Origin of the sequence: Psychromicrobium xiongbiense, assembly GCF_030271165.1 — a bacterium.
Lineage (GTDB): Bacteria > Actinomycetota > Actinomycetes > Actinomycetales > Micrococcaceae > Renibacterium > Renibacterium xiongbiense.
In genome coordinates this window covers 1-48257 of sequence record NZ_JASSZH010000043.1, presented here as the reverse complement: position 1 = coordinate 48257, position 48257 = coordinate 1, and the positions used below count along the sequence as shown (strand labels likewise).

Here is a 48257-nt window from a genome sequence, read left to right as displayed (position 1 = left end):
GCACCAGACCGGCGTCAATCGTCGGATCATCCGGCGTCGTCGCGGAGTTCATGCCCGATGCCGGAGTGGTCACCGATGCCTGGCCGTTGGCCCCCGGATTGGAGTCGTTCGTCCGGTCGGTTCCCGCACGCGGCGTGGTGAAGACCTGCCCAGCAGGAGCCACAAACTGCACCGGATACGTGGTCGACGGTGTCAGGTTCGTGAAGGAGTAGAAGCCACTCGCATTCGTTGTGGTCGTGCTCGGATTACCTGAGGCGTCCTTCACCGGAGTCCCGGAAGCATCCAGCAGATTCACCTTCACCCCAGCCACACCCGGCTCACCCGCATCCTGGACACCGGTCCGGTTGGTGTCCTGCCAGACAAAGTCACCAATCGAGACGACCGGCACCAGACCGGCGTCAATCGTCGGATCATCCGGCGTCGGCGCGGCGTTCATGCCCGATGCCGGAGTGGTCACCGAAGCCTGGCCGTTGGCCCCCGGATTGGAGTCGTTCGTCCGGTCGGTTCCCGCACGCGGCGTGGTGAAGACCTGCCCAGCAGGAGCCACAAACTGCACCGGATACGTGGTCGACGGTGTCAGGTTCGTGAAGGAGTAGAAGCCACTCGCATTCGTTGTGGTCGTGCTCGGATTACCTGAGGCGTCCTTCACCGGAGTCCCGGAAGCATCCAGCAGATTCACCTTCACCCCAGCCACACCCGGCTCACCCGCATCCTGGACACCGGTCCGGTTGGTGTCCTGCCAGACAAAGTCACCAATCGAGACGACCGGCACCAGACCGGCGTCAATCGTCGGATTATCCGGCGTCGTCGCGGAGTTCATGCCCGATGCCGGCGTGGTCACCGATGCCTGGCCGTTGGCCCCGGATTGGAGTCTTTCGTCCGGTCGGTTCCCGCAAGCGGCGTGGTGAAGACCTGCCCAGCAGGAGCCACAAACTGCACCGTATACGTGGTCGACGGTGTCAGGTTCGTGAAGGAGTAGAAGCCACTCGCATTCGTTGTGGTCGTGATCGGATTACCTGAGGCGTCCTTCACCGGATTCCCGGAAGCATCCAGCAGATTCACCTTCACCCCAGCCACACCCGGCTCACCCGCATCCTGAACACCGTTCCGGTTGGTGTCCTGCCAGACAAAGTCACCAATCGACACCAGAGGGGTCACCACAACATCGGCCTGGGCGTCATTGTTGGTCGGCGTCGTGTCCGTATTGGTGGTCGTCGTCGGAGGCGTCCCCAGAGGGTTCGTCTCCGGAACGTCCCCCGCGGCAGGCACGATGTACGCCACATTGTGTTGTGTGGCTGTGACGCCCGCATTGATCTTCGCTGTGACAGTGATCGCTGGCCCGGTGGCACCCGCTGCCAAACCGGCCGCTGCTACGCAGCTCATCGCGGAGCAGCTGTACCCCGCGCCGGACATCGACGTCATCGTCAGTCCAGACGGCAATACTTCCACGACGCTCCAGCCAGGAAGCGCGTTCCCCGTGCCAAGATTCTTCGGCGTCAGGGTAAAGGTCACCGTTGACCCAGGCGTAAATGGGCCGGAACCCACGATCTTCTTCGACAAGGCGAGGTCGATGGGAGGAATCAACCCCGCATCAATCGTGGGATCCGCAGGTGACGTTGCGCTATTGGGGCCTGCATTCGGCGTCGTCACCGAAGCCTTCCCATCCGGACCAGGATTCGAGTCCACGGTGCGGTTGGTTCCCTGCGTCTGTGGCGAGAAGGTGTACTTCAGCGCCGGATCGGGTGCAAACTGCACGATGTACGGCGTGCCCGTCGGAAGGTTGGTGAAGGCGTAGTGGCCGTTGGCATCCGTCGTCGTGGTGATCGGGTTGCCAGCTCCATCCCTGGCCGGAGTGCCGTCAGGGTTGAGCAGGTTGACTTTGACCCCGGCAACCCCAGGTTCTCCGGCATCCTGGATGCCATTGCGGTTGGTGTCCAACCAGACGAAGTCCCCAATGGAAGTAGGAACCTGAACCGGGATGTCTACGCTGGCGTCATTGTTGGTTGGCGTCGTGTTCGCGTCGGTGTTCGGCGGCGGGGGCGTACCGAGTGGATTGGTTTCGGTGATTCCTGGTGGGGGCGAGATATAGGCCACATTGCGCATAGTCGGCAGGGAATATCCTGGGTCGAGCTGGACTGTCACGTGCAGCGGTGGCGCATTCGCACCGTTGTTCATCAGGGCTTGCAGCCCGGTAGCAGTAGCACCGTTGATGGTGTACCAGGCGGGATCACCCGTCATCGACACCAGCGTTGTCCCCGGCGGGAGCACCTCGGTGACGCTCCAACCGGAGGGGACCGCATTCTGCAGGTTGGTGGGCACCAGGTCATAGGTGGCCGTGGATCCGGGCGAATAAGGACCCGCAGAGGTTGTGGTCTTGGACAAACTCATGTCGTAGGTGCAGTTTGTCGGGGCCGGAACGGGAATGGTGGAGGCGAGGTTCAGGGCAAAACTTCCCCAGGGAAATGAGCTGGGAACAACGCCCACATAGATGTCCTGGCCGGGCCAAGGGCTCTGCCAGGTGCCCGATACAGTTGCCAGGACCATGCTGATCGGCCAGGGTGTGGTGCTTTTGCCCATCATGTACTGGGCAGACGCAAGTTCCTGGGGCGTGCGTCCCGCGTAGGCAACCAGCGTGTAGCCCAGAGACACACCCACCGTTGACATATTGAACGTCACCAGACCATTGCAGTCCTGACTCGCGGTACCAACGTCCACGGAGGCCTGAGCTGCGGGCGGCTGAACGATCAGCCCCACGCCCAACGAGACCACCAACACCGCAGCGATGCGAGCAAGCCATTGATACCACCGAGCTTGAGCCGTACGCCGGGTACGGTCCGTCGCCCCCCATTGATATTTCCCCACAGCCGATCATTCCCCAATGCAGCTCGTTCACGCTGACTCCCCCGAGAGGAGTCCCCCCAATAGCGCTGAAACGAACCGCTGGCCACAGGATTTCCTGGTCATCGCTTCAGACCTCTTGAGTGTAAAAAAGGTGAATTCACAGCCTGGGCAGATGCGTTAAAGGTTTGTTCTCAGGAACGAAAAGGCCGTCGTATCCCGGTCTGAAGCGCTCGGGGATACGACGGCTTTCGCCACGGAATCAGACGCCGCTGTACGAGTGCAAACCCTGGAATACCGTGTTGACCAGGGTGAAATTGACGATCACGCACAGGTAGCCCGTGATGGAGAGAACCGCCGCACGGGTTCCGGTCCAGCCTCGGGTGGCTCGGGCATGCAGGTACCCGGCGTAGACCACCCAGATCACGAAGGTCCACACCTCTTTGGTGTCCCAGCCCCAGTAGCGTCCCCACGCCTTCTCCGCCCACATGGCGCCGAAGATCAGGGTCAGAGTCCAGCCGACGAAGGCAAGCGCGTTGAGGCGGTAAGAGAGGTTCTCCAGGCTGAGCGCGGAGGGCACCAGACGCATGAAGGGCAGCTTGTCCGGCTTGCCCTGGGCCAGCGACCTGGAGCGCCAGGTCTGCACCAATTGCAGCACACCCATAGCGAAGGTCAGCGTGAAAATCGCGGAGGAAAGCACCGCGATTGAGACGTGAATGACCAGCCAGTAGCTCTGCAGAGCGGGCACCAGGTGGGCAGCCGGGACGTAGAACGCGCTCGATGCCGCAAAGAGCATGACGAGCACGAGCCCGATGACGAAGGTGCCGAGGAAGCGCAAGTCCCGACGAGTGAGCACTATCAGGAACACGGCCGCCACCAGGAAGCTGCCGGTGGTGCAGAATTCGAACATATTGCCCCAGGGCACGCGCCCGGCCGCGAGCCCGCGCAGGACCACGGCTGCCCCGTGCAACAGAACAGCCAGCAAAGTGATGGAGACGCCAATGCGGGCAGCCGGACGGCGTGCGCCCACGTACTTCATGGACTCGTCGGCTTCCAGCACGGTGCCGGAACCGGAGTTGCTCAGCGGGCGTTCAGCCAGCCCGGAGGTCACCCCGTTGACCCTGGAATCGCCTGCTCCAGCGTCGTTGCCGCGGGCGTCATCTGCCGATGAGCCAGCAGTCACTGCTGCGCTGACCAGCTGCCGCTCCCTGGCGGCCTGGCCCTGGAACTGCTGGTCCTGGCCCGCCTGATCGCGGGCTGCCTGGTCCTGCGCGGATTGCGCGGCGAGGGAACGGGTCAGCCGACTGGAGCTCACCAGATCCCAGGTGAAGGCACAGAAGGCCACCGAGTAGGTGATTCCCGCGAGCAGCAGGAACAGTTCTCCGTACTGACCCAGCGCGACATTGATGACTGGCATTAGTTCTCCTTGGCCTTTGATGGTTCACTCTGCCGCGCCACGGCCTTTTCGGCAAGATTCCCGGCATCTCGCGTACCGTCGTCGGCCTTTTTGTCCGGCAGGCCTCCCGATGATGTGCCCGCTGCCGTCTGGCCGAAGGCTTTCTCCAGATCAGCCCGCAAGCCCCGTGCCTCGGTGACCAGACGGTAATCCTCGCCGCGGGCCAGCAAACCGTACTCCACGAGAACCCGCCCGTCCGGGTGGACTCCCGCCCTGACCCAGGCACGACGTCGGGCCAGGAACAGCGAGCCGACCAGACCCAACAGGGCGGTGGCAGCGAAGATCAGAACCCAGGCCTGTGCCGGGTTATGCCGCACCTCGAGGCCCACGTACCGGGTCAGGCCGTCAAAGGAGATGCTGCCCTTGCCGTCCGGGAGGGTATAGCTGGGGTTCTGGGTGGTCAGCGTGATGCCGCCGGCCGGAAGCTTCCGGTCATTGAGCGGCGTCATCTTTGAGGTGTTCAGCACAAAAACGTTCTGTGGCACGCCACCGTTGAGACCCAGATCACCGTAGTAGGAGTTCAGCAGCACCATCGGGCTTCCGGGATCGGGATCGGCATTGACGTCCACCCCCTGGCTGTTCTTGATCGCCGTAGGCAGGAACAGCCCGGAGAATCCCAGCTGGCTCGGCGCGGCGTCCGGGACCTTGATCACCAGCGCAGACGAGTAGTCCGCCGAGGCCAGTTTGCCCACCACCCAGTCGGAAAAGGCCACCTTGCCTTGGCTGTCCTTGACCGTGAAATGCAGGGCGTAGCCATTGCCCAGCAGGTAGACATCGCTGCCGCCGATGGTGATCGGGTCATTGACCTTGAGGTCCTGCTGCTTCGGCGTCGCGTTAGGCCCGTCTTTGGTGGTGACATGCGCCGTGAAGTCCAGCGGCTGGACCTTACCGGTCTGCGCGTTCCGGTCAAACTGAATATCGAATTTGTCCAGCTTGATCGAATAGGGGGAGAGCCAGTCCGGGGTGAAATTGGTGCCCGGGTTGAAGGTGTCATAGCCCACCAGCGTGTTGACAAAGGTGTCCCCTGTGACCAGCACGCGCTGCCCGGAGTAACCAAAGAGCCCGCCGACGGCCACGGCCACCAGGACGCCGATCAGCGAGACATGGAAGATCAGGTTCCCGACTTCTTTGAGGAAACCCCGTTCCGCACCGACGCTGGGTCGGCCCCCGGCACGCACCTCCACCCGGTAACCCCGCTTCTTGAGCACTGCGGCCGCCAGCTCAATCACCTGCTGGGCATCCCGGCTTGGGGTTTTACCAGCCTGCAGCGTGCCGTACTCGGGGAGCTTGGAAAGCCTTCGTGGGGTCCGCGGCGGCTGGGAGCGAATGGCCTTCCAGTGGTGCCGCGCGCGGGGAATCACACAGCCCACCAAGGACACAAACAGCAGCAGGTAGATGGCAGAGAACCACGGGGAGGAGAAGATATCGAAGAGCTTGAACCAGTCCATCACGGGCCCGATGCCGGGATTGTCCTGGATGAACTGCGTCACCTTGGCCGGGTCCTGAATACGCTGCGGGAAGTAGGAACCAGGAACGGCCGCCACGGCGAGCAGCAACAGCAGGAACAAGGCAGTGCGCATCGAGGTCAGCTGAGTCCAGGCCCAGCGCAGCATGCCCCACGCACCGAGTTTGGGCAGCGCGATCGCGGAATCTGCCTGAGCGGCATCTCCCTGCGGGGCAGCGTCCTGTTCCGACGTGTCCTTCTGTGGCGCCGTCATGCGCGCCCCTCCCCTGACTCAGTCATCAGATAGCTCGTTAGATCGGCAAGGTGATCGAGGTAACCCAGCCCTGGAGGCTGGCGACCAAAAAATTCCAGACGCCGGAGACCATGAGCGCGCCCACCACGATGAGCATGCTGCCTCCCAGCCGCTGCAAGGCCAGCTTGTGCTGACGGAAGAACCGCAGGGCACCCATCCCGCGCCGGAACGCCAGTGCGATCAGCAGGAAGGGAACGCCCAGGCCCAGGCAGTACACAAAGGTCAGCAGCGCACCCTTGCCCGCGCTGGCACCACCAGAGAAAGAGAGCGCCTGCACCGCAGCCAGCGTCGGGCCGATGCACGGAACCCAGCCCAGCCCAAAGGTCACTCCGAGCAATGGCGCCCCCCACAGACCCGCCGGGGGTCTGGCCGAGATCCTGGCCTGCCCCTGGAACATCCGGAACCCGCCCAGGAAAATCACGCCGAGCAGAATCACCACCACACCCAGCACCCGGGTCAGCCAGACCGAATTGATCGCCAGCCAGGCTCCGACCAGGCCGAAGGCCGCACCCAGCACCACAAAGACCGCACTGAAACCGAGAACGAACAGTGTGATGCCCAGCACCATCCGGCCGCGGCGTTGCTTCGCGAGATCGATGCCGGTCAGCCCCGTCACGTAGCCCAGGTACCCCGGGACGAGCGGCAGCACGCAGGGGGACAGGAAGGAGACCAGCCCGGCCAGCAATGCCACCGGAATGGCAAGCAACAGCGAGCCGTTCTGGACGGCTTCGGCGAAAGGGTTGTTCACGGAGCCGCCGGAGAACTGGGAACAGGGGTGCTGGACGTTGGAGCGCCCGGTGCCGGTGCACCCGATGCCGGGGCCGAGGGCGAACCGGTCGAGCCGAGCCCAGAGGCCTTGCCGGTGACGGCAGAGCTGATCAATGCCTTGAGCGTGCTCTTGTCTGCCAGGCCCAGGATCCTGGCCGAGACCCGACCCTGCGGGTCCAGCACCAGCGTAGTAGGCACCGCTGCGGGCGGCACAAAGGTGGAGAGCGCCAGCAGAACGGAGCCATCCTTGTCCAGGAAGCTCGGGTACGTGGTGGAGAAGGTGCGCATGAACGATTCTGCGGTCGGCGCCTCGTCGCGCAGGTTCACGCCGTAGAACTGCACGCCCTGCGCCGTGAATTCCCGGTGCAGCGCTTCCAGATCCGGGGCCTCTTTGCGACAGGGGGCGCAGGCGGCATACCAGAAATTGAGCACGACGACGCCCCCACGCTTGGTGGCGATGTCCAGTGTGCTGCCATCCATCAGGCGGCCGGTAAAGGCGACCGGTTCGCCGCGCTTGTCCAGCGCATACTCGGTCACCGATCCGTCACCGGCGATGTAATTCTTGTTGTCGCCCGCATTGGCCTGTTGTGCCAGGGGGTCCTGCGCTGCGCAGGCCGCCAGGGCGAGAGGTGCAGTCAGGGCTGCTGCGATCGCCACGGAGAAGAAGCTCCGGCGGCCCACGTTCCCTGCCTCAGCGCGTTCCTGTCCCACCCGTTCCATCCCGTCGTCAATCCTTGATACCTGGCGGCTCGCACGGACCCGTGCCCACCTTCGGCCGTGCTGAAGCATTCGTTCTACACGACGTCGAAATTCAATTGTCGCGCATCCGGGAAGCGCGCTCAAGCGCCGGGCGTCGTCGCCGCCCCCAGAGCCAGGCTCGCGGCTGGTTCTGCATAGTCGACTCTGAGCACCCGGTCGTCATCGAACTCCACACTGGTGACCGAGGCCAGGGAGCAGGCGCGCTTGCGCGGATCATGCGCCAGAGCGCGCCCTTCCAGGGCCAGGCGGCTCACCCAGATGGGTAGTTGGTGACTGACCAGCACGGCCTGGGCGCCGGACCCGCCACGGCTCACCGCCTCTGCCCGCGCGTGGTCGATGGCGGCGCGCATTCTCAGCACCTGCTCAGCGTAGGGCTCACCCCAGGACGGTCGGAGTGGGTTGTAGAGCCACCGGGCATTGCGGGGCTTGAGGAGTTCCCTGACACTCATCCGCAGGCCCTCAAAACGGTTCCCGGCTTCGATCAGACGCGAATCGGTCTCCAACCCGAGGCCTAGTGCCATGGCCGTGGCGGCAGCGGTCTCCTGAGCCCGGACCAGCGGCGAGGCCGCCAGATAGACGAAGGGCCGCTTGACGCCGAGCTTCCCCTCTGCACCGTCCTGACCGTCCCGGCGGCGCTGGAAGAACTCCGCGGCGAGGGCCGCCATCGCCGTCCCCCGGTCAGAGAGGTGGTATTCCGGCAATCTGCCGTAGAGCACACCTTCAGGGTTGTAGACCTCTCCGTGGCGGAGCAGGTGGACGGTTGCAAGAGCCATGGTCCCAGTATCTCAGGCGCGGCTGTACGCCCGGGAACGGTCTGGGAAGCCTGGAAAATCTTCACAGGAATAAAAGATGTGTTTGCATGCTTCTTACTCAACGAACGGAAGGAACGCTTCCGGATGGACACCATTTTCAAGGAGATCTCATGAGCATCGACACCATTCCCGCAGGTCTGACCACTGGCACCTGGAACCTGGATCCCGCACACAGTGTGGTGAGCTTCACCGTCCGTCACGCAGGCATCTCCAAGGCCCGCGGAACCTTCGCCGATGTGGCCGCCACCGCCGTCGTGGGCGAGAGCCTCTCTGGCTCCTCGGTTCAGGCCACTATCCAGGCTGCCAGCGTTGAGACCGGCAACCCTGACCGCAATGCCCACGTGCGCAGCGCGGACTTCTTCGACGTCGAGCAGTTCCCGGAGCTGACCTTCGTCTCCACCGGCCTCGTCGGCCAGGGCGAAACCTATGACCTCGCGGGTGACCTGACCATCCATGGCATCACTCACCCCGTCACCTTCGAGGTGGAGTTCGAAGGCGTGGCCGTGGATCCCTTCGGCAACACCAAGGCCGGTTTCAGTGCCGAGGCGACCATCAGCCGTAAGGACTTCGGCCTGACCTGGAATGCGGCCCTCGAGGCCGGTGGCGTTCTGGTCAGCGATAAGGTCGTCATCTCGATCGACGCGCAGTTCACCCCCGCACAGTAATTCCTTCCTCACTGATTCCCCGCTGACCCAACTGAGTCGCAGAGCTCTGCGACTCAGTTGGGTCAAAGTGGGGGGTCCGCGCAGGAGCAAACCTCTTTCCAAGTCCATCGCTTGGGCCTAAAGTTTGTGCTATGACTACCACGCCTGAAAACCCGACCCCGGGGCAACCCGATCCCCAGCAGTCTGGGGGCGTGCCGCCGTATCAGGCGTCCGCACCTCAGGGTGCGCCACAGTACCAGCAGGCCCCGCCTCCTCCGCAGGCCGGAGCCGGCTTCGAAATGCCGACCGACATACCCAAGAACTTCAACGACGTGATGCCCAAGGGTGGTTTCTCCGGCATCTTCAGCTCCAAGCCACTGCCTCAACTCCTGACGATTTCCTACTGGATTTACCTGGCATCAGCGTTGCTGTGGCTGCTGACCACTATCCCAGGGCTCATTTTTTCCTTCATCACCCTGGGACTGGGCCGCTACTGGATCGCCGACGGCATTCGCGGCATCGTGGTCTCCGTGATTTCTCTGGCGATCATCGTAGCCATCGTGATCACCGTACTGAAGCTCAAAGAAGGCCTCCAATGGCCTCGTCTGGCGCTGACTATCCTCTCCGGCGTCACGTTCATTCTCGGGTTCTTCGGCGCGTTCACCGGATGGCTCACGGTAATCGCCGCCGTCTTCCTCTGGCTGCCGGAATCCACCAACTGGTTCAACGCCCAGAAGGCTGGAGTGCCCTATGTTCCGGCCAACCAGACACCAGCACCCGGGTACGCCCCCGGGTATCAGCCCGGCGCTCAGCAGCCCGGCTACCAGGCTCCGGGCTATACCCCGCCGCAGCAGGGTTACCAGCCACCGACGGCACCTGGCGCAGAAGGCCAGCCCGGCCAGTACCCCGGTCCCGGAGCGGGTCAGTAACCCGGCCCTGGGTCGGCAGTAGAGACAGCCTGAATCCATCGCCCGTGCATCGGCGGTCATCCCACCCGGATGGCCGCCGATGCCGTTTCCCGGCCCGGGCGCCTCTCACCAGCCAGAAGCGGGCAGCCCCACCCAGAGCGGACCAGCCAGAACAAGACCGGCCAGAACCGACCGGTAGGCTGGAAGAAACCCCACTGACGTGCCCCGAGAAACCCCACCAAGGGACCTCCCGTGCGCGCAGAGCCACCGTCAAGGAGCAGTATGAGCAACCCCGCCCCGGAGCCAGGACCAGGACCAGGAACCCCGGACCCGCAGAGCCCCTCCCCTGCTGCCCCTCGCGTTCCGGGGCACTACGAAGAGATCGCTCCGGGCCTTCCCCGCTACGGGCAGTACGCTCCTCCCGGCTACCAGCCGCCCACCCAGCCAGCCGCAACGGGGCAGCACTCCCTGGGCACGCCGTCGTCGTCCGGGATGCTGAGCCAGGCGGCCCCCGGCAGCGCCCGGCCCGCCCTGGTCAACCGCGCCTTTGTCCTGATCCTGGCGGCAGGGGTACTTCAGCTGATTTCGCTCATCGCCGCGCTGCCCATCCTCAACGATCCGCAGTACCGGCAGGCGCTCCAGCAGATGGTGGCGGGCTTCGGCCCGATCAGTGACACCGAGCTGACGGCGGCCATCTATCTCGGGATGGGTCTCAACGTCGTACTGGCCGGCCTTTACGCGCTGGTGGCCTTCAAGGTGCGCAGCGGACGCGGCTGGGCTCGCATGCTGGGCACCATTTTCGCGGTGGTTTCCCTGCTTCTGATCGTGGTGCCGAACGTTCTGGCGATCCTGCAGGTCGGGCTGGGCGCCATCGGCATCGTGTGCTGCTGGCTTCCGGCTGCACGGGGTTACTTCCGCCGTTAGGCGCTGCTCGCACCGGCCTCGGGTGGGCGCTGCGAGTGATACGCCAGAATCTGCAGCTCCGTGGCCATATCCACCTTGCGGACATGCACCTCATCCGGCACCTGCAGGTGAATCGGCGCAAAGTTCAGAATGCTCCGCACTCCCGCGCTCACCACCCGGTCACAGACATCCTGGGCTGCGCTGGCAGGCAGAGCCAGCACCGCCATATTCACCCGGGCCCGGCGCAGAACGGCCTCCAGATTGCGGGAATCGGCCACCCTGAGCCAACCGACCTCCTGCCCTACCACCAGCTGATCCGAATCCAGCAACGCCACCAGCTCAAAACCCCGGGACTGGAAGCCGTGGTAGCGCGCCAGCGCCCGGCCCAGGTTACCGGCACCGACGATGGCCACTCGCCATTCCTGAGTGAGTCCCAGTGCGGTTTCCAGGCGGCGGCTCAGCGGAAGGACTTCATAGCCCACCCCCCTGGTGCCATGCGATCCGAGGTAGGACAGGTCTTTACGGACGTTCGTCGAGCTTGCCCCGGAGGCTTCCGCCAGTTCCTCCGAGGAAATCCGTTCCTCGCCGTCGGCCAGGACGTCATGGAGCACTCGCAGATACACAGCGAGGCGCGCGACGGCGGCAGCCGGGATGATCCGTGCCTCACCATCACCTTCAGCCGGCATAGTGATCGGCTGCGGTTTGCCCCCCAGACGCAGATGGCGCTCGGTGGTCATGACTGAGCCTCCACTGCTTGGGCCTGCTGGCCCGCCCGCTCGGCGGCCCTTTGAGTCAGCAGGCGATCCAGACGCTGCGGGTCGATCCGCCAGAAGTCACGCTGCACTCCGTCCAGCAGCAGGACAGGCACCTCTTCGGCAAACTGTGCAGCCAGTGCGGGATCTTCGGCGATGCTGCGCTCCGCATAGTCCAGCCCGTGCTTCTGAGCGGCCGCCTCAACCACTGCGCGAGCCTCCAGACAGAGGGAGCACTCAGGCTTCACGACAAGAACAAGCGGGACGTTTTTCACATCTCCAGCCTATGCCCGCTTTCGGCCGTGCGGAATTTCGGAACCCGCCTGACATCGGCGAATCCACCAGCATGGGTCGCAGCTGACTAAACTCAAAGCATGCCCGCAGCCCAAACGCATCGTGCCGAGAACTCCCCGGCCACTTCTGTCACTGCCGGCATTTCCCACGAGGCGGCGTTCTTCGACGTTGACAACACCCTGATGCGTGGGGCCAGCCTGTTCCATGTGGCACGCAAGATGTATCAAAAAAAAGCGTTCACTTTGCGTCAGGCTGCGGGTTTCGCCTGGAAGCAGGCCAAGTTCATCATCCGCGGTGAAGACATGGATGATGTTCGTTCGGTCCAGAACTCTGCACTGTCCCTGGCCCGGGGCATCCACACGGATTTCGTTGCCACGGTGGGTGAAGAAGTCTATGACGAGATGATCGCCTCCAAAATCTGGCCCGGGGCAAGAGCTCTGGCTGAACAGCATCTTCGTGCGGGTCGCAAGGTCTGGCTGGTGACTGCCACTCCCGTGGAGGTGGCGCGGGTCATCGCTTCCCGGCTGCGTCTGACCGGGGCGCTGGGCACCGTGGGCGAAATCAAGGACGGTTACTACACCGGCGAACTGGTCGGCGAGATCCTGCACGGCCAGGCCAAGGCCACCGCCGTACGGGAACTAGCTCAGGAACAGAGCCTGGATCTGGACCGCTGCTGGGCCTACAGCGACTCGCACAACGACATCCCGCTGCTCTCCCTGGTAGGGCATCCGGTCGCCATTAACCCGGATGCGAAATTGCGCCATCACGCGAAGGCCAACAACTGGCCGATTTACGACTTCCGCTCCGGACGACGTGCTGCCACGCTCGGCCTGCGCCTGGCCACCGGCGCCGGTGCCGTGTACGGCCTCTGGCGCGGATTCAGCCGCCTGCGCAGACGCTGAGCGCATCTTCCACCTGGCGTGGCACCCCCCCAACGTGCGTTACGGCCCCACAGTGTCGACTCCGTCGCCACAGCGGGTCCATCGCGTAACGCACTGGGTGGCAATAGTTGCACAGTTGGGATGCCGGGCAAAAAGAAGAGCCCGCCACAACCGTGACGGGCCAGCCGGGGGAAGCCCCGGACTACTTCTTATTGCGACGCTGGTGACGAGTCTTACGAAGCAACTTGCGGTGCTTCTTCTTCGCCATACGCTTGCGACGCTTTTTGATAACTGAACCCACAGAGTCCTCACAAACTTTGTATCGGGCTGTCGGCGCACAAATCGCTGCAGCCTGATGCCGGAACTGATTGACCTAACAATGATCTTGACTAGATTACAGCCTCAGCCCACCCGCTCCGAACCGAGCGGGGCAGATCACACTGTTTCAGCTACCCGCAACAGGCCGTGGAGCGTCATCAGGCGGTGCCCGCCTGCCGGTCAGATGACGAGCTCTCGCGACGATCCCTTGGGCTGAGATGGCTCAAATGCTCAGCCACCGCATTCTCCGGCACTCGGAATGAACGCCCGAACCGCACTGCCGGCAATTCTCCGGAGTGCACCAGTCGATACACCGTCATCTTGGAGACCCGCATCACCTCAGCGACCTCAGCAACGGTCAGGAAACGCACATCGGAGAAGGTATTCCCTGAGGCCATGATGTTACCTGCCACTTCCTGGAGCCCTGGTTGTGCCCAGCCCCCGCCCTGTACCTGAACTCGCCGTCACAGCGTTTTTCTCCCCGCCAGACGGCACAAAGCAAGTCACAGTGACAGAGATACTCTAAACACTGGAAGAGATTTCCGGAAGAGCAATGTTCAGTGTGACTGAAGCCGGCCTCCTGCGGCAGACTCAGCGGCGTCGTCCGGCGCGGCATTCCGGGCCAGGGCATGGAACCCCTCGATGTGCCCGGTGACCAACCTCACTGCCTCAGGCTGGTCACCCTGACGGACCGCGTGAAGGATGCCTCGATGCTCCTTCTGCAGGCTCTGAGCGATCTCCGGCCACCCCGCCTGCCTGCTCATGATCTCCGCCGTATAGTCCCGAATCGAGCCACGCAGCGAGGCCATGATGGCGCTGACCAGCGGATTTCCGGCAGCCCGTGTCAACGCGTAGTGGAATCTGGCGTCGAGATCCAGAAACTCGTCGGCAGCTGAAGCCTCTACCTCATCCATCGCAGCCAGCAGCGTCTGAGCTTCATCGAGAGACCCAGCCTGCGGGTCGGCATGGGCACAGGCCCACCCCTCCATCAGCACCCTGGTCCCGACCACATCGGCCACAGAAATCTGCTGACTGGCAATATGCAGTCGGATCGAGGAGTCCAGGGCCACGGAAGGATCTGCGGTGATGAACGTTCCGGATTCCGGGCCGGAGCCAACCCCGGAGCGCACCACGCCCAGCGCCTCCAGGACCAGAAGAGCCTCCCGGACCGAGGTCCTCGAGACCCCGAACTGCTCCGCCATCGCCCGCTCTCCGGGCAGTCTGGAGCCCAGACGCAACTCCTGCGAACTCAGTTGCTCCTCAATCCATCCCAATACCGCCTGATGAGTACGCATCTGTCCAGTCTAGTGTGGTCTGACCACATGGAGTAGAGTGGGATCCATGTGGTCCAACCACAGATGACCTACTCGGTTCCTGCCCCAGGAGAAGCTATGCAGACCCCTCCCGCACTGCGCCGTCGCGTGCCGCAACTGTCCAATCTGACCGATATGGCCTCGGTGAAGTTGCCACAGTTTGGCGTAGAAGCCCGGCTCAGCAAGGCTGCGACCATCTGGGATCTGCGGGATATCGCCAAACGGCGCACCCCACGCGCGGCCTTCGACTACACCGATGGAGCGGCCGATGGCGAGATCACGCTGCGCCGCTCCCGGGAGGCCTTCCATCACGTCGAGTTTCAGCCGGAGGTCCTCCATGACGTGACGACGCTGGATACGACTACCGAGATTCTGGGCCAGACCTCCACGCTGCCCTTCGGCATCGCGCCCACCGGGTTCACCCGGTTCATGCAGTCCGAAGGTGAGTACGCAGGCAGCGCTGCGGCTGGCGACGCAGGGATTCCCTACACCCTCTCCACCCTGGGCACCGCATCCCTGGAGGAAGTCGCGGCTCACGCCCCCCAGACGCGTCGCTGGTTCCAGCTCTATGTCATGCGGGATCAGGCGGCCACCCTGGATCTGCTGCAGCGCGCCAAGGCCGCTGGCAATGACACCCTGATGGTCACCGTGGACTGTGCCACTGGCGGCCTCCGACTCCGCGACGTGCGCAACGGGATGACCATGCCACCGCAGTTGACCCTCAAAACAGTGGTCGATGCCTCGTATCGCCCTGCCTGGTGGCTCAACTTCCTGACCCGGGCACCCCTGGAGTTCTCTTCACTGTCCAGCCTGGAAGGCACCGTTTCCGAACTGCTCAGCGCAGCCCTTGACCCGGCCCTGGATCTGGACAGCCTGGACTGGATCCGGAGCAACTGGGACGGGCACCTGCTGGTCAAGGGCATCCAGACCGTGGCCGATGCCGAGAAGGTCACCTCTCATGGGGCCGATGGCGTCGTGCTCTCCAACCACGGAGGTCGCCAGCTGGACCGCGCCCCGATCCCGTTCCATCTGCTCCCCCGGGTCCGCGAAGCGCTCGGCCCCGAGGCCACCATCATCATGGACACCGGCATCATGCACGGCAGCGATATCGTGGCGGCCCTGGCCTGCGGCGCGGACTTCACCCTGATCGGCCGCGCCTACCTTTACGGCCTGATGGCTGGCGGGGAGCGCGGCGTCGCCAAGACCATCTCGATCCTGAAATCGGAGATCGAGCGCACCATGCGGCTGCTGGGCGTCCGCTCAGTGGCAGAGTTGCGCCCCGAACACGTGGACCAGCGCGCAGCGAGCATTTAGTCGGCGGGCTGGGCAGTCTCTCTGGCCTGCCCGGCCCGTTCAGTCTTTCCTGCGGCCAAACTTCGGCAGGTTGGCCAACAGATCGGCAGCCCGGGTGGCCGCACGTCCTACGCTGCGGCCAATTTGCTGCGGGACAGTCCCGGCTTCATCCCATTCCTCGGGATTGTCGCCGCCCTCGGGCCGCCCTGTGCTTGCTGCAGGCCGGATGGTCGTGACGCCATGAGGCACAGCGCCGTGAGAGCCAGCGGGCGATGCCGCCGGTGAGGTTCCAGCCGAGGCCGCCCCCGCCGGGACGAGGCGCGTCTGCGGTGCGGTGAACTGACCCAGCCACTCCTGGGCATCGGCCAGCGGTTCCGGGCTGAGCGCGTAATAGCGCCGCTGCCCTTCGGCCCGCATGGACACCAGCCCGGCTTCACGAAGCACCCGCAAGTGCTTGGACACCGTGGGCTGGCTCAGCGCCAGTTCGGTCACCAGTTCCCCCACAGCCCGGTCACCGGAACGCAGGGCAAGAAGAAGATCGCGCCGAGTCTGCTCCGCCAGCACCGAAAACACCACATCGTTGGACATGCAACTACCTTAGCGATATATGCCACCCATGGCATCCTTCATAAGACGTACTCCCCTGCCCGCGGGAGGCCAGTGGCATCGGGGCTGGCGGGATTTTCAGCTGGGGTGGTGGGGTTGAAGGGCTGAGCCGCTGGCATCGGGTCTGGCGAGAGCGGGACGGAGTCGTGGTCGGGACTGCGGCTCAACCCCACGACCCCACGCCCCCACCCGAAGACGCTAATCGAACCAGGGATCCAGCCCGAAGAGCGGGAAAATCTCCTTGCGGGTAGCCATAATCGCCCGATCCACCGCGTCCGCCGGGTTGTACCCGGCTTCCCAGGACTTCCACCAGAGCTCGGCATCGTCCCCCATGAGCCTCGGCGCTTCCCGACCAAACCGTGCGCGGACCCGCTCACGCCACTGCTGCGGCACCTCGGTGCGTAGCGGGAGCGCCTGGCCGCTGACCGTCGCGATCAGATGGGCCCAGACCCGCGGCACCGCATTGGCAATGCTGTACCCACCACCCCCGGTCGCAATCCAGCGATCCTCACACAGGGAGCGGGCCAGGGCTGCGATGCTGTGTGCCGCCTCACGCTGGGCATCCACGCTCGTGCGCAGATGGGTGAGGTCGTCATCGATATGTGAATCGCAACCGTGCTGAGAGACGATCACCTGCGGTGCGAACGCCCGGACCACCTGCGGCACGACCGCGTGGAAGGCACGCAGCCAGCCGGCATCGCCGGTATATGCCGGAATCGCAATATTCACGGCACTGCCGGGTGCCCGCCGCCCACCGGTTTCTGGGGCGTAGCCGGTTCCCGGGAAAAGTGTCATCCCGGATTCGTGGAGAGAGACCGTCAGCACGCGGGGGTCGTCGTAGAAGATGTTCTGAGTGCCGTCACCGTGATGGGCGTCGATGTCGATGTAGGCCACTCGCTGTATTCCGCCCTCCAGCAGACGGGCGATGGCGACGGCGGGATCGTTGTAAATGCAGAATCCGCTCGCCTTACCGCGGTCCGCATGGTGCATTCCACCGGCAAAATTCACCCCGCGAACAAGCTCACCGGACAACATGCCCTCGGCCAGCATCAACGATCCGCCGACCAACCGGGCGCTGGCCTCGTGCATACCGATGAAAGCCGGGTCATCCTCAGTGCCCAAGCCCCGCTCCGGGACGGAATGTGGCGAGGCGCTGACATCTTTGACCGCCTCGATGAACTCGGCGTCATGCACCATTTCCAGCTGGGCATCGGAGGCCACAAAAGGCTCGACGACGCTCACCCGCTCCGAGGTCAGCAGGCCCAGGTCTTCTGCCAGGCTGGCGGTCAGGGCCAGCCGCTCCGGCGCCATCGGATGGCTGGGCCCGAAGTTGTAGGTGGTCAGCGCAGGGGACCACACCACCTGGGTGCTCGGTACTGGGCTTGAGACCATCATCCACAGAGTACGTGATCCTCCCAGCCTCCGGGCAAGCTGCCGTCAGCGCAGATCCGCTTAATCGTGGTTAACTACTTCTCAGGCCGTGCCATGCAGTCCGGCCCGCAGTACCCAGCCATTGTCGAAAGCGTCCACCATGACCAAAAGCGAGTCCACCTGGCATACGCCCGCTGAGCGCGGTGGTCCCAGGTTTCTGCGGTCGATCAGAGAGTTTGTTGATTCGGTGGCCAACTCCTCCCCCGCGCGGCTTGCCCTGATCGTCTTCACCCTGGTCATTCTGCTGTTTGCTTTCCTGTTGATGCTGCCGATCTCCTCGGCTCAGGGCCAGAGCACGGCCTTCCACGATGCTTTGTTCACCGCTGTCTCGGCTGTCTGCGTCACGGGTCTGACCACGGTGTCCACCGCGCTGCACTGGTCTTTTTTCGGCCAGCTCGTCATCCTGATCGGCATTTTTGTCGGCGGCCTGGGCATTCTGACCCTGGCCTCCCTGATGGCACTGATGGTGTCCAAGCGACTGGGCGTGCGGGGCAAACTCATCGCGCAGGAAGCCATGAACGCAGGACGCCTCGGTGAGGTCGGCACTCTGCTGCGCATCGTCATCACGACTTCTGTGGTGATCGAGGCGATTCTGGCGCTGGTCCTCACCCCGCGCTTCATGCTCCTGGGAGAGCCGTTCTGGCAGGCAGTCTGGCATGGCGTGTTCTACTCGATTTCGGCTTTCAACAATGCCGGTTTTACCCCGCATTCTGACGGCCTGGTCCCCTATGAGGCGGATCCGTGGATCCTGGTCCCACTGATGGTGGGGGTCTTTCTGGGTTCGCTGGGGTTCCCGGTCATGATGATGCTGCTCGGTGCCGGTCTGCGCGTGCGCCGCTGGAATCTGCACACCAAGCTGACCATCCAGGTCTCGCTGATTCTGGTGGTGGCCGGTGCGCTGGGATTCGGGCTCTTCGAATGGAACAACCCACAGACCGTGGGCTCGCTGGGTGTGGGGGATAAAATTCTGCACTCGATCTTCGCCTCCGTGATGACCCGATCCGGCGGCTTCAACCTGGTGGACATGCAGTCCATGGAACCCGTCTCCCGGCTGCTCACCGACGCGCTGATGTTTGCCGGTGGCGGTTCGGCATCGACAGCTGGCGGTATTAAGGTGACCACCCTGGCCGTCATGTTCCTGGCCATTGTGGCCGAGGCACGCGGCGATGCCGATGTGAAGATCTACGGCCGGACCATCCCGCAGGGCACCATGCGGGTGGCCATCTCGGTGATCATGATGGGTGCCACCTTTGTTCTGCTGGCCACCGGCGCTCTGCTGATCATCAGCGGTGCCCCACTGGACAGTGTGATCTTTGAATCGATCTCTGCCTTCGCCACCGTGGGGCTGAGCACCGGGCTGAGCGCCCATCTGCCTCCGGCAGGGGTCTATGTGCTCGCTCTGCTGATGTTCGCCGGGCGCATCGGCACCATGACCCTCGCTGCCGGCCTGGCTCTGCGCCAGCGCCGCCAGCTCTTCCACTACCCCGAGGAAAGGCCGATCATTGGCTGACAAATCAGCATCCCAGCGCCCCGCGCACAATGCCCCCGTCTTGGTGATTGGTCTGGGCCGTTTTGGCGCCGCCACGGCCGAGCAGCTGGTCGCCCAGGGCCGCGAAGTCCTCGCCATTGAGCGGGACCGGGCGCTGGTCCAGAAGTGGGCCGGCACCCTGACGCATGTAGTGGAGGCGGATGCCACCAACATCGATGCGCTCAAACAGCTGGGCGCGCAGGACTTCAATTCCGCCGTGGTCGGCGTGGGTACCTCGATCGAATCGAGCGTGCTGATCACGGTAAACCTGGTGGATCTGAAGATCCCGCACCTGTGGGTCAAGGCGATCACGCCCTCCCATGGGAAGATTCTGACCCGGATCGGCGCGAATCACGTGATCTACCCTGAGGCGGACGCCGGGGTGCGTACCGCCCATCTGGTATCCGGCCGGATGCTGGACTTCATCGAGTTCGATGACGATTTCGCCATCGTCAAAATGCACCCGCCCAAGGAGACACAGGGCTTCTCTCTGGCGGAGTCGAAGATCCGTTCCAAGTACGGGGTGACGATCGTGGGAGTCAAGTCGCCGGGCGAGGACTTCACCTATGCGCAGCCGGATACCAAGGTCTCCTCGCGGGATATGCTGATCGTCTCCGGCAACGTGGACCTGCTGGAGCGGTTCGCCGCCAGGCCGTAGCAGCCCAGCTGTCCAGCCGGCCAGGCGCTTAGCCGCCCAGCTGCTCGGTCAGTTCCTCGGACCGGCGGACGGCGGCGGCAGCGCCCTCGGCAATGATCCGCGGCAGCCCGTGCGCATCGAAGACCGCGATGGCGCGCTCCGTGGTGCCGTTGGGGCTGGTTACCTTGCGGCGCAGCGTGGCGGCATCGGCCCCGTCCTGAGCCAGCATCAGCCCAGCGCCAGCCACCGTTTCCCGACCGAGCACCTCGGCCACCTCGGGATCCAGGCCCAAGGATACCCCGGCCTGAGCGAGGGCCTCCGCCAGGTAGAACACGTAGGCCGGGCCGGAACCGCTGATCGCGCTCAGAGCCGCCATCTGCGCTTCCGGGATCTCCAGGACCACTCCCGAGCCGGCGAAGACCTCACGGGCCCAGCCCGCCTGCTCCTCGGTCACCGTGGGGCCGTTGGAGAGCCCTACGACGCCCCGACCCACCATGAGCGGCGTGTTGGGCATGCTGCGGACGGCTGGTTGACCGGCAGGAAGCGCCCGGGCCATCTGTTCCAGGCTGACTGCTGCGGCCACGCTGACCACGACGGCATTCGGCGACAGATCCGCTCCGATTTCTGCGCACAGGTCCGCGATCTGAGCCGGTTTGACCCCCAGAACCACCACCTGAGCGTCCCGGACCGCCTGGCTGTTCGCCGTGTGGCCTTCGGCATCGGGCGCGGTCAGGACACTCACACCGTAGCGTTCGGTGAGCTCCTGGGCCCGTTCGGGCCGCCGCACCGTGGCTACCACCACTGAGGGGGCAAGGCCCGTGCTCAGGAGGCCGGCCAGCACAGCCTCGCCCATCGAACCACAACCGAGGAAAGCAATACGAGAGATCATGCTCCCCATTCTTCCAGCCCCTCGGACCCGCTCCGCCACCTCTCCGGAGGACCGCTTGCGGCCCGCAACTAATACGTTTCAGATTTCCAGACAACTCCCAGCCAAGCCGGAGTTTGTTTCCAGATTCGAGCTCTAAGCTAGAACTACCTCATAAAGGTGCGAGTGATTGCGGGCTGGTCGGTTCGCCGATCAGTGAAAGCACCGGAGGCCGCCAGTAGCTCCCCCCCTGCACTGGATTTTCGGCTTCCGGTGCTTTTCACGTTTAACCAGAGTCGCTTCATCTGCAGTTGTACGGTGTCGCTCGGCAACGCACCCTGTACAACTGGTCAATGACGGCCACTTTCAGTGCCCCAGGTGCTCCCTGGCGAAGTCGAGGGTCTGTTTGAGCCACTCTTCCCGCTCGCCTGCGCCCTTGGCCTTACGCGTGGAGATCTCCGCGACCACCACACCCCGGAAACCGGAATCCCGCAGGTGATGGAGCACCTCGGCAGCCCGCTGATTCCCCTGGCCCGGCAGCAGATGCTCATCCCGATTGGAGCCTGCACCATCGGCCAGATGCAGGTGACGCAGCCGGTCGCCCAGGGAGCGGACGCCCTCCAGTGACGACACTCCCGCCGTTGCGGCGTGCGAAAGGTCCCAGGTGACATGCTCGTAGGGCTGCCCGATCGGGTCCCAGTGCGGCAGATAAGCCTTCGCTTCGCGTCCCCGGGCCCGCCAGGGGTACATGTTCTCCACCGCGATCATAATCCCGCTGCTGGCGCTCAGATCTCTGACCCCGTGGATGAACGTCTCCGCATAATCGCTCTGCCAGCGGAAGGGCGGATGGACCACGACGACGTCAACACCCAGTTCCAGAGCCAGGTCCACGGAGCGCTCCACTTTGTTCCAGGCATTGCCCCATACCTGCTGAGTGAGCAGCAGCGTGGGTGCGTGAATGGCCATGATCGGTACTTCGTACCGCTCACTCAGAGCGGCCAGCGCCTCACCATTCTGGCTCACGGCATTCCCGGTGACCATGACCTCCAGCCCGTCATAGCCCAGATCCCGGGCCACCGCGAACCCGTCATGCACAGTGAGCGGATATACCGAAGCACTGGACAGCGCGACCGGAATGGACGGTTTCCCGGAAGGTTCCGGGGAGTCTTGTGCCTGGCTCACGCTGATCATTTTGTCACGAAAGTGTCCCGGCCCGGACTAGATGACTCGGCCCTCGGAGCTTTCCGCCGACGCCCCAACAGGGTCGGGCTGAGCAGGGTCGGGCTGAGCAGGGTTGGGCTGAAGATGACGCGGAAGGTCCAGCGGCCCGTCGAAGACCAGCTGGTCCAGCCTGCGCAGGATCAGCCCTTCGCGCAACGCCCAGGGGCAGATCTGCACGGTGTCCACCCGGAACAGCTCCAGAGCGGCCTCCGCCACCAACGCGCCGGCGAGCACTTGCGGTGCCCGTGCCGCGGAGACCCCCGGCAGATGCAAGCGGTCATCAATGCTCATGGCCGAGAGCCGCTGAGCCCACAACCCCAGGTCCGTGGCATGGAGCTCCCGGCGTACAAACGGCCCGAGCGCGCTCGGTGCAGCACCCGTGATCCGGGCCAGGGATCGGAAGGTTTTGGACGTTCCGGTCACCAGCGTGGGTGTTCCGTGGCTGGCGAATTCCTTGACATGCGGCTTCAGGGTGGCCCGGATGTAGCGGCGCAACTCCTTGATGCTCTTGGCGCTGGGCGGATCCTGGGACAGCCAGTCGCGAGTGAGCCGTTGGGCACCCAGCGGGACGGAGGTGGCGATCTCCGGAAGTTCGTCATCGCCCATGGCCATTTCGAAGGAGCCGCCGCCGATGTCAAGATCCAGCACGGTCCCGGCGCCCCAGCCGAACCAGCGGCGCACCGCGAAGAAGGTCATGGCAGCCTCTTCGGCGCCACTGAGTTCGCGCAGGCTGACCGTGGTCTCGTGCTGAACCCGGGCCAGCACCTGAGGACCGTTGGCGGCCTCGCGGATCGCGGAGGTACAGAAGGCGAGCAGATCCTCCGCCTGATGCCGGGCCGCGAACTCCCAGGCCTCCAGGACGAAATCGATCAGCTCGGCCTGGCCCTGCTCGGTGATCGCACCATCGTCGTCCAGATGTTTGACCAGGGACAGTGGACGCTTATGCGAGGCAAACGGGACCGGCTGAGCCCCTGGATGCGCGTCCACCAGGAGCAGGTGAACGGTATTGGAGCCGATATCGAGCACGCCTAGTCTCATGAACTCACCCCTCTGCGCCCTAGCGGGCAGCGGTCTTTCTGCGAGCCGGGGCCTTGGCACGCGTCGTCGGCCGCTTGACCGGGCCCTTGGCCCGCTTTTCCGCCAACAGTTCGACGGCGCGTTCCCGGGTCAGTTCCTCGATCGGGGTCGCCCGCGGCACGGTGATATTCGTGACGCTGTCCGTGATGTACGGGCCGAAGCGCCCTTCTTTGACCACGATCTTCTTGCCCGAGACCGGGTCATCACCGAATTCAGCCAGCGGCGGGACAGCTGCACGGGCACCACGCTGCTTGGGCTGAGAGTAGATCTCCAACGCCTGTTCCAGCGTGATGGTGAAGATCTCGTCCTCGGAGCCGATCGACCGCGAGTCGCTGCCCTTCTTCAGATACGGGCCGAAGCGCCCGTTCTGCACCGTGATCTCCTGGCCCTCCTCGTCGGTACCGAGCACCCGCGGCAGGCTCATCAACGCCAGTGCCTCGTCCAGAGTCACGGTCTCCACCGTCATCGAGCTGAATAGTGAGCCGGTACGCGGCTTGGCCTTGACCGGCTTCTTCGGGGGCTTGGGCTTGCCGTTCTTGTAGTACTCCACGGGGGCGTTCGCCAGCTCCTCGGCCGTCGGCTCCGGGATGACCTCGGTGACGTAGGCGCCATAGCGGCCGTTCTTGGCTACCACGGTGTGCCCGGTCACCGGATCAGCACCGAGCACCCGCTCCTCCGGCGCAGCCGTATTGATCAGCTCAATCGCCTTCTCAGCAGTGAGCTCATCCGGGGCCAGATCCTCCGGGACATTGGCGCGCTCCGGTTCCGTCCCCTCGGGGGAACCGGCAGGAACTGGCTTCTCCAGATAAGGCCCGAACTTGCCCACCCGCAGCGTGATGCCGTCGGCAATGGGCACCGAGTTGATCTCCCGGGCATCAATATCGCCCAGGTTCTCCACAATCGGCAGCAGGCCGGAGCCGTCATCGGCACCGAAATAGAACTGCTGCAGCCAGTTGGGTCCGGTCTCCTCACCGCGCGAAATCCGGTCCAGATCCTCTTCCATCCCGGCCGTGAAGTCGTAGTCCACATAGTCTTCGAAGTACTGCTCCAGCAGCCGCACCACGGAGAACGCCACCCAGGTCGGCACCAGAGCCGGGCCGCGCTGACTGACGTATCCGCGGTCCATGATGGTGGAGATGGTGGCCGCGTAGGTCGAGGGACGCCCAATGCCGCGCTCCTCCAGAGTCTTCACCAGGGAGGCCTCGGTGTAACGCGGTGGCGGAGAGGTCTCGTGCCCGATGGCGTCCAGAACCTGGGTGCTCAGCGCATCCCCGGCCGCGAGATTGGGCAGACGTCCGGCAGCGCCTTCAGCGGCGGCATCGTCGGTGTTCCGTGCCTCGTCCTTGCCCTCTTCGTAGGCGGCCAGGAAGCCCTGGAAGGTGATGACGGTACCGGAGGCGGCAAATTCCGCGTCGCGGGGGGAAGCATCCTGAGCGGAGGCACCCGGCTGCGGGCGGCTGAGCGCGCCCAACCGCACCGAGGCGGTGGAACCCCGGGCATCGGCCATCTGGGAGGCGACGGTCCGCTTCCAGATCAGCTCATACAGCTTGAACTCATCGGAGCTGAGCGCCTTGGCCACCTGGGCCGGGATCCGGAAGGAATCCCCCGCGGGACGGATGGCCTCGTGGGCCTCCTGAGCGTTCTTGGCCTTGCTGGCGTAGACGCGTGGACGGTCCGGCACAAAGGAGGGATCGTAGAGTTCCGCGGCCTGGCGTCGGGCCGCCGTGACCGCCTGGTCGCTGAGCGCCGTGGAATCGGTACGCATATAGGTGATGTAGCCGTTTTCGTACAGGCTCTGCGCCACCCGCATGGTCACCCGGGCCGGGAAGCGCAGCTTACGGGCGGCTTCCTGCTGCAGGGTGGAGGTGGTGAAAGGGGCCGCGGGGCGGCGGGTGTACGGTTTGTGGTCCACTGAGCGCACGGTGAACTCGGCCTGTTGCAGGCCCTCCGCGAGCGCAGTCGCCGCCGCCTGGTCCAGGTGCGTGACGTTTTTGGCGGTGAGTACACCGGTATCGGAGAAATCGCGCCCCGTGGCGACCCGGGCGCCATCGAGCGCTACCAGCTTGGCCTTGAACCCCTGCTCCGAGGCTGCACCGGATACGGGCGCGAACTCGCCCAGCAGATCCCAGTACGATGCCGACCGGAACGCCATGCGCTCCCGCTCGCGCTCGACCACCAGGCGGGTGGCCACGGACTGGACACGCCCTGCGGAGAGTCCGCGGGAGACCTTGCGCCAGAGCACCGGGGAGATCTCATAGCCGTAGAGGCGGTCCAGGATGCGTCGGGTCTCCTGCGCATCGACCATCGGCATATCGACCTCGCGGAGCTCACCCATGGCGCGCTGGATCGCTTCTTTGGTGATCTCGGGGAAGGTCAGGCGGTGCACCGGGACCTTGGGCTTGAGCACCTCGAGCAGGTGCCAGGCGATGGCTTCTCCCTCGCGGTCACCATCAGTGGCGAGGAAGAGCTCGTCGGCACCCTTGAGCGCTGCCTTGAGCTCGGTGACGCGCTTCTTCTTGTCCGTGGGGACTACGTAGTAGGGCTCGAAATGGTTGTCCACATCCACCGCGAACTTGCCGAAGGAGGACTTCTTCAGCTCTGCAGGGAGGTCTGAGGGCTGGGGCAGATCGCGAATATGACCGTAGGACGCTTCGACGTCGAAGCCCGCGCCAAGGTACCCGGCGATGGTCTTGCCCTTCGCCGGGGACTCCACGATGACAAGCTTGCGGCCGGTCTTCAGGGGTGTTTTCCCAGGGGTTTTCCCGGTGTTGCTACTGCTGGACGCCTTGCTGGGCACGGTGCTCCTACTTCATTGATGCTGACGGCGGACGAGATGCCGTCTGGCGGACGCGTCGCTCCCCGGACACGTCTCAAATGCCTAGTTCACCATACTCTCGCACGGTTCGTGGATTTCTGTGCGCTCTGTGCAGGAGCAGTGGGCACCGGAATTACGTTGCCGGGGCCTCGTCCGTGTCCTCGGCATGGTCGGCTGCTGGAACCAGGAAGCCGTCGTCCACCAGCTGACAGATCTGCGGTATCAGCGCTGATTCCAGCTCCTGCACCGGGACCTCCAGCAGCGCGGCCAGCGCACCGGTCAGCGCGCCGACGGTGAAGCTCCCGTCACAGGCGGAGACGAAACCTGCCGCCTCCGTGCTCAGCAGAGCGGTGCGACGCAGCCCGGCACCCTGGCGGAGCAGAATCACCTGCGGATGCTCATCTCCCGGGCGCTGGTGGCGTTCCTCCGTGACGTCAGCGGGTACCAGCAGCCGGGCGGCCCTGAGCTCGGGTCCCGTGCCGGCGAGCCAGTCCCGGCGTTCCAGGGTCGCCGCGAGATGCGGCCCCAGCGGAGTTTCCAGGGAATGCAGCAACTCTTCGAAGCGACCCGACAGCGGGTTCAGCGCCTTCTGCGTCGCGCCGCGGGGCCGCTGGGGCTTGCGCAGGGTGATCAGCCCGAAGCCGATGCGCTCCACCTGCCGGGCGGCAAAATCTGCCAGATAATCCCGGTAGGCGGCGCGGTACAGCTGTGGATCGCGAGCCTCCGAAGCATCCTGCAGCCAGGTTTCGGCGTACCGCTGCGGGCTCAGTTGCTCGCGCTGGATCACCCAGGGTTCCAGCGCAGGGTCGATCCACTCGCTCAGCCGGGCGGACCAGTCCTTGTTTTGAATCTCCCAGTTCCCCAACAGCTGGGCCACGCCGCCATCGGCCAGTATCGCCGGAAGTCCGCGCAGCACCGCCGCCACCAGTTCGTCGCCCGGCAGGCCGCCATCGCGGTAGGTGAACTGGTCCTCAGCGCTTTCGCCCTGGTGCCGGGGCGTGATGACGAAGGGTGGATTGGAGACCACCAGGTCGAAGTGCTCACCCTGGACCGGCTCGAAGAGGCTACCGAGCCGGATCGACACGCGGTCCTCAAGCCGCTCCGGATCCAGGTTCAGCGCCCCGGCGTTGAGCAGCAGGTTGAACCGGGTAAAGGCGAGCGCCCGGGCGGAGATATCGGTCAGCGTGACGTGCTCGGCGTGCCGGAGCAGGTGGAAGGCCTGGATGCCGCAACCCGTACCGAGATCGAGCGCCCGAGGCACAGGAGTACGGATGGTCGCCTGCGCCAGGGTCAGCGAAGCCTGGCCGATGCCGAGTACATGGTCGTGACGCAGGACGCCGGGGCGCTGCGTGGCAGAGAGGTCACTGGCGACCCAGAGTTCCGCCTCGCCCTGCTCGTCCACGAAGGCATAGGGGCGCAGATCGACCCGGGCCCGGAGAGCACCGTCCGTTTCCACACCATTCGTCGTTTCCACCAGGTTCAGCCCAAGCAGACCTGCGGCTCCGAGCCGTGAGAACGCCTTGTCAACGATTGTCCGGTGAAGCGGTGCGGCGAGCAGGAAGAGTGCGATGACGGCGGCCAGCGTCGTTTCGGGTTTGGTGCCTAGAGGCTTCGCGGCTGCTGAGCCGGGTGCGAGGGTTGAGCCGAGCAGCCGCTCGACGGCGAGTTGCGCTGGAATGGGCTGCTCCCGACCCAGCGCCTCGTAGGCTCCCTCGCCCAGCAGCTCCGCTACGGCATCGACCGTGTACCGGGCGTCCTGGAGGTCCTGGCTCAGGGCACAGATCAGCTCAGCGTTGAGAGCTGTCGCATCGGTCTCTGCGGGCGGGGTCATGGATCCTCCGAAGGGTGTGGGGTGCTGAGCCACCGGCGCGGAACTGCTGAGGGAGATCAGGCAGCGTGGCCGGTACAGCGCAGTTCGGGAAAGCGGGCATGACAGTCCTCGCAGAACAAGGTCAGAGCGCGACATTCGGGGTCGGCACAGTTGCGGAACTGGGAGGTGGGGCCCGAGCACCGCGCACAGGCGCCCAGTGTCTTGGCATCTTCGCTGAACTCAAGGTGCATCCGGCTGTCGAAAACGTAGAGCGATCCCTCCCAGAGCCCGGAATCCCGGTACTGTTCGCCGTAGCGGACGATGCCGCCATCGAGCTGGTAAACCTCGGAGAAACCACGGTTGACCATCAGGGAAGAGAGCACTTCACAGCGGATGCCGCCTGTGCAGTAGGTGACAATCGGTTTGTCCTTGAGATCGTCGTATTTGCCGGAATCCAGCTCTGCCACGAAATCCCTGGTCGCGCCCACCTGCGGCACCACGGCGTCCTTGAAGCGGCCGATCTGGGCTTCAAAGGAATTCCGGCCGTCGAAGAACACGACGTCTTTCTCCTCGACCAGCCGGTGCAGTTCCTCCGGGCTGAGCCGCTGGCCGCCGCCTACCACGCCGTCAGCGTCCACCCGAAGCTCGTCGGGGGCACCGAAACTGACCAGTTCCTTGCGCACCTTCACGCTGAGCCGGGGGAAATCCTGCGCCGAACCGTCGGACCACTTCACGTCGATGAAGCGGAAGTATTCCCTGGTCGCTTTGACATAGCGCTTCACGGCATCCAGTTCGCCACCCACGGTGGCGTTGATGCCCTGAGCGGAAATCAGAATCCGACCACGCAGGCCATGCTGCTCGCAGAGGGCACGCTGCCAGAGCCGCACGGCATCAGGATCGGCGACAGGTTGAAAGGCATAAAAGAGAACGATGCGGTGAATAGCCACCCATCTATGGTAGATGCCTTTCCCGGCCTGGCGCCCGGATCTGATCCGGGCCCCTGTGCTGCAGGCATCGAGTGGCAGAATGGCACAGTGACTCCCGCTGTCCCCCTCCCGTCCGGTTCTCAGGATCTGCTGAACCTGCTCGGTCGCGGATCCGAGCCCCCGCAGTTGCGTCATGTCCGGATGCTCCCGGCTCGGGAAGCTGTCACGGCGGACTGGCCGCAATGGGTGCATCCCGAGATCGTGGAGGCCTTTCAGCTCCGCGGTGTGGCAGAGCCCTGGAAACATCAGGTGGAAGCAGCGAATTCTCTGCACGCCGGGCAACACACCATCCTGGCAACGGGTACCGCTTCAGGGAAGTCTCTGGCCTACCAGCTCCCAGCCCTGGACGCCGTGCATTGCTCGGAGCGTGCTGCGCAGGCCTCGCCGGGAACCTTCGCGGAGCGCTCCACCGTCCTGTATCTCTCCCCCACCAAGGCGCTCGCAGCGGACCAGTTACAGTCCCTCCGGGCCCTGGGCCTGCCGACCCTGCGTGCAGCCACCTACGATGGCGACACTGATCTCTCGGAGCGACGCTGGATTCGCGATCATGCCAATGTGGTCCTCTGTAACCCGGACATGCTTCACTTCGGCATCCTGCCCAACCATGAGTGGTGGTCCGCGTTCTTCCGGCGACTGCAGTTCGTGGTGGTGGATGAGGCTCATGGCTACCGTGGGGTCTTCGGCTCCCATGTGGCCCAGGTGTTGCGTCGACTCCGAAGAATTTGCGAACACCACGGGTCGTCTCCGGTGTTTGCCGGAGCCTCCGCCACGAGCGGTAACCCCGCTGAGGCGTTCTCGATGCTGATCGGAGCCCCTGCTAGGGCGGTCACCGAGGATGCCTCGCCCCATGGAGCGGTCACCGTGGCCCTGTGGGAGCCTGCACTGAGCGAGTTCACCGGGGAAAACGGGGCGCCTGAACGACGGACCAGTATTGCTGAGACGGCAGACCTGCTGACCAATCTGGTGGTCTCGCGGGTTCGCACTCTGGCCTTCATCCGCTCCCGACGCGGTGCCGAGGCCATCGCAGGGACCAGCCAACGTCTGCTCGGCGAGGTGGACCCCTCGCTCCCGCATCGGGTCGCCGCCTATCGCGGTGGGTATCTGCCCGAGGAGCGTCGCGCCTTGGAGGTTTCGCTGCGGTCCGGGACTCTGCTGGGGCTGGCCAGTACCTCCGCCCTCGAACTGGGCATCGACGTGGCGGGTCTGGATGCCGTTCTGGTAGCAGGCTGGCCGGGAACCCGAGCCTCGCTGTTTCAACAGTTCGGCAGGGCCGGGCGTGCTGGCCAGGAGGCTCTGGCGGTTCTGGTGGCCAGCGATGACCCGTTGGATACCTATCTGGTGAACCACCCGGAAGATGTCTTTGACCGGGCGGCCGAGGCCAGTGTTTTCGATCCGGAAAACCCCTATGTTCTGGGGCCACATCTGTGCGCTGCGGCTGCGGAAATGCCGCTGGGGCCAGCCGATCTGGAACTTTTCGGCCCCGGTACGGAGGCTCTTCTCGATTCGCTGGTGGCCCAGGGCTACCTCCGGCGCCGCCCGGCGGGATGGTTCTGGACGCACCCGCAGAGTGCCGCCGCCCTGGTCAGCCTGCGCGAGGGCGGATCCCCGCTGAACATCATCGAGGCGGAGACCGGTACGGTACTGGGCACCATCGGCTCCGCACTGTCGCATCACCAGACCCATCGTGGAGCGGTATACACCCATCAGGGCACCAGCTATCTGGTCGAGGAACTCGATGAAGAGGCACATTGCGTTCTGGTGCGCCGCGCGTGGCCCGACTTCTACACCACGGCCCGCGATCTGACCCAGATCGAGGTGATCCAGAGCCTGCGTCATGAGCGCTGGGGAGCAGTGGAGCTTCATTTCGGCGAGGTCCAGGTCCGCACCCAGGTGGTGGCTTTCCAGCGAAAGGCCCTTGTCTCCAACGAGGTGCTGGGCGAAGAGCCGCTGGATCTGCTGGCCCGGGACCTGTTCACCAAGGCCTTCTGGTTCACCGTCGATGCCGGCTTCCTGACGTCTCATGGCCTGGAAACCTCCCGATTCCCGGGGGCGCTGCACGCAGCTGAGCATGCCGCCATCGGGTTGTTGCCGCTCGTCGCTGCCAGTGACCGTTGGGACGTGGGAGGAGTGTCCACCGCTTTGCACGAGGACACCGGGCAGCCCACGGTGTTCGTCTATGACGGGCATGCCGGTGGTGCAGGTTTTGCCCAGCGTGGATTCGAGGCGGCCCACACCTGGCTGCAGGCGACCCGGGATGCCATCCTGGCCTGCGACTGCGAAACAGGCTGCCCAAGTTGTGTCCAGTCCCCCAAGTGCGGGAACAAGAACAACCCCTTGGACAAAGCCGGTGCGGTGGACCTGTTGACCATGATTCTGGCGGAGGATCCGGCCAGATCGACTGGGGTGGCCGAGCTCCCCGTTGGCGAGCCTTCCGGAGTCGCATCCTCCAGAGGTGGGCCGGCCCGGGCCTGAGCCTGCGCTGGTCCGAGAGCCGCCAGAGCTCCGCCCAGTGGCACCCCGGCACGCACCATCACCGTGTCCGCCGGTTCACCCTCCAGACGGCAGTCCAGCAGTTCTGCGCTCTGACGGGCGAGGACGTCTGCCGCCACCTGGCAAGGATCCCCGTCGATCAGGCCTCTGGCCGCGTCTGCAGCGGCGAGAGCCGCCAGATCCGCAGCGGCTGCAGCACGACGGGATGCCGAGGCGACCTGGGCGAAGGCCACCAGGGCGAGCAGCAGTACCAGCGCCACCACAGCGATCCCGATGACCGCCACGGTGCTGGAACCCCGGTCCGGAAGATCAGGTTCCCGTTCCGGCCGCTTCGCGGCGTCATCATGTGCGCCGGCAGTCATGACCGGGCTCATGGCAGACCCTCCGAGCGCGCTGTCACGCTGCTCCGTGCGGTGAGGGCGAAGAGCGCCCCGAAAGGGCCATCGACCGGGCTGCTCACACTCACCGTGATGTACCCGTCCGTAGCGCTCACCGCGACTGCGGCAGAAGAACCCGCGACGCGCCCGGATTCGGCGCCGACAGTAGCCGCCGACTCACCCCGAGCCGCCATTCTGGCCCCGGCGCGGGCGGCATCGTCCACGCGAAGCTGAGTCAGCCCGGCCTGCGCACCACAGATCAGCAAGCCCAACAACAGGGTCATCGCGGGCAGCAGAACCGCGAACTCAGCCGTGACAGAGCCTCTGCTGGATGAAGGGTGTCGGCCTGGCCGGGGCGGACGGCCAGGCCTGGAACGCCAGAGGGCGGCACGCACGGTCAGCCCAGGCTCAGAGCGCTGCGGATGATGTTCATCAGGAATCCCCGGACTTCATCGCTGCGCAGGATCACCACCAGCAACCCGGCGAAACCCACGGCTGCCAGCGTCGCAATGGCGTACTCGGCCGTCGCCATCCCCCACTCACCGTAACGCTCGATGGGTGGCATGCGGCGGGCAGTCACCGCCTGCCCAGGGGGCTCGACAGCCTGCGGCTGCTCCGTCGAAACAGATGAATCCTGCGGAACCGGGGCCTGGCGATCGAGGGTATCAGTGAACATGATGGATCCTTTCGGGTTGTTGTGGAAGGGGAAACGTTGTTGCAGGAGGGGAAACAAGGGAGAGCGGAAGGGCCCCTAGATCCGGGGCAGGAGGGCCAGAAGCACGGGGATCACCCCCAGCGCAAAGAAGGCCGGGAGCGCACACAGGCCCATGGGCAGGACCAGACGGACGCCAAGCGAGGCTGCGCGTCGCTGAAGTTCACGATGTTCCTGACGCCTCAGTCTGCCGACCTCCGCACGGAGCATCGAGGCCGATGGCGCCCCGGTCAGCGCCAGCGAGCGCAGAGCGTGCTCCAGCTGGGACAGCAGCCGCAGCGAGGAACTGCGCGGCGAGGTGACAGGCCGGTTCAGCGCCCCTGGCGTCAGCCCGGGCGCCGCGGAGAGCCCCTGGTCGACATGCGCCAGGGCACCCTGCCAGGCGCTGTCCCATTCCAGGCCCAGGTCGAGCCCATGCGCCACCACCAGAAGCTGCTCGCCGCAGTGCGGCTCCGCAATCCCGGCCAGATGCCGGATACACCGAGGAAGGGGACTCCCCGACTCCAGCATGCAGGCAACCAGCTCCAGGAGCATGGCAGGATCCCGGACCCCGACACCGGCAGAGTTCTCTGCGGGGCTGTCGCTGGACCGGGGTGCGGCAACAGCCTGGATCGCGGCCGACGGCACGGCCGAGGTGAGCAGCAGAGCCGCCGCGACCAGCAGTGCGATCACCATGAGCAGGGTCATCTCAGACTCGCCGCCTGATGGATCAGTGCTGCCATCCACCAGCGGGAGAGAACCATCAGAGCGATACCGATGCCCAGGGCCACCCAGCCGACGCCTGATCCCAGGAGCGCCCCGAGGGGATCAACTCCCATGACGTATCCGGCCAGCAGGCCCAGTAGCGGCAGCCAGCCGAGGATCCGCGCGGTCGCCTGCGGGCCTGCCAGTGCGGTGCGGCGCTGGGCTTGAGCATCGGTGCGCTCGTCCCAGTGCTCTGCGAGATGCCCCAGCAAAGCGGCCAGAGGTGCACCACTGCGCTCCGAGATCGCGATGGCGGCGGCAAGGTCACCCAGAGCCTCCGCCGCGGAGGGCGAAGACCCAGCGGTGCGTGACTGAATCCGTACCCACCAGGAACCCCGCATCTCAAGGGACGACGCCCAGTCTTCGATCACCGGGGAGACGCGCAGCCCCAGCCTGGCGGCGGCCTCCACCCGGCCGAGCAAGGCCGTCAGCGCATCATGACTATGACGGGTCCGGGCATCGGTGCCCTCACCCCTGCCGGGAGTCCGTGCCCAGAGTGTATGAATCTCCTGCCAGAGTGCGCTGGTTCCCCGACCGCCCTGGAGGAGCGCGGAGATCTGTCGCACCAGCGCGATGACGTCCGCTGCCTCCACCCGATAAGGAACGCGCTGAGCCGCCCGGCCTGCACCTGTACCGACGCGACGAAGCCTGTCATCACTGGCCCCTTGCCCACGGAGAGGAGCCAGCAGCGCCGGCCGCGGTGACCAGCAGCACAGGAATGCTGCGGCACCCAGCACGATCCAGAGCATCATGGCTGCATCCGATGCTGCAGTTCGGCCCACGCCGGACCTTCCACCGTCCCAGAGGCTACGCAGGAAGCCGCGATGTGGACCAGAAGCTCGCCCTCACGCATCGCAAGGAGCCCGATCTGGCTGACCCTTCGCACACCACCGTGGCGTTCACAATGGATCACCACGTCCAGAGCACTGGCTGCCTGGAGATTCGTCGCGGCAGTGGTCATCCCCGCCAACGCTCCCAGGGCCTGCAGCCGGGCCGGAACGTCCTGCGCACTGTTGGCGTGCAGGGTCCCGCCGCCCGCATGTCCGGTATTCAGTGCGGTGAACAGCTCCCTGATCTCCGCCCCACGGCACTCGCCCACCAGAAGCCGGTCAGGATTCATCCGCAAGGCCTCGTGGACCAGACGGTCAAGGCCGATGCCGCCCTGACCCTCAACATTGGCCGCGCGGCTTTCCAGCCCCAGGACGTGTGGATGGTCCGGGTTCAGCTCGGCAGTGTCCTCCACCAGCACCAGACGTTCCCGTGCCGGGCAGAGCCCCAGGAGCGTCGCCAGCAGGGAGGTCTTGCCGCTTCCGGTGGAGCCCGTGATCAGCACGTTGAGCCGGGATGCCATCAGCTCACGCAGAAGCGTCCGCATGCGGGCATCGATCGAGCCGAGATCCTGCAACTCTTCGAGCGAGAACGGCCGTGGCCTGCGTAACCGGAAGGAAAGAACTGTTCCTCCGGCTGAGAGCGGAGGCAACACTGCATGAACCCGGATTCCGCCGGGTAGCCGGACATCCAGGCAAGGCGTGGATTCATCGAGACGCTTCCCGGCAGCCGCGACCAGCCGCACCGCCAGCGCCCGGACCTGCTCCTCGTCATCGAACGTCACTGGAACCCGCTCCAGACCATTTCCGCGCTGCCACCACACTTCCTGCGGCGCATTGACGTAGATGTCTGTCAGCCCTGGTTCATTGACCAGAGGATCTAGCGGCCCCAACCCGGTCAGCTCGGCGCGGATCCGCTCGGTGGCTGCCAGCATTCCGCTGGTTCCCAGAAGTCGTCCACTGGCGCGGATCGCCTCGGCGACGCGGGCGCCGGTGACCGTTTGCCCCTCGCCGATCACCCGCTGCCGCACGGTCTCCAGGAAGCCGTTGTCTGCACCGTCAAAACTCATGCCGCTACCCCACTCGCCTCAAGGAGTGCACTCTGCGCGATCCTGCGGATGCCCCGATGCCCGGCCAGATCCCCCAGCCGACCCTGTTCCGCGATCCGGGGCAGGCTCCGCAGCCGCGGCATCGTCCCCAACAGCGGCAGGCCCAGCGCCTCGGCCACCAGATCGGCGTCGAGACCTTCGGGGAAGGGCGCACGCGCCACGACCGCAGTGTTGCCGGTGGGAAGCATCGGCAAGACCTGCCTGGCCGCCAGGAGGGAGCTCACCGAGGAGGGAACGACTAGAAGGGTCAGATCAGCCCGGGCCATGATCGATTCGGCCTCATCGCCGGTCCGCCCGACATCGACCATCACCGATTCGAACGCCCGCAGCGCGGCATCGAGCACGGCTGGTGCGGCTGAGAGCGTTCCTGACCGCCGCTCGCCCCGGCCGAAACCCAGCAGGCTGCACCCCCCGGTGAGGGGCAGCGCGGCAGCCAACTGGCTGGGGTCCAGGGATCCCTGCGTGTGTGCAAGCTGAGCCCAGTCCACACCCTGGCCGCGCGGCTGTTCACCCAGGAGGTACTCCAGCCCGGCACCTTGCGGATCGGCATCGATCACCAGCGAGGCCAGGCCGCTCTGCGCATGGCGAAGCCCCAGCAGCGACGCCAGGGATGACGCGCCGGCTCCGCCACACCCGCCCAGCACCGCGATCAGCCGTGCCCGCTCCGGCGATTCACGCAGCGCCCCCAGAAACTCCACCAGCCAGGAAGCCGCCTGGGGCAGAGGTGCCACCTGGTCTACTCCTGCACGCCCCGCAGCTTCCCAGAGGGTGACATCCGCATCCAGGCCCAGGGCGATGACCGGAGTCCCGGGGCGGCGCGGAATTCGCCCGGAGCTGAGCTGGTCAACACCGAGCAGCACGGCAGCATCCCCACGCTGCGGCGCTCCGTAGTGCACGTCCGTTCCGGCAGCCACGGCAAGGGTCACGGCGGCGTCCTTCAAGGCGGCAGACTCGGTGAGTACCGCCACCGAACAGACCGGCGCCGGAGTCCATCGGTGTGGAGCACCCACCGGGGAGCCCGGTGCCGTACGGTGCAGCGTACTGCGACGGCCTCTGTCGATGAGTTCCTGGGTCATGGATCCACCCTGCCGACGGACCGGCACCAGAACGAGGGCGGTTCAGCCCGTTGTGGGCAAAACAACGCTTTGAGGTCATTGGGGAGGAGGAGTACTGCTCGCCCACCGGGCTCGCCTGACACCGTCGCCCTGCTCCACCTCGCTGGCGCGTCAAAGTTTTGAGCACTTACCGCAGGCCCGGCACCGCGAACTCCTGAATTCACGGGGCGCATGGCAGGCAGCTGGCTGGTAAATGTTCAAAACCTTGACGCCATCCGCTGCTGTCGGTGCCGTGCACCACAATAGATGGGTGATGTACGTCCTCCTCGCCCCTGCGCCTGAAGAGCACGTTGAGCTGACTCCCTGCGATGCCCAGGGCCAGCCTCTCGGCGCAGCCCGGCGGGTCCCCCTGAGCCAGCTGGCCGGCGTTGTGCGCGAGGTGGAAGCCAGCCGCCCCCGGTGGGTCTGGGAACGGGCGCAGCTCTGGTACCCCGCTCTGCTCCGCCAGGGAGTGGAGGTGGAGCGCTGCCATGATCTGGCGCTCTGTCAGGCGATTCTGGCCGGATCAGTCGCCACCGAGCAGACCGGATACCCCCGGCTGACACCGGAACAACATCGCGAGCTGCCGGAACCTGACGCGGCTGAAAGCATCGAGCAGGCCCCCGAGCAGCAGCGTCTTTTCGAGACGGCCGAGCGGCCCCGCCAGCGTGGTGCCGCGAGCGCCGAGCTCCTGCCGGAGTTCCAGGCCCAGTTGCGTGCCGTCGCCACCTCCGTGCAACCCGGCCGACTGAACCTGCTCCTTGCCGCCGAATCAGCTGGTGCACTGATTGCGGCGGAGATGCAGCACGAGGGTGTCCCCTGGCGCCGTGAGCTGCATGAAGCCCTGTTGGAGGAGGCCCTCGGGCCCCGGCCACGGGGTACCGAGCGCCCGGCCAGGATGGAGGCGCTGCTGGCCCGGGTCCGCGCCGAGCTCAAGGCGCCGACCTTGCACCCCGATTCACCCCAGGAGCTGATCCGTGCGCTGCGCCGGGCCGGCATCGAAGCCAAAAGCACCCGCACCTGGGAACTGCGCGAGTTCCACCATCCGGCCATCGAGCCTTTGCTGGAATATAAGAAACTGGCGCGGTTGTACAGCGCAAACGGCTGGGTGTGGCTGGACCAATGGGTGCATCAGGGGCGTTTCCACCCCGAATATATGGTGGGCGGGGTGGTGTCCGGGCGGTGGGCCTCCCGTGGCGGCGGTGCCCTGCAGATCCCCAGGCAGGTGCGCGGAGCCGTCCATGCGGACCCCGGGCACAAGCTCATCGTGGCCGATGCCGCCCAACTGGAACCGAGGGTGCTCGCCGCGCTGGCTCACGATGACGCCCTGGCCCGGGCTGCCCAGGGCCAGGACCTCTACGCCGGGATTGCAGACCAGGGATTCGGCGGCGGCCGCGCCGCAGCCAAAGTGGCCATGCTCGGCGCCATGTATGGGGCGACGACGGGTGAATCCGGCCGTCTGATGCCACAGCTGGCCCGGCTCTATCCCGCCGCCGTCGGCTTGGTCGAGGAGGCTGCGAGGGCGGGCGAACGGGGCGAACTGGTATCGACGTATCTGGGACGCTCCTCCCCCGCTCCTTCGGCCGGATGGCTGGCCGCGCAGCGGACCACCTCGGAGGCCGAGCAACGTCGCGCCGATTCCATGGCCCGCTCCCGTGGTCGCTTCACACGCAATTTCGTGGTGCAGGGAACCGCTGCAGAATGGGCTTCCTGCTGGCTGGCCGAATTGCGCCGCAGGCTCAGAGCCAGGCCTGAGCTTGCATCCCGCCTGGTATTTTTCCTGCACGACGAAGTCATGGTCCACTGCCCGGAGTCCGTCACTGCGCAGGTCAGCACGCTGATCACCGAGTCAGCGCAAGCCGCCAAGGAGCTGCTTTTCGGTCAGGCACCGCTGGACATCCCGGTAAGCATCGCCGTGGTGGATCACTATGACGAGGCCAAATAGCGATATTTCACTACAGCGGCGCGGGCATCTCCCGGCTCATGTCCCAGTCCCGGGCCCAGCCCAGTTCCTCGAACAGACGGCTCAGGATGCCGCCGGTGAAGCCCCAGACGACGGCGTCCTGCACCAGGAAGGTCGGGCTCCGGAAGGTGGCACTCCCCCGGCGGACAGTGGACACCAGCCGGTTGGCAGGATCCAGCAGCTCCCGCACCGGGGCCCGGAAGACCCGGGCGGATTCGCCGGGGTCCACCGCATACACCGGGGACGGCTCCGCCCACCAGGCCAGAACCGGCGTCACGGCGAAATTGCTGACCGCCAGCTCCGTGAGCGGCAGCTGTCCCAGCACCTGCACCCCGGACGCCTCCAACCCGGTTTCCTCCACGGCTTCCCGCACAGCGGCGGCGACCATGCCGTCGTCGTCCTCATCCAGCCCACCGCCGGGGAAGGCGATCTGGCCGGGATGGTCATCCAGTGTGGCGGCCCGCTCCACCAGAAGGACATCGCAGTCCTCAGGTGCCAGCGCCGCCGGATCGGTGTGCGGAAGACCATCCCGTGCGCCGAAAAGCACCAGCACAGCCGCCTGGCGTGCCGCGCGCAACGCGGGCAGCTGGGGCGGAACGGGCAGCTGGGGCAGCCCTGGCGATTCGCCGCGGGCGCCTGCCGCCATTCGCATTTCGTCCTGCATGCCGTCGATTCGGCCCGCGGCAGCCCGCAGGGCAAGCTGTTGCAGATCGGTCAGTGCACTACGTCCGGCCAGGGGTCCGCCGCCGCCTCGAGTGCCGATCACATCAGTCATGCTGAGGTCACCGTGGCTTTGTCAGAAACACGGCCAGAAACCTGCCGTTGATCCGCCTGACGGAGGGCTGCGGCGTCCTCCACATTCGCCATCATGGCCGCCAGCAAGGCCTCCTTACCCGGCGCTAGCTCATAACTGAGCAGTGCCCGCGCCGCCTGCGGCTCGGTCTCACCGATGCCGAAGGAGGGGCAGAGATCCGCCACCACGCAGGCTCCGCAGGCCGGTTTACGGGCGTGACACACACGCCTGCCATGGAAAATCACCCGATGTGAGAGCTGCGTCCATTCTGCGGGTTCAAACAGCGCGCCGACCTCGGCCTCGATGACCACCGGGTCCTCCGAGGTGGTCCAGCCGAATCTGCGGGCGAGTCGACCAAAGTGGGTATCCACCGTGATGCCTGGTACGCCGAAGGCATTGCCCAGCACGACGTTCGCGGTCTTGCGGCCCACTCCCGGCAGTGTCACCAGCTCTTTCAGATTGCCGGGCACGACGCCGTCGTACTCGTCCACCAGCCGGGTTGCCAGGCCGTGGAGGGATTTCGCCTTGGCCCGGAAGAAGCCGGTGGGCCGGATCAGGTCCTCCAGCTCCGGCAGGCTGGCCTGGGAAAGTGCGAGCGCATCGGGATACCGGGCGAAGAGCGCCGGAGTGGTCTGATTGACCCGCACATCGGTGGTCTGGGCGGACAACACCGTGGCCACCAACAGCTCGAAGGGATTGTGGAAATCCAGCTCCGGGTGGGCATAAGGATAGGCCCGGGCCAGGATGCGGTTGATCTTGCGTGCTCTCCGGACGAGCGCCAGGTGTGATTCCACGATGACGCCCGCCCGGCGAGCGCGTTTAGCCATCTTCGGGCGCGCGCTCAATATTGCTGAGGTCCCGCAGGACGCCCAGGCGCCCCTCCGAGTTCTGGACCAGGAAATCATGCCCGCGGTCCTGTAGGGCAAGGAACCAGGAGCCCGGCTCAATGTTGTAGAGGAAAGCACCGGAGTGTTCATCGACAACAGCGCGCGGGCGGTCCACAGCAAACCAGAACGCCTGGTAGGCCAGCGGTTCACTGGTCTCTTCCGTGCGGCCCACGATTGCTCCAGCCTCGGCGGCGTGTGCCGACTCCTCGAAGGACCGGGCGTGGCTGCCGCGCCCCTCTGGGTAGACCTGAGGATCCACCGTGGCCTGGATTCGCTCCGGCTCTGCCGTAGCGGACGATGCCGAGTGGTCGGACGTCTGATGCTCGGGCGCCGGGTGCTCGGACGCCGGGTGCTCGGACGTCAGCGCGTCGAAAGCGTCAGCCCCACGCACCTGGCCGAGCAGATCCGATCGCAAGACGGTGGGAGCATCTTCGGGATCCTCTGCAAAAGGCTCCGGCGCAAAGGACGCTGATCCGAAGGATTCGGTGGCAGCCGGCACGGCCTCCATCAGCGTGGTCTCTGCATGCTGCGGCTGCACGGGCGCAGCCTGGGCCGAGACCTCCTGCAGCGGGGCCGAGTCAATCACGGCCTCACTCAGCACGGGTTCAGCCACCTGAGGTGCCTCAAACAATGAGGTCTCGGGCAATGAGGTCTCAGGTTCGGCCGCAGCACTGGTCGGCGCAGCCGCAAAAGCCGAGGTTTCCGGGGCGGATTCCACCACCGATTCCGGCGTGGCCGAGGCATCCGAAGCCAGTGCAGCCGGAGCCTGCTGACCTTCTGGTGCCTGAGCTTCTGTGGCCTGTCCACCAGCGGCCTGGCCACCCGGTGTATGAGCACCAAATCCGGGGACTTCGGTCACTGGATGCGACGCCGCAGGCGCCTCGGTGGCAGCCGCATCCTCTGGGGTCCCGGCCGATGATGCAGCAGCCGGCGACTCCCCCACCGGGGATTCAGCAATCGATGACCCGGCAACCGGCGACTGCGCGGCCTCCCCGGTGGGAGTCTCCGCAGACCCTGCAACGTCATGCCCTGCAGGGGCCTCCTGCCCGGCCGGAGCATTCTGCTCTGCGGGCTTGCCGAAGCCGTTGGCAGCAACCAAGCCGGCGACGCCCGCACCAGCAACAGCGGCACCGGCTACTCCCGCGGCTGCAAGGCCGGGGCCAGCGCCCTGGTTCTTCTCCGTCGCAGGTGCGGTCACCGGGGTAACACCCAGAGCCGGCACACCAGAGCCTGCCGGCGCCCCAGCGTACTGTCCGGGCTGGCCGGCATCGGCAGCTACTGCCTGGGCCTGTGCGGGCGTTGCCGCTGATGGCACCGCAGCCGGAGCACCCGCAGCCTGGGATTCCTTGAACGCCGGAATCCATTGGGCGGCAAAAGTTCCTGCAAGCAGGCCGAGCGCACCGATCAAGGCGATCAGGAAGGCCCAGCTGTAGGTCGTCACGGTGGCAAAGAAGAAGTAGGACGCAGCGAAGCTGGCCACGACAGAGCCGAACTGGTCCACCGTGAGCGATCCCAGGCGAACCGTGGACGTCGGGTTGAGTCGTCGGACCAGGAACAGCGCAGCAGCGGCGAGCGGCAGGAGGATGCCGATGCCGAGGAAGAACAGGGTGGTCGCCGTCCAGTAGTTGGCCCCGCCGTACAGGCCCAGCGGCAGGATGGTGCCGATCAGAATGACGATCACCGAGGCGAAGATCACGATGTCCCGCAGAGTCAGCGGGCCCAACACCGCGCCGCCCGATGCGCGGGCAGCGGCAGGCTGAGCCCCAGCGCCTTGCGGGTGGAGCGGAGCCGGGTTCTGCTGGCCGGGACTCTGCTGGTATGGCCCGCCATGCTGCCCAAAGGGCGCATTGGCCCTGGGAATACCGGAATTGGGCGCGCCGACGCCAGGTGCGCCAGTCGCAGGCGCCTGCCCGGAACCCCATCCGCCGACGGGCCCGGAATACGCGGGCTGACCCTGCTGACCGGGCTGGCCAAACGCAGCACCCTGCGGCGGCTGTCCATAGGAACCCTGTCCATAGGAGCCAGGCGCCTGGGGGTTCTGCCCATAGGGAAGCGGCTGTCCGTAGCCGGAGATTTGCGGTGCCTGCCCGTAGGGGGCAGCATGCCCCGACTGGCCGGGCTGATTCGGTTGGGTCTGGCTCACTCTGGCTCCTTGTCGACCCTGAACGGATCGGTCGTCGGCGGTAGTCCCTCAATCACCCTAGTAAATCTATTAGCGGAACCCAAGTGCGCCAGCAGGAACACAGTCCGTGCACAGTCGTCATCACGAGGCACGGCGCGGGAATGACGCCACTCATTCAGACCGTCATACGCGGTCAGACAGTCACGTGTGGTCACAGCGCGGACCACACACTCATCTTTGTCATTCTGAGCGATAGGGTGGGTAACGAATCTGCTCGGGTGGCGATGGCCCTCCGTCGTTGGACCGTCATGGTTGACCTCTCACGGCGTCGAGGTGACGTTCGCACCCCAGCTCATCACCACAGCCATGGAACGAGGCCAACGATGTCCCAGAACAGTGAAAACTCGCAGCCCAGCGAGGCCCTGGAAAATCTGCTCCACGAGAACCGGAAATTCCCGCCGAGTGCCGAATTTGCCGCCCAGGCGCTGGCACAGCCCACCATCTACGCCGAAGCCGCGGCCGATCGTGAAGCCTTCTGGGCGCGGCAGTCCCGCGAACTGCTGAGCTGGAGCAAGGAGTTCGAGCAGACCCTGGACTGGTCCAATCCGCCGTTCGCCCGGTGGTTCGTCGGTGGGGAGATCAACGCTGCCTACAACGCTCTGGACCGCCATGTGGAAGCCGGGAACGGGGACCGGGTGGCAATCTACTGGGAGGGCGAGCCGGGCGACACGCGCCAGTACACCTACGCCCAGCTGACCGAGGAGGTCAAGAAGGCCGCCAACGCCTTCGAAGCGCTCGGCGTGCACAAGGGTGACCGGGTCGCCATCTACCTTCCGATGGTCCCGGAGGCCGTGATCTCCATGCTCGCCTGCGCCCGGATCGGCGCCATCCACTCGGTGGTCTTCGGCGGCTTCTCCGCCGAGGCGCTGCGCAACCGGATCGACGATGCCGAAGCCAAGTTGGTCATTACCGCGGACGGCACCTTCCGCCGTGGCGCGCCCAGTTCCCTCAAGCCAGCCGTGGACACCGCACTCCAGGCGCCCGGGCATACCGTGAAGCACGTCATCGTGGTCAAGCGCAATGGTGAGCCGGTCGAATGGGTCGAGGGACGCGACCTCTGGTGGGCGGACACCGTGGAGGTTGCCTCAGCGGAGCACACGCCCGTCCCGCATGATGCCGAGCATCCGCTCTACATCCTCTACACCTCCGGCACCACGGGTAAGCCCAAGGGCATCCTGCATACCACCGGCGGCTACCTGACGCAGACGGCCTTCACCCACAAATACGTCTTCGATCTGCACCCGGAAACGGATGTCTACTGGTGCGCGGCGGATATCGGCTGGGTCACCGGACACAGCTACATCGCCTACGCCCCGCTGGTCAACGGCGCCTCCATGGTGATGTACGAAGGCACTCCGGACACTCCGCACCAGGGCCGCTGGTGGGAGATCATCGAAAAGTACAAGGTCACCATCCTGTACGCGGCTCCGACCGCCATCCGCACCTTCATGAAGTGGGGCCGGGACATCCCCGCCAAATTCGACCTGTCCTCGTTGAAGGTGCTGGGCTCAGTGGGCGAGCCGATCAACCCGGAGGCCTGGATCTGGTACCGCGACGTGATCGGCGGCGGCAAGACCCCCATCGTGGATACCTGGTGGCAGACCGAGACCGGTGCCATGATGATCTCCCCGCTGCCCGGGGTGACCGCCACCAAGCCCGGCTCGGCGCAGATCGCGCTGCCCGGCATTGAGGCCGACGTCGTCGACGATCTGGGGCACCCGGTGGCTGACGGACAGGGTGGTTACCTGGTGATCCGCTCCCCCTGGCCCTCCATGCTGCGCGGCATCTGGGGCGATCCGGAGCGCTACAAGGACACCTACTGGTCCCGCTTCGAAAACATGTACTTTGCCGGCGATGGCGCCAAAAAGGACGAGGACGGCGATATCTGGCTGCTCGGCCGGGTCGATGACGTCATGAACGTCTCCGGGCACCGCCTGTCTACCACCGAGATCGAGTCCGCCCTGGTCAGCCACGATGCGGTCGCTGAGGCCGCCGTTGTGGGTGCTGCCGATGAGACCACCGGCCAGTCCGTGGTGGCCTTCGTCATCCTGCGTGGCTCCGCCCTGGTGGACGGTGTGGCCGACCCGCAGATCGAGCAGATTCTGCGCAACCACGTGGGTCGGGAGATCGGCCCGATCGCCAAGCCCAAGCGCGTCCTGGTGGTCCCGGAACTGCCCAAGACCCGTTCCGGGAAGATCATGCGCCGTCTGCTCAAGGACATCGCCGAAGGCCGTGAGGCGGGCGACGCCACCACCCTGGCCGATGCCGGCATCATGCAGGTCATCTCGGAGAGCCTCAAGAAGACCCCCTGAGATGTTTCGCGAACGGTAACGGAAAAAGCACCCGCGATTGCGGGTGCTTTTTCCGTTACCGTTCGCGAAAACCGTTCGCGTTGTCAGATGGTGTCAGTTTTACAGAACGATCTCGCGATCCTCTTCAGCCGACTGATAGATCGCCGCCAGGATCTTCATCAGTTCCAGACCGTGCTCTGCCGGTGCAGCCGGAGGAACCTCCCCACGCACGGTAGCCAGGAAGTAGTCGATCTCCTTGCGGTATCCGACCGGGTCGAAGCTCAGTGAGTTGATCACCGGGGTCACATCGACCAGCGTGTCATGCTGCTCGGTGTAGATCTTCAGCGCCGGTTCCAGCTGAGCGCCGCCCTTCTCACCGAAGATCTGCACCTTGACCTCATCCGGCCCGTGCAGTGAGTAGCTCGTGTCGAAGTGCATCACAGCACCGTTGTCGAAGGTGACGAAGGCGCTCGCCAGATCCTCCACGGTATTGAGCTCCGGATCGAAATCTGCGGAGAGGTAGCGGCTCAGGTTCTTGATATTGGCCCGGTTGCCCAGCTTGTGGAACACCGCACCGGAGACCCGGGCAACCTTCGGGCAGCCCATCAGGTACCAGCAGATGTCCATGAAGTGCACGCCCAGATCGATCAGCGGCCCACCGCCGGACTTCGACTTATCCGCAAACCAGCCGCCGGGGTTACCCACCCGGCGCAGACAGCTCGCCTTGGCGTAGTAAATCGGACCCAGATCACCGGCATCGATGAACTGCTTGAGCACCTCAGCGTTGGGTGAGAAGCGGCGCACGTACGCCACCTGCAAGCCCGCCGTGGAGGCCTGTTCCGCGGCCAGAATCGCCTCAGCCTCGGCCACCGTGGTCGTCATCGGCTTCTCAATGAGCACGTACTTGCCAGCGTTAAGAGCGGCGATCACCAGCGGGGCATGGGTGTCATTGCGGGTGCAGATGCTCACCGCGTCGATGCCCGGGTCCGCGAAGATCTCGGCAGCGTCGGTCACGGCGCGCGCGTTGTACTGCTCGGCACGCTGTGCTGCCCGGGCTCCGTCGATATCGCAGACCGCCACCAGCTCGGCCTCGGGCGAGTCCCGATAGGCCTTCAGGTGCTCGTCAGCAATGGTTCCGAGGCCGATGACGGCAACCCGGACGGGTGCGGCGCTCATGCGGTCACCTCGGCCAGCAGACGGCGGGCGTTGGCCAGGGCCTGCTCGCAGGCGCTCAGACAGTCCTGGGCACCTTCGTATTCGATCGAGAGGTTCCCGTCAAAGCCATTGGCGGCAACGGTGCGTAGAATACGGCGCAGATCCAGGTCACCGGATCCGGTGACCGAGCCCTGGATGTAGTTGCCGGACAGGGTGGTGAGCCAGCCCTCGCCGGGGAATTCGGTACGGATGAAGAAGTCCTTCAGGTGCACTACGGAGGCCTGCGGAGCCAACCGGGCCACCGCAGCGTACGGCGAGTCATCCACGCAGAGGAAGTTGCCGACGTCGAGCGTGACCTTGAAGTTGGGGCGATCCACCGCATACAGCAGACGGGAGATGCGCTCGCTGTTGTTCATGAAGAAGCCGTGGTTCTCCACGGAGGTGGTGATGCCAAGCGTCGCAGCATAGTCAGCGATCTGCTGGACCAGCGGAACGATCTGGGCAAACACCTCTTCGAGCTCGGCCTGGGAGGATTCACGCCAGGCCCACTCGACCACATCGTGGCGGAAGAACTGAGCACCCAGCGCATGGGCGATGTCGAGCTGACCCTTAAGCCGCTCCACCTCCGCCTGCGGATCCGCCTGGCGGAAATTCGCTGCCACGACATAGTTCAGGATCGGCAACTCCAATGCATCTGCCTGAGCCTTGAGCGCCTGGGCAGATTCCACCGTCAGCGGCGCCGGCAGGCCCGCCTCGGAGATCTCGATATGGGTGCCGCCACGCTCGGCGACCCAGCTCAGGACGCCCGGCAGATCCAGACGACCATCCGCCAGAGCACCGGAGAAACTGTAGGAACTGAAACCAATCTTCATGCCACTCCTCAGCAACAAACGAAATAACGTCAAATCTTCGAACAAAGCGTGGAAACAAGCGCTTTGAAAATTCTGTCTTTTCAGCTTAGGAGCGGCCAGTCCGGCCCGGCAGTACCACGGACTTTATTCGTTGACGAACAAACAGAAGCGCTTGCTGCACCCTATGGCAGAAGGTCTGACGCGCTTAAGCTGGCTGCCGTGACTCTACCTCGTATTGCGATCGCTGGGATCGCCCTTGAAGCCAGTACCTACTCCCCTGCGCGCACCACCGAAGCCGGTTTTGTGCGCCGCGACGGTGAACAGATCATGGACTACTACGAATTCTTCGCCCCGGGCCAACCGGTGCGTGAAACCGCACAGTGGTTGCCTCTGGTTCATTTCCGCTCCATTCCCGGCGGTGCCGTCCCGCTGGAGGACTACCAGTCCATGAAGGCCACCATCTGCAGCGCCGTTGCTGCTGCGGTGACAGAAGGGCCTCTGGACGGTTTTTATGTCGATCTGCACGGCGCCATGAGCGTAGTGGGCCTGGACGATCCCGAGGGCGATCTGATCCTGGCGCTGCGCGAGCTGACCGGCCCGGAGACCGTCTTCGCCTCCGGCATGGACCTGCACGGCAACGTCTCACCTGTACTGGCCTGGCAACTCGATGTACCCAGCTGCTACCGGATGGCACCTCACGAGGACTGGCTGGAGACGAAGGAACGCACCGCGCGGAACCTGCTCTCCGTCATCGACTCCGGGCAGCGTCCGCTCAAAGCCTGGATTCCGGTACCGATCCTGCTGCCCGGCGAAAAGACCAGCACCCGCGATGAACCCGCCAAGAGCCTGTACCGGCAGGTGGCGGAGATCGCCGAGCTGCCTGAGGTGCTCGATGCCGCCCTGTGGATCGGGTACGCCTGGGCCGATGAGCCGCGCAACCACGCCGTCATCATGGTCACCGGCGACGACTGGGAGGTCATTTCCACCGAGGCGCAGAAGCTGGCACGCCAGATGTGGGACCGGCGCGAAGAATTCCATTTCGTCGCCCCGGCTGCACCCCTGGACGAGTGCCTCGACGCCATGCTCGCCAGCGACAAGCGCCCCTACTTCCTCAGCGACTCCGGCGATAACCCGACCGCTGGCGGCGCCGGTGACGTCACCTGGACGCTTGCGCAGTTGCTCGCTGAACCGCGGCTGGAAGGGCAGAACGTCATCTACGCGTCCATCCCGGATGCCGAGGCAGCACGGGAATGCTGGCGCATTGCCCAGGAACAAGGACTGGGCAGCACGGTGACCGTCACGATCGGAGCCAGGGTCGATGACCGCCCGCACCCGCCGGTCACCGTCACCGGCGTCATCAAGCATGTGGTGAACACTGATCCGGTGGCAGGCATCGAGGTGGTTCTTTCTTCGGGTCCGGTCAACATCCTGCTGACCGAGCGTCGCAAGCCCTACCACCTGGAATCGGATTTCACCCGTAACGGGCTCAATCCACGGGAAGCCGACCTCGTGGTGGTGAAGATCGGGTACCTCGAACCGGAACTTTTTGCAATGTCCCAGGACTGGATGCTGGCGCTGACTCCGGGTGGCGTGGACCAGGACTTGATTCGGCTGGGGCACCACCGGATCAAGCGGCCGATGTTCCCGTACGAGTCCGATTTCGCCCCGGATTTACACGCCCGTCACATGCCGGAATCGCGGGCGTCATGGCCTGGCGATGACACAATCCAGCCCTGAACAAACTTCGGCACCGAACTAAGCCCAACTTCTTTCACCAAGCTCCCAAAGTGTGATTCCCTTCCTTATCAACACGGTGTCGGCTGAGTCACAGTCGCCCGCAAGACGGAGGAGTCAACTGATGGAAAATGGCGCAAACACCAACGCTGCCAAGCAAGCACTGTCCCGCCGCGGGCTTCTGGGCCTGGGCGGCGTCCTCGGCGCAGCCGCACTGCTGAGCGCATGTGGTGGGGGTGGCGGTGGATCGACCTCCGATTCCACCGCCACCCCCGCCAAGCTGCGCGTGTGGTTCATGAAAGACTCGGTCTCAACCGGCGCTCAGAAGTGGCTCACCGACGAGTTCGCCAAGAAGTTCCCGGGCTCGACCCTGACC

General features: G+C 65.2%; 42 protein-coding genes and 2 pseudogenes. 12 read left to right on the top strand and 32 right to left on the bottom strand.

The window, feature by feature from the left end:
• The 7 genes from QQM37_RS13605 to QQM37_RS13575 all read right to left on the bottom strand — a co-directional run.
• Nucleotides 1–841, bottom strand: an 841-nt coding sequence (locus tag QQM37_RS13605) for an SdrD B-like domain-containing protein (protein ID WP_285728152.1), incomplete at its 3' end; no start/stop codon positions are given.
• A complete protein-coding gene (locus tag QQM37_RS13600; protein ID WP_285728158.1) occupies nucleotides 838–2769 on the bottom strand; it encodes an SdrD B-like domain-containing protein in 1932 nt (643 codons plus the stop codon). The genes QQM37_RS13600 and QQM37_RS13605, both read right to left, overlap by 4 nt.
• Before the next feature lie 331 nt (nucleotides 2770–3100).
• The gene (ccsB, locus tag QQM37_RS13595) at nucleotides 3101–4255 is read right to left on the bottom strand and encodes a c-type cytochrome biogenesis protein CcsB (RefSeq protein WP_285728151.1); all 1155 of its coding nucleotides are present in this window, start codon (nucleotides 4253–4255) and stop codon (nucleotides 3101–3103) included.
• Nucleotides 4255–6012, bottom strand: coding sequence for a cytochrome c biogenesis protein ResB (gene resB / locus QQM37_RS13590; RefSeq protein ID WP_285728150.1), 1758 nt, complete (start codon nucleotides 6010–6012; stop codon nucleotides 4255–4257). Before resB ends, ccsB begins: the two co-directional genes overlap by 1 nt.
• 37 nt (nucleotides 6013–6049) lie before the next feature.
• Nucleotides 6050–6799 (bottom strand): cytochrome c biogenesis CcdA family protein, encoded by a 750-nt coding sequence (locus tag QQM37_RS13585; protein ID WP_285728149.1) that lies wholly within the window; start codon nucleotides 6797–6799, stop codon nucleotides 6050–6052.
• Entirely contained in the window at nucleotides 6796–7539 is a 744-nt protein-coding gene (locus QQM37_RS13580) for a TlpA family protein disulfide reductase (protein WP_337250256.1), read from the bottom strand. The genes QQM37_RS13585 and QQM37_RS13580 overlap by 4 nt, the downstream gene beginning before the upstream one ends.
• Nucleotides 7540–7658: 119 nt before the next feature.
• Nucleotides 7659–8351, bottom strand: a complete 693-nt coding sequence (locus QQM37_RS13575) for a histidine phosphatase family protein (protein ID WP_285728148.1) — start codon at nucleotides 8349–8351, stop codon at nucleotides 7659–7661.
• 149 nt (nucleotides 8352–8500) lie between these two features.
• Here QQM37_RS13575 and QQM37_RS13570 point away from each other — a divergent pair, with 149 nt between their 5' ends.
• The 3 genes from QQM37_RS13570 to QQM37_RS13560 all read left to right on the top strand — a co-directional run bounded on the left by QQM37_RS13570 (nucleotide 8501) and on the right by QQM37_RS13560 (nucleotide 10866).
• Entirely contained in the window at nucleotides 8501–9055 is a 555-nt protein-coding gene (locus tag QQM37_RS13570) for a YceI family protein (RefSeq protein ID WP_285728147.1), read from the top strand.
• Nucleotides 9056–9186: 131 nt separating this feature from the next.
• On the top strand, nucleotides 9187–9963 hold the full coding sequence (locus tag QQM37_RS13565) for a hypothetical protein (protein WP_285728146.1): 777 nt from the start codon (nucleotides 9187–9189) through the stop codon (nucleotides 9961–9963).
• Nucleotides 9964–10224: 261 nt separating this feature from the next.
• On the top strand, nucleotides 10225–10866 hold the full coding sequence (locus QQM37_RS13560) for a hypothetical protein (RefSeq protein ID WP_285728145.1): 642 nt from the start codon (nucleotides 10225–10227) through the stop codon (nucleotides 10864–10866).
• Here the strand turns inward: QQM37_RS13560 and QQM37_RS13555 are convergent.
• Together QQM37_RS13555 and QQM37_RS13550 are read right to left on the bottom strand one after the other, a co-directional pair.
• Nucleotides 10863–11531 carry a redox-sensing transcriptional repressor Rex gene (locus QQM37_RS13555; RefSeq protein ID WP_285728157.1) on the bottom strand — a complete coding sequence of 223 codons (669 nt, stop codon included), beginning with the start codon at nucleotides 11529–11531 and terminating at the stop codon, nucleotides 10863–10865. The genes QQM37_RS13560 and QQM37_RS13555 overlap by 4 nt on opposite strands.
• Before the next feature lie 47 nt (nucleotides 11532–11578).
• Complete coding sequence (locus tag QQM37_RS13550; protein WP_285728144.1) at nucleotides 11579–11872, bottom strand: glutaredoxin family protein; 294 nt, start codon at nucleotides 11870–11872, stop codon at nucleotides 11579–11581.
• 99 nt (nucleotides 11873–11971) lie between these two features.
• On the opposite strand from QQM37_RS13550, the gene QQM37_RS13545 reads away from it, so the two are divergent.
• Entirely contained in the window at nucleotides 11972–12793 is an 822-nt protein-coding gene (locus QQM37_RS13545; protein WP_285728143.1) for an HAD family hydrolase, read from the top strand.
• 181 nt (nucleotides 12794–12974) lie between these two features.
• Here the strand turns inward: QQM37_RS13545 and QQM37_RS13540 are convergent, their stop codons facing one another.
• The 3 genes from QQM37_RS13540 to QQM37_RS13530 form a co-directional block, all read right to left on the bottom strand.
• Nucleotides 12975–13073, bottom strand: coding sequence for a 30S ribosomal protein bS22 (locus QQM37_RS13540; RefSeq protein WP_003792170.1), 99 nt, complete (start codon nucleotides 13071–13073; stop codon nucleotides 12975–12977).
• 175 nt (nucleotides 13074–13248) lie between these two features.
• Nucleotides 13249–13488 carry a helix-turn-helix domain-containing protein gene (locus tag QQM37_RS13535; RefSeq protein WP_285728142.1) on the bottom strand — a complete coding sequence of 80 codons (240 nt, stop codon included), beginning with the start codon at nucleotides 13486–13488 and terminating at the stop codon, nucleotides 13249–13251.
• Nucleotides 13489–13647: 159 nt separating this feature from the next.
• Nucleotides 13648–14385 (bottom strand): FadR/GntR family transcriptional regulator, encoded by a 738-nt coding sequence (locus tag QQM37_RS13530; RefSeq protein WP_285728141.1) that lies wholly within the window; start codon nucleotides 14383–14385, stop codon nucleotides 13648–13650.
• A 63-nt stretch (nucleotides 14386–14448) separates the two neighbouring features.
• Here QQM37_RS13530 and QQM37_RS13525 point away from each other — a divergent pair, with 63 nt between their 5' ends.
• A complete protein-coding gene (locus tag QQM37_RS13525) occupies nucleotides 14449–15717 on the top strand; it encodes an alpha-hydroxy acid oxidase (protein WP_285728156.1) in 1269 nt (422 codons plus the stop codon).
• Nucleotides 15718–15756: 39 nt separating this feature from the next.
• On the opposite strand, the gene QQM37_RS13520 is transcribed toward QQM37_RS13525, so the two are convergent.
• Nucleotides 15757–16284 (bottom strand): ArsR/SmtB family transcription factor, encoded by a 528-nt coding sequence (locus QQM37_RS13520; RefSeq protein WP_285728140.1) that lies wholly within the window; start codon nucleotides 16282–16284, stop codon nucleotides 15757–15759.
• Nucleotides 16285–16500: 216 nt separating this feature from the next.
• On the bottom strand, nucleotides 16501–17697 hold the full coding sequence (locus QQM37_RS13515) for an acetoin utilization protein AcuC (RefSeq protein WP_285728139.1): 1197 nt from the start codon (nucleotides 17695–17697) through the stop codon (nucleotides 16501–16503).
• 118 nt (nucleotides 17698–17815) lie between these two features.
• Between QQM37_RS13515 and QQM37_RS13510 the strand changes: the two genes are divergently transcribed.
• Both QQM37_RS13510 and QQM37_RS13505 read left to right on the top strand, forming a co-directional pair.
• On the top strand, nucleotides 17816–19243 hold the full coding sequence (locus QQM37_RS13510) for a TrkH family potassium uptake protein (protein ID WP_285728155.1): 1428 nt from the start codon (nucleotides 17816–17818) through the stop codon (nucleotides 19241–19243).
• On the top strand, nucleotides 19236–19919 hold the full coding sequence (locus QQM37_RS13505; RefSeq protein ID WP_285728138.1) for a potassium channel family protein: 684 nt from the start codon (nucleotides 19236–19238) through the stop codon (nucleotides 19917–19919). The genes QQM37_RS13510 and QQM37_RS13505 overlap by 8 nt, the downstream gene beginning before the upstream one ends.
• 28 nt (nucleotides 19920–19947) lie before the next feature.
• On the opposite strand, the gene proC is transcribed toward QQM37_RS13505, so the two are convergent.
• From proC to trhO, 6 genes are all read right to left on the bottom strand, one after another.
• Nucleotides 19948–20787 (bottom strand): pyrroline-5-carboxylate reductase, encoded by an 840-nt coding sequence (proC, locus tag QQM37_RS13500; RefSeq protein WP_285728137.1) that lies wholly within the window; start codon nucleotides 20785–20787, stop codon nucleotides 19948–19950.
• Between the two features lie 342 nt (nucleotides 20788–21129).
• Nucleotides 21130–21954, bottom strand: coding sequence for a sugar phosphate isomerase/epimerase family protein (locus tag QQM37_RS13495; RefSeq protein ID WP_420030173.1), 825 nt, complete (start codon nucleotides 21952–21954; stop codon nucleotides 21130–21132).
• 27 nt (nucleotides 21955–21981) lie between these two features.
• Nucleotides 21982–23022: a Ppx/GppA phosphatase family protein gene (locus QQM37_RS13490; protein ID WP_285728135.1), complete on the bottom strand. Its 1041-nt coding sequence runs from the start codon at nucleotides 23020–23022 to the stop codon at nucleotides 21982–21984.
• 19 nt (nucleotides 23023–23041) lie between these two features.
• Nucleotides 23042–25858: a type I DNA topoisomerase gene (topA, locus tag QQM37_RS13485; RefSeq protein ID WP_420030172.1), complete on the bottom strand. Its 2817-nt coding sequence runs from the start codon at nucleotides 25856–25858 to the stop codon at nucleotides 23042–23044.
• A gap of 151 nt (nucleotides 25859–26009) precedes the next feature.
• Entirely contained in the window at nucleotides 26010–27707 is a 1698-nt protein-coding gene (locus QQM37_RS13480) for a DUF7059 domain-containing protein (protein ID WP_285728134.1), read from the bottom strand.
• A gap of 56 nt (nucleotides 27708–27763) precedes the next feature.
• Nucleotides 27764–28633 (bottom strand): oxygen-dependent tRNA uridine(34) hydroxylase TrhO, encoded by an 870-nt coding sequence (trhO, locus tag QQM37_RS13475; RefSeq protein WP_285728133.1) that lies wholly within the window; start codon nucleotides 28631–28633, stop codon nucleotides 27764–27766.
• Between the two features lie 6 nt (nucleotides 28634–28639).
• On the opposite strand from trhO, the gene QQM37_RS13470 reads away from it, so the two are divergent.
• Nucleotides 28640–31144: a DEAD/DEAH box helicase gene (locus tag QQM37_RS13470; protein ID WP_285728132.1), complete on the top strand. Its 2505-nt coding sequence runs from the start codon at nucleotides 28640–28642 to the stop codon at nucleotides 31142–31144.
• A 41-nt stretch (nucleotides 31145–31185) separates the two neighbouring features.
• Here QQM37_RS13470 and QQM37_RS13465 read toward each other — a convergent pair.
• The 7 genes and pseudogenes from QQM37_RS13465 to ssd form a co-directional block, all read right to left on the bottom strand.
• Nucleotides 31186–31524: pseudogene (locus QQM37_RS13465) on the bottom strand (Rv3654c family TadE-like protein); the annotation flags it as partial.
• 8 nt (nucleotides 31525–31532) lie between these two features.
• Nucleotides 31533–31934 (bottom strand): TadE family type IV pilus minor pilin, encoded by a 402-nt coding sequence (locus tag QQM37_RS13460; RefSeq protein WP_285728131.1) that lies wholly within the window; start codon nucleotides 31932–31934, stop codon nucleotides 31533–31535.
• 2 nt (nucleotides 31935–31936) lie between these two features.
• A complete protein-coding gene (locus QQM37_RS13455) occupies nucleotides 31937–32215 on the bottom strand; it encodes a DUF4244 domain-containing protein (RefSeq protein WP_285728130.1) in 279 nt (92 codons plus the stop codon).
• Nucleotides 32216–32290: 75 nt separating this feature from the next.
• A complete protein-coding gene (locus QQM37_RS13450; RefSeq protein WP_285728129.1) occupies nucleotides 32291–32938 on the bottom strand; it encodes a type II secretion system F family protein in 648 nt (215 codons plus the stop codon).
• Nucleotides 32935–33747, bottom strand: coding sequence for a type II secretion system F family protein (locus QQM37_RS13445; RefSeq protein WP_285728128.1), 813 nt, complete (start codon nucleotides 33745–33747; stop codon nucleotides 32935–32937). The genes QQM37_RS13450 and QQM37_RS13445 overlap by 4 nt, the downstream gene beginning before the upstream one ends.
• A complete protein-coding gene (locus tag QQM37_RS13440; RefSeq protein WP_285728127.1) occupies nucleotides 33744–34892 on the bottom strand; it encodes a TadA family conjugal transfer-associated ATPase in 1149 nt (382 codons plus the stop codon). Before QQM37_RS13440 ends, QQM37_RS13445 begins: the two co-directional genes overlap by 4 nt.
• A complete protein-coding gene (gene ssd, locus QQM37_RS13435; RefSeq protein WP_285728126.1) occupies nucleotides 34889–36007 on the bottom strand; it encodes a septum site-determining protein Ssd in 1119 nt (372 codons plus the stop codon). Before ssd ends, QQM37_RS13440 begins: the two co-directional genes overlap by 4 nt.
• 292 nt (nucleotides 36008–36299) lie before the next feature.
• Between ssd and QQM37_RS13430 the strand changes: the two genes are divergently transcribed.
• Nucleotides 36300–37970, top strand: a complete 1671-nt coding sequence (locus QQM37_RS13430; protein ID WP_285728153.1) for a bifunctional 3'-5' exonuclease/DNA polymerase — start codon at nucleotides 36300–36302, stop codon at nucleotides 37968–37970.
• Between the two features lie 10 nt (nucleotides 37971–37980).
• Here QQM37_RS13430 and QQM37_RS13425 read toward each other — a convergent pair whose 3' ends face one another.
• From QQM37_RS13425 to QQM37_RS13415, 3 genes are read right to left on the bottom strand one after another with little or no spacing between them, the layout of a single operon-like run.
• Nucleotides 37981–38763: an NUDIX hydrolase gene (locus tag QQM37_RS13425; RefSeq protein ID WP_285728125.1), complete on the bottom strand. Its 783-nt coding sequence runs from the start codon at nucleotides 38761–38763 to the stop codon at nucleotides 37981–37983.
• Nucleotides 38760–39608: an endonuclease III gene (gene nth, locus QQM37_RS13420; RefSeq protein ID WP_285728124.1), complete on the bottom strand. Its 849-nt coding sequence runs from the start codon at nucleotides 39606–39608 to the stop codon at nucleotides 38760–38762. The genes QQM37_RS13425 and nth overlap by 4 nt, the downstream gene beginning before the upstream one ends.
• Nucleotides 39601–41811: a hypothetical protein gene (locus QQM37_RS13415; RefSeq protein ID WP_285728123.1), complete on the bottom strand. Its 2211-nt coding sequence runs from the start codon at nucleotides 41809–41811 to the stop codon at nucleotides 39601–39603. The genes nth and QQM37_RS13415 overlap by 8 nt, the downstream gene beginning before the upstream one ends.
• A 362-nt stretch (nucleotides 41812–42173) precedes the next feature.
• On the opposite strand from QQM37_RS13415, the gene acs reads away from it, so the two are divergent.
• Nucleotides 42174–44162: an acetate--CoA ligase gene (gene acs, locus QQM37_RS13410; RefSeq protein ID WP_285728122.1), complete on the top strand. Its 1989-nt coding sequence runs from the start codon at nucleotides 42174–42176 to the stop codon at nucleotides 44160–44162.
• A 99-nt stretch (nucleotides 44163–44261) separates the two neighbouring features.
• Here acs and QQM37_RS13405 read toward each other — a convergent pair whose 3' ends face one another.
• Together QQM37_RS13405 and QQM37_RS13400 are read right to left on the bottom strand one after the other, a co-directional pair.
• Nucleotides 44262–45317: a Gfo/Idh/MocA family protein gene (locus tag QQM37_RS13405; protein WP_285728121.1), complete on the bottom strand. Its 1056-nt coding sequence runs from the start codon at nucleotides 45315–45317 to the stop codon at nucleotides 44262–44264.
• Nucleotides 45314–46168, bottom strand: a complete 855-nt coding sequence (locus QQM37_RS13400; protein WP_285728120.1) for a sugar phosphate isomerase/epimerase family protein — start codon at nucleotides 46166–46168, stop codon at nucleotides 45314–45316. Before QQM37_RS13400 ends, QQM37_RS13405 begins: the two co-directional genes overlap by 4 nt.
• 198 nt (nucleotides 46169–46366) lie before the next feature.
• Between QQM37_RS13400 and QQM37_RS13395 the strand changes: the two genes are divergently transcribed.
• Together QQM37_RS13395 and QQM37_RS13390 are read left to right on the top strand one after the other, a co-directional pair.
• Nucleotides 46367–47884 carry a M81 family metallopeptidase gene (locus QQM37_RS13395; RefSeq protein WP_285728119.1) on the top strand — a complete coding sequence of 506 codons (1518 nt, stop codon included), beginning with the start codon at nucleotides 46367–46369 and terminating at the stop codon, nucleotides 47882–47884.
• A gap of 121 nt (nucleotides 47885–48005) precedes the next feature.
• Nucleotides 48006–48257 (top strand): annotated as a pseudogene (locus QQM37_RS13390) (hypothetical protein); the annotation flags it as partial.

What these genes read in the sequence shown, in the direction of transcription:
- ccsB (WP_285728151.1), bottom strand. Translation starts at nt 4,255, where the DNA reads ATGCCAGTCATCAATGTCGCGCTGGGTCAGTACGGAGAACTGTTCCTG.
- resB (WP_285728150.1), bottom strand. Translation starts at nt 6,012, where the DNA reads ATGACGGCGCCACAGAAGGACACGTCGGAACAGGACGCTGCCCCGCAG.
- QQM37_RS13580 (WP_337250256.1), bottom strand. Translation starts at nt 7,539, where the DNA reads ATGGAACGGGTGGGACAGGAACGCGCTGAGGCAGGGAACGTGGGCCGC.
- QQM37_RS13575 (WP_285728148.1), bottom strand. Translation starts at nt 8,351, where the DNA reads ATGGCTCTTGCAACCGTCCACCTGCTCCGCCACGGAGAGGTCTACAAC.
- QQM37_RS13570 (WP_285728147.1), top strand. Translation starts at nt 8,501, where the DNA reads ATGAGCATCGACACCATTCCCGCAGGTCTGACCACTGGCACCTGGAAC.
- QQM37_RS13565 (WP_285728146.1), top strand. Translation starts at nt 9,187, where the DNA reads ATGACTACCACGCCTGAAAACCCGACCCCGGGGCAACCCGATCCCCAG.
- QQM37_RS13560 (WP_285728145.1), top strand. Translation starts at nt 10,225, where the DNA reads ATGAGCAACCCCGCCCCGGAGCCAGGACCAGGACCAGGAACCCCGGAC.
- QQM37_RS13555 (WP_285728157.1), bottom strand. Translation starts at nt 11,531, where the DNA reads ATGCCGGCTGAAGGTGATGGTGAGGCACGGATCATCCCGGCTGCCGCC.
- QQM37_RS13545 (WP_285728143.1), top strand. Translation starts at nt 11,972, where the DNA reads ATGCCCGCAGCCCAAACGCATCGTGCCGAGAACTCCCCGGCCACTTCT.
- QQM37_RS13535 (WP_285728142.1), bottom strand. Translation starts at nt 13,488, where the DNA reads ATGGCCTCAGGGAATACCTTCTCCGATGTGCGTTTCCTGACCGTTGCT.
- QQM37_RS13530 (WP_285728141.1), bottom strand. Translation starts at nt 14,385, where the DNA reads ATGCGTACTCATCAGGCGGTATTGGGATGGATTGAGGAGCAACTGAGT.
- QQM37_RS13525 (WP_285728156.1), top strand. Translation starts at nt 14,449, where the DNA reads ATGACCTACTCGGTTCCTGCCCCAGGAGAAGCTATGCAGACCCCTCCC.
- QQM37_RS13520 (WP_285728140.1), bottom strand. Translation starts at nt 16,284, where the DNA reads ATGTCCAACGATGTGGTGTTTTCGGTGCTGGCGGAGCAGACTCGGCGC.
- QQM37_RS13515 (WP_285728139.1), bottom strand. Translation starts at nt 17,697, where the DNA reads ATGATGGTCTCAAGCCCAGTACCGAGCACCCAGGTGGTGTGGTCCCCT.
- proC (WP_285728137.1), bottom strand. Translation starts at nt 20,787, where the DNA reads ATGATCTCTCGTATTGCTTTCCTCGGTTGTGGTTCGATGGGCGAGGCT.
- QQM37_RS13495 (WP_420030173.1), bottom strand. Translation starts at nt 21,954, where the DNA reads ATGATCAGCGTGAGCCAGGCACAAGACTCCCCGGAACCTTCCGGGAAA.
- QQM37_RS13490 (WP_285728135.1), bottom strand. Translation starts at nt 23,022, where the DNA reads ATGAGACTAGGCGTGCTCGATATCGGCTCCAATACCGTTCACCTGCTC.
- QQM37_RS13480 (WP_285728134.1), bottom strand. Translation starts at nt 27,707, where the DNA reads ATGACCCCGCCCGCAGAGACCGATGCGACAGCTCTCAACGCTGAGCTG.
- QQM37_RS13470 (WP_285728132.1), top strand. Translation starts at nt 28,640, where the DNA reads ATGGTAGATGCCTTTCCCGGCCTGGCGCCCGGATCTGATCCGGGCCCC.
- QQM37_RS13455 (WP_285728130.1), bottom strand. Translation starts at nt 32,215, where the DNA reads ATGTTCACTGATACCCTCGATCGCCAGGCCCCGGTTCCGCAGGATTCA.
- QQM37_RS13450 (WP_285728129.1), bottom strand. Translation starts at nt 32,938, where the DNA reads ATGACCCTGCTCATGGTGATCGCACTGCTGGTCGCGGCGGCTCTGCTG.
- QQM37_RS13445 (WP_285728128.1), bottom strand. Translation starts at nt 33,747, where the DNA reads ATGATGCTCTGGATCGTGCTGGGTGCCGCAGCATTCCTGTGCTGCTGG.
- QQM37_RS13440 (WP_285728127.1), bottom strand. Translation starts at nt 34,892, where the DNA reads ATGAGTTTTGACGGTGCAGACAACGGCTTCCTGGAGACCGTGCGGCAG.
- ssd (WP_285728126.1), bottom strand. Translation starts at nt 36,007, where the DNA reads ATGACCCAGGAACTCATCGACAGAGGCCGTCGCAGTACGCTGCACCGT.
- QQM37_RS13430 (WP_285728153.1), top strand. Translation starts at nt 36,300, where the DNA reads ATGTACGTCCTCCTCGCCCCTGCGCCTGAAGAGCACGTTGAGCTGACT.
- QQM37_RS13425 (WP_285728125.1), bottom strand. Translation starts at nt 38,763, where the DNA reads ATGACTGATGTGATCGGCACTCGAGGCGGCGGCGGACCCCTGGCCGGA.
- nth (WP_285728124.1), bottom strand. Translation starts at nt 39,608, where the DNA reads ATGGCTAAACGCGCTCGCCGGGCGGGCGTCATCGTGGAATCACACCTG.
- acs (WP_285728122.1), top strand. Translation starts at nt 42,174, where the DNA reads ATGTCCCAGAACAGTGAAAACTCGCAGCCCAGCGAGGCCCTGGAAAAT.
- QQM37_RS13405 (WP_285728121.1), bottom strand. Translation starts at nt 45,317, where the DNA reads ATGAGCGCCGCACCCGTCCGGGTTGCCGTCATCGGCCTCGGAACCATT.
- QQM37_RS13400 (WP_285728120.1), bottom strand. Translation starts at nt 46,168, where the DNA reads ATGAAGATTGGTTTCAGTTCCTACAGTTTCTCCGGTGCTCTGGCGGAT.